The organism is Paenibacillus filicis (assembly GCF_038070315.1).
Taxonomy (GTDB): Bacteria; Bacillota; Bacilli; order Paenibacillales; family NBRC-103111; genus Paenibacillus_G; species Paenibacillus_G filicis.
The window spans coordinates 1-57,671 of record NZ_JBBPCC010000019.1 but is presented as its reverse complement, the minus strand read 5'-3'; the positions used below and the strand labels follow the sequence as shown (position 1 = coordinate 57,671).

The 57,671-nt window shown below is 54.0% G+C and carries 56 protein-coding genes (1 of these 56 running past the window's edge); 40 read left to right on the top strand and 16 right to left on the bottom strand.

Annotated elements, in window-relative coordinates; all coding sequences use genetic code 11:
- Both WMW72_RS24995 and WMW72_RS24990 read right to left on the bottom strand, forming a co-directional pair.
- On the bottom strand, positions 1-1,086 hold the 5' portion of the coding sequence (locus WMW72_RS24995; protein WP_341418297.1) for a DEAD/DEAH box helicase. 756 nt of this gene lie to the left of the window's left edge; the window shows 1,086 of its 1,842 coding nt (coding positions 1-1,086); it begins with the start codon at positions 1,084-1,086; its stop codon lies off the left edge, out of view.
- Between the two features lie 131 nt (positions 1,087-1,217).
- Complete coding sequence (locus WMW72_RS24990) at positions 1,218-1,928, bottom strand: hypothetical protein (protein ID WP_341418296.1); 711 nt, start codon at positions 1,926-1,928, stop codon at positions 1,218-1,220.
- Between the two features lie 421 nt (positions 1,929-2,349).
- Between WMW72_RS24990 and coxB the strand changes: the two genes are divergently transcribed.
- The 6 genes from coxB to WMW72_RS24960 all read left to right on the top strand — a co-directional run bounded on the left by coxB (position 2,350) and on the right by WMW72_RS24960 (position 7,755).
- On the top strand, positions 2,350-3,387 hold the full coding sequence (gene coxB / locus WMW72_RS24985; RefSeq protein ID WP_341418295.1) for a cytochrome c oxidase subunit II: 1,038 nt from the start codon (positions 2,350-2,352) through the stop codon (positions 3,385-3,387).
- A gap of 69 nt (positions 3,388-3,456) precedes the next feature.
- Positions 3,457-5,268, top strand: a complete 1,812-nt coding sequence (gene ctaD / locus WMW72_RS24980) for a cytochrome c oxidase subunit I (protein ID WP_341418384.1) — start codon at positions 3,457-3,459, stop codon at positions 5,266-5,268.
- Positions 5,265-5,888 (top strand): cytochrome (ubi)quinol oxidase subunit III, encoded by a 624-nt coding sequence (locus tag WMW72_RS24975; protein WP_072333760.1) that lies wholly within the window; start codon positions 5,265-5,267, stop codon positions 5,886-5,888. Before ctaD ends, WMW72_RS24975 begins: the two co-directional genes overlap by 4 nt.
- A gap of 1 nt (position 5,889) precedes the next feature.
- Positions 5,890-6,207 carry a cytochrome C oxidase subunit IV family protein gene (locus tag WMW72_RS24970; RefSeq protein WP_341418294.1) on the top strand — a complete coding sequence of 106 codons (318 nt, stop codon included), beginning with the start codon at positions 5,890-5,892 and terminating at the stop codon, positions 6,205-6,207.
- A 156-nt stretch (positions 6,208-6,363) separates the two neighbouring features.
- Positions 6,364-7,248 (top strand): cytochrome c oxidase assembly protein, encoded by an 885-nt coding sequence (locus tag WMW72_RS24965; protein ID WP_341418293.1) that lies wholly within the window; start codon positions 6,364-6,366, stop codon positions 7,246-7,248.
- Positions 7,249-7,290: 42 nt separating this feature from the next.
- Complete coding sequence (locus WMW72_RS24960; RefSeq protein ID WP_341418292.1) at positions 7,291-7,755, top strand: DUF420 domain-containing protein; 465 nt, start codon at positions 7,291-7,293, stop codon at positions 7,753-7,755.
- A gap of 52 nt (positions 7,756-7,807) precedes the next feature.
- On the opposite strand, the gene WMW72_RS24955 is transcribed toward WMW72_RS24960, so the two are convergent.
- Together WMW72_RS24955 and WMW72_RS24950 are read right to left on the bottom strand one after the other, a co-directional pair.
- Positions 7,808-8,497, bottom strand: coding sequence for a class I SAM-dependent methyltransferase (locus tag WMW72_RS24955; protein ID WP_341418291.1), 690 nt, complete (start codon positions 8,495-8,497; stop codon positions 7,808-7,810).
- A gap of 190 nt (positions 8,498-8,687) precedes the next feature.
- Positions 8,688-9,464 (bottom strand): C40 family peptidase, encoded by a 777-nt coding sequence (locus WMW72_RS24950; RefSeq protein ID WP_341418383.1) that lies wholly within the window; start codon positions 9,462-9,464, stop codon positions 8,688-8,690.
- 154 nt (positions 9,465-9,618) lie between these two features.
- On the opposite strand from WMW72_RS24950, the gene WMW72_RS24945 reads away from it, so the two are divergent.
- Entirely contained in the window at positions 9,619-10,662 is a 1,044-nt protein-coding gene (locus WMW72_RS24945; protein ID WP_341418290.1) for a peroxiredoxin family protein, read from the top strand.
- A gap of 131 nt (positions 10,663-10,793) precedes the next feature.
- Entirely contained in the window at positions 10,794-12,197 is a 1,404-nt protein-coding gene (locus WMW72_RS24940; RefSeq protein WP_341418289.1) for an NAD-dependent malic enzyme, read from the top strand.
- 111 nt (positions 12,198-12,308) lie between these two features.
- Here the strand turns inward: WMW72_RS24940 and WMW72_RS24935 are convergent, their stop codons facing one another.
- Entirely contained in the window at positions 12,309-13,271 is a 963-nt protein-coding gene (locus tag WMW72_RS24935; protein WP_341418288.1) for an aldolase catalytic domain-containing protein, read from the bottom strand.
- A gap of 255 nt (positions 13,272-13,526) precedes the next feature.
- Positions 13,527-13,880, bottom strand: coding sequence for a hypothetical protein (locus tag WMW72_RS24930; protein WP_341418287.1), 354 nt, complete (start codon positions 13,878-13,880; stop codon positions 13,527-13,529).
- 139 nt (positions 13,881-14,019) lie between these two features.
- On the opposite strand from WMW72_RS24930, the gene WMW72_RS24925 reads away from it, so the two are divergent.
- Positions 14,020-14,481 (top strand): hypothetical protein, encoded by a 462-nt coding sequence (locus WMW72_RS24925; protein WP_341418286.1) that lies wholly within the window; start codon positions 14,020-14,022, stop codon positions 14,479-14,481.
- A gap of 195 nt (positions 14,482-14,676) precedes the next feature.
- Entirely contained in the window at positions 14,677-15,561 is an 885-nt protein-coding gene (locus tag WMW72_RS24920; RefSeq protein WP_341418285.1) for a cation diffusion facilitator family transporter, read from the top strand.
- 286 nt (positions 15,562-15,847) lie between these two features.
- Here WMW72_RS24920 and WMW72_RS24915 read toward each other — a convergent pair whose 3' ends face one another.
- Positions 15,848-17,134: a BaiN/RdsA family NAD(P)/FAD-dependent oxidoreductase gene (locus WMW72_RS24915; protein ID WP_341418284.1), complete on the bottom strand. Its 1,287-nt coding sequence runs from the start codon at positions 17,132-17,134 to the stop codon at positions 15,848-15,850.
- A 129-nt stretch (positions 17,135-17,263) separates the two neighbouring features.
- Positions 17,264-18,595, bottom strand: coding sequence for a hemolysin family protein (locus WMW72_RS24910; RefSeq protein ID WP_341418283.1), 1,332 nt, complete (start codon positions 18,593-18,595; stop codon positions 17,264-17,266).
- A 700-nt stretch (positions 18,596-19,295) separates the two neighbouring features.
- Between WMW72_RS24910 and WMW72_RS24905 the strand changes: the two genes are divergently transcribed.
- The 9 genes from WMW72_RS24905 to acpS all read left to right on the top strand — a co-directional run bounded on the left by WMW72_RS24905 (position 19,296) and on the right by acpS (position 29,444).
- Positions 19,296-20,213, top strand: a complete 918-nt coding sequence (locus WMW72_RS24905; RefSeq protein ID WP_341418282.1) for a polysaccharide deacetylase family protein — start codon at positions 19,296-19,298, stop codon at positions 20,211-20,213.
- 56 nt (positions 20,214-20,269) lie between these two features.
- The gene (locus WMW72_RS24900) at positions 20,270-20,395 is read left to right on the top strand and encodes a hypothetical protein (protein ID WP_341418281.1); all 126 of its coding nucleotides are present in this window, start codon (positions 20,270-20,272) and stop codon (positions 20,393-20,395) included.
- A gap of 25 nt (positions 20,396-20,420) precedes the next feature.
- On the top strand, positions 20,421-20,894 hold the full coding sequence (locus tag WMW72_RS24895; RefSeq protein ID WP_341418280.1) for a DUF3905 domain-containing protein: 474 nt from the start codon (positions 20,421-20,423) through the stop codon (positions 20,892-20,894).
- A 125-nt stretch (positions 20,895-21,019) separates the two neighbouring features.
- Positions 21,020-21,454: a BrxA/BrxB family bacilliredoxin gene (locus WMW72_RS24890; RefSeq protein WP_341418279.1), complete on the top strand. Its 435-nt coding sequence runs from the start codon at positions 21,020-21,022 to the stop codon at positions 21,452-21,454.
- A 321-nt stretch (positions 21,455-21,775) separates the two neighbouring features.
- Positions 21,776-23,623: a glycosyltransferase gene (locus tag WMW72_RS24885; protein WP_341418278.1), complete on the top strand. Its 1,848-nt coding sequence runs from the start codon at positions 21,776-21,778 to the stop codon at positions 23,621-23,623.
- 3 nt (positions 23,624-23,626) lie between these two features.
- The gene (locus WMW72_RS24880; RefSeq protein ID WP_341418277.1) at positions 23,627-26,053 is read left to right on the top strand and encodes an exosporium glycoprotein BclB-related protein; all 2,427 of its coding nucleotides are present in this window, start codon (positions 23,627-23,629) and stop codon (positions 26,051-26,053) included.
- A gap of 79 nt (positions 26,054-26,132) precedes the next feature.
- Positions 26,133-27,785: an RCC1 domain-containing protein gene (locus tag WMW72_RS24875; protein WP_341418276.1), complete on the top strand. Its 1,653-nt coding sequence runs from the start codon at positions 26,133-26,135 to the stop codon at positions 27,783-27,785.
- A 286-nt stretch (positions 27,786-28,071) separates the two neighbouring features.
- Positions 28,072-28,881 carry an ammonia-dependent NAD(+) synthetase gene (nadE, locus tag WMW72_RS24870; protein WP_341418382.1) on the top strand — a complete coding sequence of 270 codons (810 nt, stop codon included), beginning with the start codon at positions 28,072-28,074 and terminating at the stop codon, positions 28,879-28,881.
- Between the two features lie 137 nt (positions 28,882-29,018).
- Entirely contained in the window at positions 29,019-29,444 is a 426-nt protein-coding gene (acpS, locus tag WMW72_RS24865; RefSeq protein ID WP_341418275.1) for a holo-ACP synthase, read from the top strand.
- Between the two features lie 131 nt (positions 29,445-29,575).
- On the opposite strand, the gene WMW72_RS24860 is transcribed toward acpS, so the two are convergent.
- Positions 29,576-29,962, bottom strand: a complete 387-nt coding sequence (locus WMW72_RS24860) for a c-type cytochrome (RefSeq protein ID WP_341418274.1) — start codon at positions 29,960-29,962, stop codon at positions 29,576-29,578.
- Complete coding sequence (locus WMW72_RS24855) at positions 29,959-30,594, bottom strand: hypothetical protein (protein WP_341418273.1); 636 nt, start codon at positions 30,592-30,594, stop codon at positions 29,959-29,961. The genes WMW72_RS24860 and WMW72_RS24855 overlap by 4 nt, the downstream gene beginning before the upstream one ends.
- A 148-nt stretch (positions 30,595-30,742) precedes the next feature.
- On the opposite strand from WMW72_RS24855, the gene mutY reads away from it, so the two are divergent.
- Positions 30,743-31,894 (top strand): A/G-specific adenine glycosylase, encoded by a 1,152-nt coding sequence (gene mutY, locus WMW72_RS24850; RefSeq protein WP_341418381.1) that lies wholly within the window; start codon positions 30,743-30,745, stop codon positions 31,892-31,894.
- 92 nt (positions 31,895-31,986) lie between these two features.
- Here mutY and WMW72_RS24845 read toward each other — a convergent pair whose 3' ends face one another.
- Positions 31,987-32,670, bottom strand: a complete 684-nt coding sequence (locus tag WMW72_RS24845) for a Crp/Fnr family transcriptional regulator (protein ID WP_341418272.1) — start codon at positions 32,668-32,670, stop codon at positions 31,987-31,989.
- Between the two features lie 179 nt (positions 32,671-32,849).
- Between WMW72_RS24845 and WMW72_RS24840 the strand changes: the two genes are divergently transcribed.
- Entirely contained in the window at positions 32,850-34,025 is a 1,176-nt protein-coding gene (locus tag WMW72_RS24840) for a DUF4272 domain-containing protein (protein ID WP_341418271.1), read from the top strand.
- A gap of 133 nt (positions 34,026-34,158) precedes the next feature.
- Here the strand turns inward: WMW72_RS24840 and WMW72_RS24835 are convergent, their stop codons facing one another.
- Positions 34,159-34,773: a superoxide dismutase gene (locus WMW72_RS24835; protein ID WP_341418270.1), complete on the bottom strand. Its 615-nt coding sequence runs from the start codon at positions 34,771-34,773 to the stop codon at positions 34,159-34,161.
- Between the two features lie 118 nt (positions 34,774-34,891).
- Positions 34,892-35,089, bottom strand: coding sequence for a hypothetical protein (locus WMW72_RS24830; RefSeq protein WP_341418269.1), 198 nt, complete (start codon positions 35,087-35,089; stop codon positions 34,892-34,894).
- Positions 35,090-35,202: 113 nt separating this feature from the next.
- Here WMW72_RS24830 and WMW72_RS24825 point away from each other — a divergent pair, with 113 nt between their 5' ends.
- The 12 genes from WMW72_RS24825 to folE all read left to right on the top strand — a co-directional run bounded on the left by WMW72_RS24825 (position 35,203) and on the right by folE (position 44,829).
- Positions 35,203-35,658, top strand: a complete 456-nt coding sequence (locus WMW72_RS24825) for a hypothetical protein (protein WP_341418268.1) — start codon at positions 35,203-35,205, stop codon at positions 35,656-35,658.
- A gap of 175 nt (positions 35,659-35,833) precedes the next feature.
- Positions 35,834-36,043 carry a hypothetical protein gene (locus WMW72_RS24820; protein WP_341418267.1) on the top strand — a complete coding sequence of 70 codons (210 nt, stop codon included), beginning with the start codon at positions 35,834-35,836 and terminating at the stop codon, positions 36,041-36,043.
- Between the two features lie 202 nt (positions 36,044-36,245).
- Complete coding sequence (locus tag WMW72_RS24815; RefSeq protein WP_341418266.1) at positions 36,246-38,327, top strand: ATP-binding protein; 2,082 nt, start codon at positions 36,246-36,248, stop codon at positions 38,325-38,327.
- Between the two features lies 1 nt (position 38,328).
- On the top strand, positions 38,329-39,042 hold the full coding sequence (locus WMW72_RS24810; RefSeq protein ID WP_341418265.1) for a response regulator: 714 nt from the start codon (positions 38,329-38,331) through the stop codon (positions 39,040-39,042).
- Positions 39,043-39,324: 282 nt separating this feature from the next.
- The gene (locus WMW72_RS24805) at positions 39,325-39,762 is read left to right on the top strand and encodes a GNAT family N-acetyltransferase (RefSeq protein WP_341418264.1); all 438 of its coding nucleotides are present in this window, start codon (positions 39,325-39,327) and stop codon (positions 39,760-39,762) included.
- 223 nt (positions 39,763-39,985) lie between these two features.
- Positions 39,986-40,534, top strand: a complete 549-nt coding sequence (locus tag WMW72_RS24800; protein WP_341418380.1) for a DUF402 domain-containing protein — start codon at positions 39,986-39,988, stop codon at positions 40,532-40,534.
- A gap of 6 nt (positions 40,535-40,540) precedes the next feature.
- Complete coding sequence (gene lepB / locus WMW72_RS24795) at positions 40,541-41,101, top strand: signal peptidase I (RefSeq protein ID WP_341418263.1); 561 nt, start codon at positions 40,541-40,543, stop codon at positions 41,099-41,101.
- Positions 41,102-42,271, top strand: coding sequence for a tRNA epoxyqueuosine(34) reductase QueG (gene queG / locus WMW72_RS24790; RefSeq protein ID WP_341418262.1), 1,170 nt, complete (start codon positions 41,102-41,104; stop codon positions 42,269-42,271).
- Positions 42,272-42,280: 9 nt separating this feature from the next.
- The gene (locus tag WMW72_RS24785; RefSeq protein WP_341418261.1) at positions 42,281-42,814 is read left to right on the top strand and encodes a methylated-DNA--[protein]-cysteine S-methyltransferase; all 534 of its coding nucleotides are present in this window, start codon (positions 42,281-42,283) and stop codon (positions 42,812-42,814) included.
- Positions 42,811-43,839: an HD-GYP domain-containing protein gene (locus WMW72_RS24780; protein WP_341418260.1), complete on the top strand. Its 1,029-nt coding sequence runs from the start codon at positions 42,811-42,813 to the stop codon at positions 43,837-43,839. The genes WMW72_RS24785 and WMW72_RS24780 overlap by 4 nt, the downstream gene beginning before the upstream one ends.
- Positions 43,840-43,929: 90 nt before the next feature.
- Complete coding sequence (locus tag WMW72_RS24775; RefSeq protein WP_341418259.1) at positions 43,930-44,154, top strand: YneF family protein; 225 nt, start codon at positions 43,930-43,932, stop codon at positions 44,152-44,154.
- Between the two features lie 84 nt (positions 44,155-44,238).
- Positions 44,239-44,829 carry a GTP cyclohydrolase I FolE gene (gene folE / locus WMW72_RS24770; RefSeq protein ID WP_341418379.1) on the top strand — a complete coding sequence of 197 codons (591 nt, stop codon included), beginning with the start codon at positions 44,239-44,241 and terminating at the stop codon, positions 44,827-44,829.
- Positions 44,830-44,950: 121 nt separating this feature from the next.
- On the opposite strand, the gene WMW72_RS24765 is transcribed toward folE, so the two are convergent.
- Both WMW72_RS24765 and WMW72_RS24760 read right to left on the bottom strand, forming a co-directional pair.
- The gene (locus tag WMW72_RS24765) at positions 44,951-46,282 is read right to left on the bottom strand and encodes a Fe-Mn family superoxide dismutase (RefSeq protein WP_341418258.1); all 1,332 of its coding nucleotides are present in this window, start codon (positions 46,280-46,282) and stop codon (positions 44,951-44,953) included.
- A gap of 137 nt (positions 46,283-46,419) precedes the next feature.
- On the bottom strand, positions 46,420-47,463 hold the full coding sequence (locus WMW72_RS24760) for an alpha/beta hydrolase (RefSeq protein ID WP_341418257.1): 1,044 nt from the start codon (positions 47,461-47,463) through the stop codon (positions 46,420-46,422).
- Between the two features lie 303 nt (positions 47,464-47,766).
- Here WMW72_RS24760 and WMW72_RS24755 point away from each other — a divergent pair, with 303 nt between their 5' ends.
- A complete protein-coding gene (locus tag WMW72_RS24755; RefSeq protein WP_341418256.1) occupies positions 47,767-48,510 on the top strand; it encodes an IclR family transcriptional regulator in 744 nt (247 codons plus the stop codon).
- An 88-nt stretch (positions 48,511-48,598) separates the two neighbouring features.
- Here the strand turns inward: WMW72_RS24755 and acnA are convergent, their stop codons facing one another.
- Positions 48,599-51,307 (bottom strand): aconitate hydratase AcnA, encoded by a 2,709-nt coding sequence (gene acnA, locus WMW72_RS24750; protein WP_341418255.1) that lies wholly within the window; start codon positions 51,305-51,307, stop codon positions 48,599-48,601.
- 255 nt (positions 51,308-51,562) lie between these two features.
- On the opposite strand from acnA, the gene WMW72_RS24745 reads away from it, so the two are divergent.
- The 6 genes from WMW72_RS24745 to WMW72_RS24720 all read left to right on the top strand — a co-directional run bounded on the left by WMW72_RS24745 (position 51,563) and on the right by WMW72_RS24720 (position 57,260).
- Positions 51,563-52,582: an amidase domain-containing protein gene (locus tag WMW72_RS24745; protein ID WP_341418254.1), complete on the top strand. Its 1,020-nt coding sequence runs from the start codon at positions 51,563-51,565 to the stop codon at positions 52,580-52,582.
- A 113-nt stretch (positions 52,583-52,695) separates the two neighbouring features.
- Positions 52,696-53,823 (top strand): D-alanine--D-alanine ligase, encoded by a 1,128-nt coding sequence (locus WMW72_RS24740; protein ID WP_341418253.1) that lies wholly within the window; start codon positions 52,696-52,698, stop codon positions 53,821-53,823.
- Positions 53,824-53,908: 85 nt separating this feature from the next.
- Positions 53,909-54,232: a hypothetical protein gene (locus WMW72_RS24735; protein WP_341418252.1), complete on the top strand. Its 324-nt coding sequence runs from the start codon at positions 53,909-53,911 to the stop codon at positions 54,230-54,232.
- A 145-nt stretch (positions 54,233-54,377) separates the two neighbouring features.
- A complete protein-coding gene (uvsE, locus tag WMW72_RS24730) occupies positions 54,378-55,379 on the top strand; it encodes a UV DNA damage repair endonuclease UvsE (protein ID WP_341418251.1) in 1,002 nt (333 codons plus the stop codon).
- A gap of 115 nt (positions 55,380-55,494) precedes the next feature.
- A complete protein-coding gene (gene fabI, locus WMW72_RS24725; protein ID WP_341418250.1) occupies positions 55,495-56,262 on the top strand; it encodes an enoyl-ACP reductase FabI in 768 nt (255 codons plus the stop codon).
- Positions 56,263-56,408: 146 nt separating this feature from the next.
- On the top strand, positions 56,409-57,260 hold the full coding sequence (locus tag WMW72_RS24720; RefSeq protein WP_341418249.1) for an inositol monophosphatase family protein: 852 nt from the start codon (positions 56,409-56,411) through the stop codon (positions 57,258-57,260).
- The last annotated feature ends 411 nt before the right edge of the window (positions 57,261-57,671 follow it).

The window sequence follows — 57,671 nt, the reverse complement described above, 5'->3', positions numbered from 1 at the left end:
TTTAATGCCGCGCTCAATCAGCGCGACATGCTCCGTATCGTGAGGCGAAGCCAGTGTAATGGCCTTGCCGGTTTGTCCGGCGCGGCCGGTCCGTCCGATCCGGTGAATATAATTTTCCGCATCATGCGGGATATCATAGTTAACAACATGAGTGATGCCTTCAACATCCAGACCGCGTGCGGCCAGATCGGTGGCGATCAGCAGTTGGATTTTGGCATCGCGGAACCGTTTCATGACCTGTTCACGCTTGGCCTGGGTCAGGTCGCCATGCAGCTCGTCACATGAGTAGCCACGTTCCGCAAGCTCCGCTCTCAGCTTGCCTGCGCGCAGCTTCGTCCGACAGAAGATCATGGCCAGGTACGGATTCTCTTCATCAATAATCTTGCACAGCGTATCCAGCTTGCCGCGGTCCGTCGTCTGGATGACCAGTTGCTGGATGCCGTCGAGTGTCACACGCTTTGCTTTGACCTCAATCTCCAGCGGCTTGCGCATGTAGGCTTTGGCGAGATCGCGGATGCGCTGCGGCATGGTGGCGGAGAAGAGCAGGGTTTGCCGGCGTGAAGGCGTCACCGAGATAATCTCCTCGACCTCAGGCAGGAAGCCCATATGAAGCATCTGATCGGCTTCGTCCAGGACGAGAACCGACAACTTATGCAGGGCTACCGTCTCACGGCGGATATGGTCAAGAAGACGTCCGGGTGTCGCTACAATAATATGTATGCTTCCCTCCAGCTTGCGGACTTGCCGTTCTACATCTTGTCCGCCGTAGGCAGAGAGCACGTTCAACCCTTGAAGCGGGGCCCAGCGCTGCACTTCTTCGGTGATCTGGATCGCCAGCTCGCGCGTTGGCGTTACGATGAGCGCTTGAACATGGGACTTGGAAGCATCAATCGTCTCCAGGATCGGAAGCACGAAGGCTAGCGTCTTTCCGGTACCGGTTTGAGCCTGGGCGATCAGATCTGATCCGGCCAGGACCGCAGGGATCGCTTCCTTCTGAATAGGGGTTGGCTCCGTGTAGCCGAATTTCAGCAAGGCTTCAGACAAGGACTCGTTCACGCCAAGAATGGCGAATTCGTTTTTCTTCATTATAATATCTCCTAAATCATAATTTGTTGGGCCAATCTATTTCTTCTTATTAAAATGCATTCTACAGCAAGTAGGCACAAAAAGAAACTGCACAACGCCGCAATCTAGCGGCAGATGTGCAGTTTAGGCCATTAACGCAGCTCCCGGCCGTTAGCCTCCGCCTGGTTCGGAATTGTCGGATCGGTACCGAAGGTACGCTCCATCATCTCGATAAAGTGGCCCTTGAACGGCTCAAGGGATCGTCCGTGCCAGCTTTCCTGCGCCATACGGTTGAATTCGTTGACGATTACGCGATTGGCCGAAATATAGACATCGGCTGCGGTGGGCTGGAGGGATCGGATCTTCTCGGCAATCTTCTGCTTAAATAAATGGGACAAGTGCTCGTGATGCATCTCCGTTTCTGCGCCGTTGGCAGTAATCAGATCGTTGGGATCGGCGTAATCGCTCAAGGGCGTGTACGGATTGTATAAGCCTTTAACGAGACCGTAGTTATTCGTTTCCGTCCCTTTCACATCGCCGCCCCGGGTGCCGCTGGCCGTACTGTCAATTGTAATCGCCGTATACGCGATATTGTCGCCCATCATCACGATAGCGCTGCTGACTCCGTCCATCGCGGCTACCTGGTCGGACAGGAACTGGTTCATCTCCAGCTTGGATATCTTGTGACTGACGGGGGCGTACTGTTGTGCCGTCTGGTAAGCGCGCGAAGTGTCCTGCCGGGGCATATCGCGCTTGCTGCCGTAATTGTTCGCACTGTTGTAATCATAGCGGCTGAAGCAGCCCGTCATGAGCTGGCAGATGAGCAAGACCAGTGCCATGGAGATGAGCCGTCTGGTTCTCATTGCGGATGACCTCCTTTTGTACGGAATAGGATTCGGCGTTTTGTAAACGCTAGAAGCTGGGGAGGGCAGATGATGCATCCCAAGCTTAGGATGAGTCTGTGCGGGGGATTTGATGCGTTCGTGTCCCGACCAAAAACATGCATAAAATAGTTCCTTTATGGAAATAAACAAGTAGAGTCTCTTATGTGGGAGTCAGGGGCTGGAATAACGCTTTCAAAGGAGGAAAAAGAGATGTTCAGATGCCCAAAAACCCGCATAAATAAAGAAAAAATCAGGAGTTATGACCGTTTTGTGAACTTCTCCAGATTCATTGACAAAAAACAGGGACGAATTTATAGTTAATATGGTGATTAGGTTCATTGACATAAAAATGACCTATTTTGTTCGAAAAATACTTGCTTTTTAAGGTGGGATTGAGAAGATGATTCGATGGCAAAATCTGTGGCGATCTATCCCTCTTTTTGGGTTGATGATGCTGCTGTTAACGGGGTGTGGAGATAATACGATTTCCGCCTTGAAGCCAAGGGGTCCGGTAGCCAGAGATCAGCTGTTCCTGATGAAATTAAGCTTCTTCATCATGATCGCGGTCGTCATTGTAGTATTTTTGCTTTATTTTTATGTCTTGCTTCGCTTCAGAAAGAAAAAAGGCGAGAAAGACATCATCCCGAAACAAGTGGAAGGCAGCCACACGCTGGAGATCATCTGGACCGTTATTCCGATCATCCTGCTTCTCGTGCTCGCTGTTCCGACGGTACAATACACATTCAAGCTTCTGGAAGATCACCGAGACAACAAGGATGCTCTGCACGTCAAAGTAACTGCGCACGCTTTCTGGTGGCAGTTTGATTATCCTTCGCTTGGTATTGCAACAGCACAGGATCTGGTCATCCCTACAGGCAAGAAAATTGCATTCGAGTTGACTGCATCCGACGTGAAACACTCCTTCTGGGTTCCTTCGCTCGGCGGTAAAATGGATACGAACCCTGGATTGACTAACGTCTATTATCTGGAAGCGGATGAAGCCGACACGTTCCTCGGCAAGTGCGCAGAGCTATGCGGCGCATCTCACTCCCTCATGGACTTCAAAGTAAAATCGATGGAGCAAGCCCAGTTCGATCAATGGGTGGCGAAGATGAAGACGCCGGCTACCATTCCTGCGGATGCCAGAGCAGGCGAGCAACTGTTCAAAGATAACTGCCTCTCCTGTCATGCGGTTAACGCGCAAGGGCTTGGAGCAGGTCCGAATCTGAATGGTTTCGCTTCCCGTGAGAAAGTAGCAGGTATCCTTCCTCATGATCCGGAGAAGATCAAGGAATGGATCAAGGATCCCCAATCGATCAAGCCGGGCGCCAAAATGCCTGCATTCTCGGAAGGCGCTCCAAATGTACAAAAAGCGCTCAAAGATCAGGAACTTAACGATTTGGTTAAATATTTGAACTCGTTGAAGCTGCCTCAGTAACGAGCATCAAGGAAAAAGGAGGTTAAATACGTGGCTCATGCGCATTCGGTAAAACGTCACACCGGGCTGATGGACTGGCTGACAACGGTTGACCATAAGAAAATCGGAATTTTGTATTTGCTGGCAGGCGGAATTTTCTTCCTGCTGGGCGGACTTGAAGCAATCTTGATCCGTATCCAGTTGCTTTACCCGGATCAGAAAATTTTCATCGGCGACACCTTTAACCAATTGACGACTATGCATGGAACAACGATGATTTTCTTGGCTGCAATGCCAGTTATCTTCTGTTTCATGAACGCTATCGTACCGCTGCAGATCGGTGCACGCGACGTAGCGTTCCCCTTCGTGAATGCACTTGGTTTCTGGTTGTTCTTCTTCGGCGGCTTGCTGCTGAACACGTCTTGGTTCCTTGGAGGAGCTCCTGCTGCAGGTTGGACGGCCTATCCTCCGTTGTCAGGGATCGTGGATAGTACGGGGGCCTTCAAGGGCGTCGACTTCTACGTACTCGGACTTCAGATTGCTGGTCTCGGTACGCTTATCGGGGGGATTAACTTCCTCGTTACGATCATCAACATGCGTGCTCCGGGCATGACGTATATGAGAATGCCGATGTTCACTTGGGCATCGTTCATCACTTCGCTTCTGATTTTGTTCGCTTTCCCTGCCATTACGGTAGGTCTCGTCGAGCTGATGTTCGACCGGATTTTCGACGGCGCCTTCTTCGATGTCACGAAGGGCGGTAACCCGGTACTATGGGAACATATTTTCTGGATCTTCGGTCACCCTGAGGTGTACATACTGATCCTTCCTGCATTCGGTATTATCTCTGAGATTGTTGCCACATTCTCGCGCAAACGCTTGTTCGGATACAGCTCGATGGTATTCGCTACAGCTCTGATCGGTTTCTTGGGCTTCATGGTTTGGGCGCATCACATGTTCACTACAGGTATCGGTCCCGTCGGGGATGCGATATTCGGGGTAGCGACGATGGCGATCGCTATTCCGACCGGTGTTAAGATCTTCAACTGGCTGTTCACACTGTGGGGCGGTCAAATCCGCTTTACAACAGCTAATATGTTTGCTACTTCCTTTATCCCGACATTTACGATGGGTGGAGTAACGGGTGTCATGCTTGCGGTTCCTGCAGCTGACTTCCAGTATCATGATACGTATTTCGTTGTCGCTCACTTTCACTATGTTATTGTCGGCGGCTTGGTTCTGGGCTTGTTCGCAGCTTCGTACTACTGGTGGCCGAAGATGTTTGGCCGTCTGCTGAACGAAACGCTCGGTAAGATTCATTTCTGGACGTTCTTCATCGGCTTCCACATGACCTTCTTCCCGCAGCATTTCCTTGGATTGATGGGAATGCCACGTCGCGTATTCACCTATCAGCCGGGTGTCGGGCTTGAAGAAGGTAACTTTATCAGTACAATCGGCGCTTTCCTGATGGGTATCGGTACACTCGTGTTCCTGATCAACATTATGGCTACAGCTCGTAAACCGGCTACGGCTCCGGCGGATCCGTGGGATGCACGTACGCTGGAGTGGACGATTCCATCCCCGGCACCGGAGTACAACTTCAAACAAACTCCACTGGTACGCGGATACGATGCGTTCTGGAAAGAGAAGATGGCAGGCAACAAAGAGATGACGCCGGCCGAACCGCTGGGTTCGATTCATATGCCGTCACCATCGATCCTTCCGTTCCTGATGTCCCTGGGCTTGTTCATCGCAGGCTACGGATTTATGTACCATGTCTATGTGGTAAGTATTCTAGGAATCGGGTTTACACTGGTTTGCATGTTCTTCCGTTCCGTCTTTGATGATCACGGGTTCCATATCGAACCTGAAGAGCTTACAGATAAGGGGGCTAAGGCATGAGTGCAGCTCATCACGAAGTAGGCGGTGCCCTGCCGCCCCACGCAGAAACAGCAACACTTGAAGGCAAAAATAAGGTCCTGGGTTTCTGGCTGTTCCTGGGCGGCGAGTGCGTATTGTTCGGTACGCTCTTCGCCTCCTTCATCGCACTGCGCAACCAGGTACCGGATGGTCCGACTGCTGAGCATCTGTTCCAGCTTGACCTCGTTGCAATCTCGACGTTCATCCTGCTCACGAGCTCGCTGACCAGCGTGTTCGCGACGATGGCTTTGCACCGCGGCCAGTTCCAGAAGCTGCAAGGTTGGATGTTTGTTACCGTATTACTTGGCCTTGCGTTCCTGGGCCTTGAGATTTATGAGTTCGTTCACTACGTACATGAAGGCCATACGTTCTCCAAGAGCGCCTTCGCAACATCGTTCTATACACTAGTCGGTTTCCATGGCGCGCACGTTGCGTTCGGGGTGCTCTGGATTTCATTGCTGATCATCTCAGGCTTCAAGAAAGGCCTGACAACTGTTACGGCTCCTAAGTATTATGTGGCTGGTCTGTACTGGCACTTTATCGACGTTGTTTGGGTGTTTATCTTCACGGTCGTTTACCTGCTCGGAAAGGTGGGTCCATAAGATGGCGAACCAACATTCTTCTTCGTCCGCAGGCGATCATCGTCACCGGTTGGAAGGACCGCGTAATCACTACGTTTCGTACATTATCTCGATCGTGCTTACGATGCTTTCGTTCGCTGTCGTGCTGTACGGAGGGTTGGACCGTTCGTTTATCATCTGGTTCCTAGTGGGCTTGGCCCTCATCCAGATCGTGTTCCAGTTGGCCTATTGGATGCATATGAAGGATCGCGGTCACTTCATTCCTATCGTGGGATTATGCTTTGGATTTTTCGTTGCTTTGACGGCTCTTGCAGCCGCGGTCTACTGGGTTTGGTGGTAATAAGGTTCGTACAAAGAGGCGGCTTGTCACTTGTTGAAAGCCCCTCTTTTTTACCGTTATAGGAAGCTTGTTAAGTTGTTTTGCCTTACTTTGGGAAAAAATTCACGAATCAGACACAGCTCCGGAAGGCTTCCGGGAAGGAAGGAGTCATTCAATATGGACAGTACCAATGTCGTCACACATGCGGGGCATACAGCTGCCGGATCTTTCGCTGAATTGTGGAATCCCGGGCTGCTGGTCCTGCTGCTCTTGGCAGGTATCCTGTATACGCTCTGTATGAATAGCTGGCGGTCCCGATTCGCGGAAAGCGAGCCGGTAGCCCCCAAGCTGCAATTGTATTTCTGGCTGGGGATTATCTCCTGGTATGTAGCGGAAGGGTCGCCGCTCGCCTACTACGGTCATCACTACTACTTCAGCCTGCATATGCTGCAGCAATCGATTCTTTATCTTGTCATGCCGCCTCTTCTGCTGATTGGTCTGCCAGGGTGGCTCCTTCGTCCGCTGCTGCAGGGTAAGGCGACTCAATGGATCGTGCGTGTGTTAACGAATCCGCTGCTCGCTTTGTTCTTGTTTAACTTTATATTTTCGGTCTATCATATCCCGGTCATTATGGATGCGCTGATGGCCAATACAGCGCTGCTGACAGCCTATAGAGTTGTGTTCCTGTTCTCGGCCTTCCTGCTCTGGTTCCCGGTCTTCTGCCCGCTGCCAGAGTACAACCGGATGTCCGAGTTGAAAAGAATGGCTTATATCTTCCTGAACGGAATACTTCTGACACCTGCGTGTGCGCTCATTATTTTCGCAAAGGCTCCGATGTATGCGATGTATGCGGCTGTCCCGGAAAATCTGCTGCTGCTGCCTATGCTTGATGATCAACAACTGGGCGGAGTGATTATGAAGATCGTACAGGAGATCGTGTACGGGTTTGCGCTGGCGTATACGTTCTTTCGCTGGTACCGCCGCGAACGGAAGCATGACGAAGAAGAGGATCTGGGGAGCGATGGGTATTTACAGGCAGCGGGACATGCGAACCGCGTCTAAGTCTTACCATCTCCCAGAGAAGCGAATAGTGGAGGATGTTTCATGAAGCTTTCCATATTATTGCCTACCATAAGTACCAGCTTCATAGTCATCAGCGCGATTTTTGTCGCATTTGGCTGGTATCATATTGTGAAGAGAAACCGGCGGACCCATGAGAAGCTGATGCTGTGGGGCGCAGCGTTTGCGCTGGCATTCTTTCTGATCTATGCGAGCCGTACTATCTTTGTCGGAAACACCAGCTTCGGCGGCCCGGAAGAGCTGAAGCTGGCGTACCATCTGTTCTTATTTTTCCATATTACGCTCGCTACATTGGCTGGCGTATTCGGAATCGTAACCCTTCTGCATGCCTTCAAACAGCGCTGGTTCAAGCATAAGCGAATCGGACGCATCACAGCGATCATGTGGCTGCTTACGGCTCCTACAGGAGTCGTGGTCTACATACTGCTGTACGTCCTGTATCCAGGCGGCGAGACGAAGCCGATGATTGATGCGATATTCGGGCTGTAAGGCGGAATGATTACGCCGGCAAGTAAGACCTTCCTCTCCTAGGGGGAAGGTCTTATTTGTGCTTCCACCACACACCAGCGCACTCGGGCACGACGCTCCAGCCCTGCTGCTCGACGGTGCTTGCCAGCTCCTCCCCGAAGAAAAACCGGGTCAGCTCTGCGGCCTGTTCCACGCTATCGAAGGTATAATCTAGGCGTACCCAGTCATGAAGGAACCCATATTCCTGCTCCAGCGCCCGGTAATAGGGTTTCAGAAATTCCGGCGGGCTTGGCTCGGTAAAGCCCGTTCCCATCGTTTCGAACAGGATGATCGTTCCACCAGGCTTGGTTACGCGATCCAGCTCTTGCATCATCCTGCTCAGATTGTCTCTCCACTCCGGCATGTCTGCATGAGCCAGATAGCAGAGACTCCAGCCGGAGACGGCCAGATCTACAGCCTGGTCGGCCACCGGAAGCTGGCGGTGGTCCGCCGTATAGGTTTGCAAGCGGGAGCTGAGCTGCTGGCTGGTCAGGCGCTGCGTGAGTACGTCCAGCATCGCTGGGGATAGATCGGTGGCAATGATGGAAGCTGCCTCGGGGGCGAGCTCGCAGGTCAGGCGGCCTGAGCCTGCTCCCACGTCGAGAAGATGCCGCCCCGCATAAGGGGCGATGCGGTTGATAATCTCGGACAATCCGGGCTGCTTGGAGATCATCAGCTCATACAAATCGGCTTGCTGGGTATAGATATGTTCATGATTAGGCATTCACAGCACTCCTCTCTGGACTTGCTTCCAGCATAAGGCTTAACGCTGCGTTAAGGTCAAGTGAAGATATATAAAGCGGACTGAAAGACGGCGCAATGTGGGCGTTTAGAGGGTAGAAGAAGTTCCGGCTGGATCAAGAAAAACCGCCAGGCAGTTCACTCCTGGCGGTTCGATATTCGGATTATAAAGGCTATTTCAGGGCGCTGCCGCCGAACATAAAGCGTTTCTCCCAATGCTTGCCGCTGATCGTATCGATTCGGACACCGCCCGAATCCTTGGAGTATGTATGCATAATCTTGCCGTCCCCGAGGTAGATGCCGACATGACTGATTCGCTGATTGGACTTATTGGACGGATACGAGGATGAACTGCTTCCACGGTAATCCATAAAGAACATCAAATCGCCCGGCTTCAGATCTTTCCAGTTGGTCGTCGTTTTGCCGATCGACTTGACGTAGCTTCCCTGGCTGCGCGAATCGCCCGGCAAGGTAATGCCGGCCCCTTCCTTGAAGGCCTGACGCACGAAGGCGGAGCAGTCGAAGGTTTTGGTGCTGTTGCGGTTGGAGCCGAATTCGTAAGGGGTGCCCAGGTATGTTTTTCCGGCCGCAATCACTTTATTCCGCACAACGCTGGAATCACCGGCTGACGGCTTGGGCTTGGTCGTTCCTGATCCAGTATCCGGGTTGGAGCCGTTCACCTTGATGTATTTGCTGCTAGTCGAGACGTAACCGACACGTCCGCTGGCATCCTTAACCTTATACCACCAATCGTTCACTTTGGATACGATATCGACACGTTCGCCGCTTTTGAGGTAGCCATAGCTGCTTGCGCCGGTATCCGGCTGGCTGCGGAAGTTGACACTCCCTACAATGGTGCCGGTGGCAGCCAGCGCTTGTCCGGTGAAAGTCCCCAGCGAGCCTAGAGAAATAGCAGCAGCAACGAAAGTGACAACGATTTTTTTGTTCATCATGGAATACCCTCCTGAGATTCTGGTTGTAATAACTCTGGATGTGGCCGCATGTTTTGGGTGCATAGCATGCGAAGCCTGGCGAGTATTTGACAAGGTTGCGTACGACAATTCACAATGGAACAAACTAGATACAAAGGGAGACGGAAATGACATGGATACTTGGACATGGGGACCGCTTGTCCTGCATCAATATCTGGTAATTGTCTTGGCTGCGGCGGCGATAGGCTACGGTGTGCTGAATCTGAGACTTCGAAGAAACCCGGAACGCGCTGCCATTTCTTCAGCGGCGATGAGCGGGGCTCTGATCTGGCTGCTGGTCTGGAAATGGGGCTGGGTGCTCACGGATATCCAGAGCATCTGGAACAACCCGCAAACGCTGCTGTACTTCAGTGGCGGCCGGTACGCCGCCTGGCTGGCTTCTGCCGCTGCAGTCATCTATGTAGGGATCTCCCTGGAAAGGCGCAAAATCGGCAGACCCGTTTATAGCGATTCGCTGCTGGCGGCAATTTTAGGGGGGTATGTGGGATACTTGGCCCTATCGGCAGCTCTGGGAGGGAAGCCGTCTATTGCGGAGATATCCGGCGCTGTGCTCGGCATAGCCATCCTCATCGTATGGCTGACAGGAAGCCGGAAATTCTCACCCAAAGTGGCGCTGCAAAGGATGCTGCTGTTCGGAATCGGCTTCGCTGTTCTCATCACGGTATCCGATCAATTGAAGGACAGAGGGGTGAATCTGATCGGGGGAGAAGGGGAGATTGGGCTTAGGGTCGGCCAGCAGGCTCCGGATTTCACCTTGTCCCTGCTCAGTGGGGAGGAGGTCAAGCTGTCCGATTACCGGGGCAGTGTGGTCTTTGTTAATTTTTGGGCTACCTGGTGCCCGCCCTGCCAGGCGGAAATGCCGTATATGCAGCAGTTTTATACAAATAATGAAAAGGATCGAGTCGTCATTCTAGGTGTGAATGAGACGCAGACAGAAGCGAGTCTGCCGGTCGTGAAAGCGTGGGTCGAGGAGTGGAAGCTGACCTTCCCGATTCCGCTGGACCGGACAGGAGAGGTGGGCAAGCTGTACCGGGTTCAGGCGTACCCGGCTACCTTCGTGATTGATGAAGAGGGAATTATCCGTCAAAAGCATCCCGGCCCGATGGATGAAGGGATGCTGGAGTCGGCCTTGCGTGCCATCCGCGGCAAGAAGTGAAAAATCTTTCTAATCAGGGTGCAAGCTCATTTTCATTTGCCAATGAAATCACATACATGATACCATGATTCTATTCATAGGTCATATATGTTGATCATGACACACTTTTATGCCGAAGGAAGGGAATAAGCATGGCACAGACCAGTATCATTTTGCGTGTGGAGCTTAATCATGAGTTGGTATCGTTTGGGGATGTAGCCGCAACGATCAGTAAAGCAGGCGGAGATATTACATCGATCGACGTTATTCGCCCGGGCAAGGATTCTTCCATCCGCGACATTACGGTCGATGTGGCAGAGTCTGAGGAAACACAGGTTGTCGATGCACTGAAGCTGCATGATGGCATCAAGCTGATCAACGTTTCCGACCGTACCTTCCTCGTTCATCTCGGCGGCAAAATCAACATGCAGCCGAATGTGCCGATCAAAAACCGCGACGATTTGTCCCGGGTGTACACGCCGGGGGTGGCCCGGGTATGTACGGCTATTCATGAAAATCCGCGCAAGGCTTACTCCCTTACGATAAAAAGAAATACAGTTGCTGTCGTCACGGACGGAACGGCTGTGCTGGGCCTTGGTGATATTGGCCCGCATGCGGCTGCTCCTGTTATGGAAGGGAAGGCTATGCTGTTCAAGCAGCTCGCCGGCGTCGATGCGTTCCCGATCTGCCTCGATACGAAAGATACCGAGGAGATCATCCGGACGATCAAGGCGATCAGTCCGATCTTTGGCGGCATTAACCTGGAAGATATCAGCTCCCCACGCTGCTTTGAGATTGAAACCCGGCTTGCCGAGGAATTGGATATCCCGATCTTCCATGACGACCAGCACGGGACAGCCGTTGTTGTGATCGCCGGCTTGCTGAACGCACTGAAGGTTGTGGGCAAACGGATTGAGAATGTCCGTGTCGTCGTCAACGGCATCGGAGCCGCCGGGGTATCCATCTGCAAAATGCTGCTGGCTGCCGGAGTTACCCAACTGGTGCCGGTGGACCGTGAGGGCGCGATCGTCCGCGGGGGCACCTATGAGTACCCGATGTGGCAGTGGCTGGCTGAGCAGCCGCAGGTACAAGGGGAGCCGGGGACGTTGAAGGAAGTGATCGTGGATGCCGATGTGTTCATCGGCGTATCGCGCGGCGGCCTGCTGAATGGCGACGATGTGCAAAAAATGAAGCCGGATAGCATCGTCTTCGCCATGGCTAATCCGAATCCAGAAATTGCGCCAGACGAAGCGATCCCGCATGTACGCGTCTTCGCGACAGGACGGAGCGATTATCCGAACCAGATCAACAACGTGCTGGTATTCCCGGGAATCTTCCGCGGTGCGCTCGATTGCCGGGCACGGCGGATTAACGAGCCGATGAAGCTGGCGGCTGCACGCGCCATAGCCTCCGTAGTCACGGAAAGCGAGCTTAACGAGCAGTACATCATCCCGAGTATTTTCAATGAAAAAGTCGTCACCAAAGTGCGCCATGCGATTATCGAAGCGGCGATCTTAACCGGTGTAGCCCGGAGGATCCCGCCGGACTTCAGATAAACGATTAGTAGCAATATTCATCGCTCGGCCATTTCAATGTGGCAATGAAAAAAACGGTCAATCTTCGCTTGAACGAAGATTGACCGTTTTTTCTATGAAGCGGTGAGCTTATTAGTCGGAAGAGCCTGCAGGCATAGCTTCCGGAGAAGTCAGCTTGTCGTAGAACTCAACGTAATTGTCTTTGTTGTCGCCGGAGCGTAGAGCCATCGCGGCACGTGGATGATCGTTCAGTACACCTGCGATCATGTAAGGAATGATGTATCCCCACTCCCATTTCTCCCGCATCGAGATCATATGCTTCTCAATCAGGCCAAGCACGGGGCGAACATCGTATTTGGAGTTTTTCAGATGGCTGACGATCAGCTCAGTCGGGCAGTTACCTGCTGCGCGGCCCATGCCAAATACTGAGGTGTCGAGGAACTCGACGCCTTTGCTTGCGCCCATGATCGTATTGGAGAAGGCTAGCTGCATATTGTTATGCATATGCAAGCCAAGCTTCTTGTCTGGAAGCAGGCGTTGGAACTTGGAGACGAGATAGTCGATGTCCTTGTAATCCATGCTGCCGTAGGAGTCTACGATGTAAACCACGTCTACCGGACTTTTGGCGATGGCTTCGAAGGCTTCGTTCAGATCATTCTCCATGACATGGGTAAGAGCCATGATGTTGATGGAGGTTTCGTATCCGAAGTCATGGAACTTTTGCACGAGATCCAGACCTTTATCCACGTCTTTGATGTAACAGGCTACGCGAATCAGGTCGAGCAGGCTCTGGTCGCGTGGTAGGATATCCTTCTCGTCCACACGGCCGATATCAACGAGTGCGGACAGCTTCGTGCCCGTTTTGTTCGGAATGACTTCCTTCAGAAAATCTTCATTGAGAAAACGCCAAGGACCGGCATCTGCGCCCTTGAGCAGTTTTGCAGAGTTCTTATAGCCGATTTCCATATATTCAACGCCGGCTTCGCTCAGTCCATAATACATGTCCTTAACGAATTGGACGCTAAAATCCCAGTTATTCACTAATCCGCCATCGCGGATCGTACAATCTAAAATTTTGTGTTGATGTTTGCTCATGACAATACCCCTCTCCAAATTCACCAAACGTCCTTGCAGCTTTTGGGCTTTTAAGCTTTTAAGTGATAAAGCATGTGTGTTATTTATTAATATTACACAGGCCGCACTATTTGTCAATGATAACAAATAGTACGGCCTGTGGCAATTAAACTTTGCCTATCCGGCATGGCCTGCAATAGGGAAAGGGAAGTAAACGCAGATAGGCGCTCCATCCGGGAGATGGAACGCCTTGTCTAGGGACAACCTGTATGTCGGTTAGGCTTGGTGCCTCAGGATGGTCAGGCTTCCGATCAGCGGGAGTGGCTTGGTATAGCCATTTACCGCATTCAGGATGCCGAGGATCGCCAGCACCAGAATCCCGAGGTTGGCTAGCGGGACAAGCAGCAGACCCAGCAAAGGAATAAGGCCTAATACGATATTGCATGCAATTGCGGTCAGGAGCAGGACGAGTCCTTGGTTGCTATGGTACATGGCGAAGGGGGATTGTCTGGCGGCCAGCAGCGGCAGGAAGAAAAGGATGTAAGAAGCGGCGGCGACGGCTTTATGCGTCTTAATATCTTCCGGTGACGATTGGGGCGTATCGGCTTGATCGGGTGGAGGGATGGACATCCGGTAAGCACTTCCTTTCGAACATATAGAATAGATGGGGCAGGGGACGCATGACATCAACCGTTACCATCCTATGCGTGTCCTCCATAGAGTATGAATACGTAGGAAGAATAAGCTTCCCGTGACGGGGCAAGCTAACTTGAACCATATATTTCTTCGGGAGGAATCGATAGACATGAACGGTACTGCGCTATTTTTTCAATTTGCCACCAATCATGAGGCTTATATGGCTTTGGATACCTTGGAGGAGCTGGGTTACCGAGCGAGCTTGCATACGGAAACGGATCGTACGGTGCTGCACATCGATGTCGGACGCCAGGATCTGACATCCGCCCTGGAGATTGGCCAAGCCCATGGGGGCCGGCTGATGGAGACTGATGAGGCGCCGAGCGAGACGGTGACGTTCGCGATGGCTTACGATCCAGAGGGGATGATCTCTATTCCGGCTCATCTGATTAACGAGGAAGAAGAAGGCATCCAGACGGATACATCGGCCTCAGCCTACGCTAACCGTTCGAGCGGTTCCTACAACGATAACGATCCGGAATTCGACCCGTCAGGGAGTGATTATGACGGATTTGATGCGGGGATCCATTTATAGAATCCGCTTGAGCTGCTCCGTTTACGTTGGACGGCCCCTACAACATTTGATCGGGAAAACAAAGTTGCCCTGCACCTATTTTTATAAGTCCGGAAAACACTGTTTCTCTAGACCCACTCAACTTTCGTTTGTTATGATAAATGAACTTTGAAAGAGAAACGTTTTTCATGCGTAGGATGGAGGGAATGAAACGCCGTGGATACCGCTTATGATCACTTGAAAGAGGGCGAGAAGGGCGCGTGGGTCAGCATCGTCGCTTATGTTCTGCTGTCCGCTTTGAAGATTACCATAGGCTATATAACCGGATCGGAGGCACTGGCTGCCGACGGTATCAATAACTCGACAGATATTGTCGTTTCCCTGGCGGTATTGATTGGGCTGCGCATCTCGCGCAAGCCGCCTGACCGGGATCATCCCTACGGCCACAAGCGTGCCGAAACGATCGCTTCGCTCGTTGCTTCGTTCATTATGGCGGCAGCCGGCATACAGGTTGTGCTGCAGGCCGTCCAGAGCTTTTGGGGCGGAGTTCACGAGGCTCCGAGTATGCTTGCGGCCTGGGTCGCACTCGCTTCTGCGGCTGTGATGTGGTGCGTGTACTTATACAATAGCCGCCTCGCCAAGCGTATCCAGAATCAGTCGCTGATGGCGGCGGCCAAGGATAACTGGTCGGATGCGCTGGTCAGTATCGGGGCAGCTGCCGGTATTATCGCATCCCGGTTCGGCTTTCCGATCCTGGATCCAATTGCAGCCTTGGCTGTAGGTCTCGTGATTCTGAAAACGGCCTGGAGCATCTTCTCGGAAGCCTCGCACACTCTGACGGACGGCTTCGACGATAAGCGGCTGAAGGAGTTCAAATACACGGTTAAGGAAACGCCCGGCGTCAAGCGCATCAAGGATATCCGCGCAAGAATCCACGGCAGCAGTGTGCTGCTCGATGTTGTCGTCGAAGTTAGCGCTGAGTTGTCCGTGGGCGAGAGCCACGATATCAGCGACGAGATCGAGCGCCGGATGCGTGATGAGCACCATATCGGCAATGTTCATGTGCATATCGAGCCTTATGAAGAGCAAGAGGAGCGGTGACCCTGGAGGTCGCCGTTTTTTTTGTGAGTAGGGTCGGACGAGGTATCTCGAGCCGCTGTTGCTCTAGAAGATAGTTCCACTCTGATCGAAGCTCTCTCATTCACCCATTATGATTGCGATAAGATGATGATGCTTCCTGCAACGATGATTCGCCGGTTGATTCAAGTGCTGGACAATTAAAAGAGAGGCGTCATATCGCCAATCTGAAAGTAAAAGGCTGTGTTCCTGGGAGCGGGAATCATCCGCTTCCAAGGAACACAGCCTTTCTTTTTCTAGAAAATCTCTATTACATGCTTTTTAGGTTCCCAGATTCCGCCTTCAACTCGGCCGCATGCAGCCCTGCCGTATACCCTGTCGTAAACGCCGCTGTGATATTATAGCCTCCGGTATAGCCATGAATATCCAGAATCTCTCCGCAGAAGAAAAGCCCATTCTTGCACTTGGACATCATCGTCTTGGGATCGAGTTCCTTCAGATGCACGCCGCCCCCGGTGACGAAGGCTTCCTCGATGGATAAGGTTCCCGAGATTTGGATCGGGAACGCCTTGAGCAGCGCAGCGAGCTGCTGCCACGGCTGCTTGGGGATGTTGTCGTACGTCGTATCCTCGCGCAGACCGGACTTCTTCAGCAGGATCGGAATCATACGCTCCTGGAGCAAGCCCTTCAGGACGTTCTTGATGGCTTTCTTAGGCTCCTGCTCGGCGAGCTTCATCGTCGCGGCATATAGTTCATCCTCGCTTCGCTCAGGAAACAGATCGAGTGTGATCCGGACAGTCGGTACCTCGAACTGCTTCTTCAGCTTGACCACGAACTGGCTGCAGCGCAGAGCTGTGGGGCCGGATACGCCGAAGTGGGTGAAGATCAGATCGCCTTCATGCTCGACCGCCTTCTTTCCCTTCGGACTCCAGACAGACACCGTTATATCTCGCAAAGACAGTCCTTGCAGCTCTTTGCTCTGGATAAACGCCTCACGGGAGACAAGCGGCACCTCGGTCGGGTAAAGCTCGGTAATCGTATGCCCAGCCTCCTCCGCCCACGGATAGCCGTCTCCGGTGGAGCCGGTATGGGGGACGGACTTTCCCCCTGTGGCAACGATGACGCTCGAAGCCTCAATAACCTCGCCCGACTTGAGCCGTATACCCTTTACCTGGTCGCTGTCATACAGCACACGGTCTACCGGGCTGTTGACCCGCATCTGAACGCCTTGGCTCCGGGCGCGGTTAATCAGCGCCTCGACGACGGTCTTGGCCTTGTCGGAGACAGGGAACATCCGTCCGCGGTCCTCTTCCTTCAGCTTGATGCCCATATCCTCGAAGAAGCGGATAATATCCTGGTTATTAAAGTGAGCGAAGGCGCTGTACAAGAACCTCCCGTTGCCGGGAATATGCTTGATCAGCTCCTCGGTCTCCTTATTATTCGTCACGTTGCAGCGTCCGCCGCCGGAGATGCCGAGCTTGCGGCCCAGCTTGTCCCCCTTGTCGATCAGCAGTACGCGCGCTCCACGGGAGCTGGCGGAGATACACGCCATCAGCCCGGAGGGCCCGCCTCCGACGACGATCACATCATAAAACATAGAAAGCCTCCTAGTCATCCGGTTAAGTAAGTGCTTCTTATTATACACGAGCGAATAGGCCGGCCCAAGCAGCGTCTGGGCTGCCTGAGCCGGCCTATTACAAGAGAGCGCCTTCCTGACAAGTCAGGATCAGGCTGATTGTGACTGGCTGTGTGCTTGCAGATTACGGACGGTCAGGCGCGAGATGCGCAGATCATCCGTTTCTTCGATCAAGAATTCGAAGGATTCGTCATACATAACCGATTGCCCATGCTTCGGCGGAATTTCAACCTGCGCGTACATCCAGCCGCCGATCGTATCGTAATCCTCGGATTCGATCTCCAGTCCGAATTGGTCGTTGACTTCGTCAATCAGCATCCGTCCATCGATCGAGAAGGTGAATTCGTCGCGCTTCTCAACACTTGGACGCTGGTCCGGGTCGAATTCGTCCTGAATTTCCCCGACGATTTCTTCCAGAATATCCTCGATGGTGACCAGTCCTGCCGTGCCGCCGTATTCATCGATCAGCAGGGCGATCTGCGACTTCTTGCGCTGCATCAGCTTGAGCAGATTGCTGATCGGCATCGAATCGGGCACCTTTGTGATCGGCCGCATGATCGTGCGCATGTCGGACAGCTTGCCACGCGCCTTCATCAGATCCTTAATATGCACGAAGCCGATAATGTTATCTTTATCCGGATCGCACACGGGATAGCGGGTCCGCATCTCGTTCAGGGCGATGTCCAGGTTCTCGTCAAACGACAGATTGGCATACAAGCAGCCCATCTCGGTACGAGGAATCATAATCTCGCGGGCGTTCGTCTCCGCAAATTCAAATATATTGTCGAAAAGAGTAAGCTCCGTGTTGTCGATAAAGCCGCTCTTGTGACTTTCTTTCATCAGAACGCGAATCTCGTCTTCGGTATGTGCCGACTCATGCTCGTTCGTAGGCTCTATACCCACCAGACGCAGCATCCAGTTGGATACGCCATTGAGCGCCCAGATAAAAGGGAACATCAGCTTGTAGAACAGAATCATCGGCGCGGCGGTCCACAAGGTGACCTTCTCCGATTGGCGGATCGCATAGGTTTTGGGAAATTGCTCGCCGAGCGTAATATGGAAGGCAGTGATCAGGCTGAAAGCGATAATGAACGAGATGACATGCACCACAGTCGGGCTAAGCTGCAGCCAATCCTTCAATATAGGCTCCATGATCTTGGATATGGTCGGTTCTCCGACCCAACCGAGTACGAGCGAGGTAAGGGTGATGCCTAGCTGGCAAGCAGATAAATAAGCGTTAATATTGCCGGTAATCTTCTGGGCAAACTTGGCGCTCATGTTGCCGCCTTGCGCGAGCGTGTCGATCCGCGAATTTCTTACTTTGACGAAGGCGAACTCCGCGGCTACAAAAAAACCGTTCAGCAGCACTAAAACAAGAATTAAAACCGCGTTAATCAGTAAAGGTAACGGGTCACTACTCAAACATTCCCTATCCCCTGCGTGAGGCGGATAGGTACACCTCCTTGGTAAACCGAATATGTGTGGCGTTAGAAATAGATCATGCCTTACCCTGTATTATATCGAAACGGGAGAAGGCGCTCAAACCTCGTGCAAGGTCACTAGGGGTACATTCACGATGCAGGGAGCCAGCTTTGTATGACTATTGCCCGAATTTCACCCGATGCCCTTGAATTTGCGCGATTTCGTGGGAAAATGGGGTAAGACTTGTCTTAAATATGTTCGAATCCCTATTTAAGGGAATGGCAGGCTTGCATTTCTATCGAAATCGATATATAATAGACAAATCTTATTATCCTCCATATATCCTCCATAAGCGTCAATTCCTCAGCTTTTAGATGTCGTTTTCCCACATGCTGATCCGACAAGTCTCAAGAATTTCAGGAATTAGAAGTACATGGCGGTTTAACTGATTCTCACTGGCGCGGTCTTCGGAGCCGCAAGGATGGAAGAGAGGCAGGGCTTTCATTGTTTTAGTTGTAAGAGGAATAAAGGTAACAACAAATAGACTTTGTACGGAGACAGCCGTTCGGAGTCTATTTTTGCATGTCTTTTTACCAGAATCGGACTGTTTTTCCAACAACCTTATAGTTCGGCAATTGAGCCGAAAAGTCCATACTACGACGTACAGGGTCTTTGGTCGTATAGGGGAGGTGGAAAGGCTATGAACCGAGCAATCAGACAAATCCTGAGGGCAGCGGTTACAGCGGCCGTGGCTATTCCGATGCTGCTTATGGGTTGCGGGTCGGGCCCCTCAGGCGGGCATATGCCCGTTATAGAAGACCAAGCTGGAGCGCAGAGCAGAGCTGTTCCCTTTGTAGAGGAGGAACGGGTAACAACGGGTCAGACGATGCTCGCGGAGTTTGGAGCCTCACACTATGAGCCCCAGCCAAGGGAAAGCAAGAAGCAGGAAGCTTCACAACGTCAGGTTCACGCTGAAACACCTGTCGCCTACCTTACCTTCGATGACGGGCCTTCCGGCCATACGGGAGCCATTCTCAACATCCTGCGTGAGCAGGGGGTACCGGCTACCTTTTTCGTCATTGGTAAGGAGGGGGAACGCCACCTGGAATCTTATAGACGTATCATTCGTGAGGGACATGCTCTTGGCAACCATACCTATTCCCATCAGTATTCGACCATCTACAGGTCAGTGGAGGATTTCAAGGCCGATGCGGCCAAATTGGACAAACTGCTGCTGCATGTCACAGGCACAAAGCCGGGAATTCTCAGGTTTCCGGGTGGCTCCAACAATAGGCTGAGCTGGCGGGCCGGAGGGCGTCATATCATGGAGAAGCTCACCCGGGAGATGTCGGACACAGACATTCCTTATTTCGACTGGAATGTCAGCTCAACGGATGCGGCGGCGGCCGTCATGTCCAAGCAGGCGATCGTGGATGCCGTCAAATCCAATAGCGCAGGCAAGCGGCAGATTATCGTGTTGATGCATGACACCGATCCCAAGACGACGACGGTCCAGGCCCTTCCTGATATCATCGCGCATCTCAAGGAACGGGGGTATGCCTTCCGTGTTCTGGACAATCACGCCTTCCGCTGCCAATTTCTGCAGCAGCCGTCTTGAATGAAAGCGACCTATATCTATGCATACTAAGGAAAACTACGAGGAGGTATAAACAGATGGCCAAGCAAAACCGGGAAGAAGGCAGCTCCAAGGAGCAGCTGAAGCAAGCAGAGGAACAGCCGAACAAACAACCGGCAGCCTTCGATAAAAAGCTGAACGGACCCAATCGCCCCTCCGTATAGGGGGGATTTGTAAGGAGGCAGTCAAGTGAGGGACAAAGCCCAGGAGAACCACCAGGACGAAGCAGGCTCGTCCTATCAAGAAGTCAATACGGACATTGCGTATAACCGGAAAAACGATCCCGAGCTTGACCCATTCGAGATCAACTTCCGCCCCGAATACACGGCGGGGCGCGGCCCGCATGAAGCATTCGTCAATGAACACGGCGTGCTAATCGGTGATCATGAGTATCAGTCGGAGCAATCTCCGCTGGAGCAGTGGAGTAAGAACACCGATCCGGCCACGATGTCCGGTGACGACTGGGTGCATCCTTATAAGGACATCGGGTTTCATAGCGCAGAGAACCGCGAATGGTTCGAGGAGGGCATTGCGCCCCAATCCTCTTCTTTTCAGCATGCAGACCAGGATGTGGCGTACGATGCATTCCCAACCCGCGAAGGCGAGCATGAGGAGCCGGAAGGGCTAAAGGGTCAACAGGCTGCGATTAGCGACGAAAAGTAAAGCTAATCCGTCCTTATAGGTCGGAGAATCACGGTAACCGGTCTTTGCTTTCATCGGGTAGCGCGAGTATAATGAGGACATATGATCGTTTATAAACTCTTATGTTGATAAAGGAGTGAGACTCTATGTCCATGTCATTTGAATCTTATATGAAAGATATGGTTCAGCCGATGCGCGATGAGCTGACCAGAATCGGCGTTCAGGAGCTGCGTACTCCCGAGGAAGTCGCCGGAGCGCTAGAGAACCAGCAGGGCACGGCACTTATCGTCGTGAACTCGGTATGCGGCTGTGCGGCCGGCCAATGCCGTCCAGGTGTGGCCAAAGCTCTGCAGAACGAAGTAAAACCGGATCAGCTTTACACCGTATTCGCAGGTCAGGATAAGGAAGCAACGGCCAAGGCCCGTGAATTTTTCGCTCCTTACCCGCCATCCTCCCCGTCGATTGCACTGGTGAAGGACGGGCAGCTCGTTCACTTCATCCAGCGTCATCAGATCGAGGACCGTTCGGCTGAGATGATCGCCAATGATTTGATCGGTGCCTTCGAAACCTATTGCAAGTAAAGGCGCCGAGATGCGCTTAAGAAAGCCTGAAGCTTTTTGCTTCAGGCTTTTTTGTCGTCTCCGGCTGGCTGTTTCTGACGGGTCAAGAAATAAACGAAAACGTAATCTCGCACACATATTTCAAAAAATCGTTGTGGTAAGCTTTTCTTACATAGGAGTCCATGTCCAGAGAATGTCCAGAGTTGTTCTTTATAATGGATAGACATGAGAGAAATACAGCTCAGCTTAGATAAACTGTCCAGTATCTCTACCTCATATGCACAAGGAGGTTGATGAGAAGTCGAATTCAACGCTTTGACGGGAATATTATCAAACTCAAGTATGGATGGTAGACCGATGAAGATTAGCCTGATTGTGCTAGCTCAGCATTTTAGATTAACGGTCCAATGCATCGACAGGATCAAGATGCATACATCAGGTTCTTATGAATTGATCCTGGTCAATGACGCCTGCACGGACGAGCAGTCCGGATACTTGGAGCGGCTGTACGGCGTTCGAGTGCTTTCCAATGGAGGCCGGGGAGTGGCCGCCGGATACAACCTGGGAGCTTCAGCGGCTTCGGGCGAGCGCATCGTATTCCTGCGCGATCAGATGATGGTGACGGACGGCTGGTTAGAGCAGCTGTCAGCTTGTCTCGACCAGTGTCCAGATGCGGGTATGGCGGGGCCGAGAATGAACGATGTGAGCGGTCCACAGCGTGTCCCTATCTTGTATAAGTCCTATGATCAGCTGGATCAGATCAAACATGTACTGACCATGAATAAGCAATTTCAGTGGAATCCGGTGCCACGCTTGGTGGGCTTGCTGTTCATGGTGACTCGCCAATGTCTGGAGCGGGTCGGCGGGTTCGATGAACGGTTCGAGGTCGAGTCCTATGAGGACGATGACTGGTGCTACCGGGCGGTGACTCAGCGCTACGGTCTGTATATGGCGGAAGGCTGCTTCGTGATCCGGGTAGAACCGCCGTCCCTGTTTCCAGAGGAGCCCGACTGGTATGCAACCCGCCTGACGCTGAACCGGGCCAAGGCCATCATGAAATGGGGCTTTGATCCGCAAGATGCACTGCATCGCCTGACCCGACAAGTTACGGTCAGCTTATGCATGATTGTCAAGAATGAGGAACTGACGCTGGGCCGCTGCCTATCCAGCGTTCGAGGGCTTGTCGACGAGATCATCATCGTCGATACGGGCTCTGAGGATCGGACCAAGGAGATTGCCGCTGCCTATACCGACCGGGTCTATGATTTCAAGTGGGTGAACGACTTCTCCCAGGCGAGGAACTATGCATTCGGTTTGGCCACTCAGGAGTTTGTATTGTGGCTTGACGCAGATGACCGCTTGGAGCCGGAGGATGCGGAGCGGTTCCGTAAGCTGAAGGCATCGCTTCCCTGGGACACCGATGCGGTATCCATGCACTATAATCTGAGCCGCGACGGGCAGGGGAGAGTAACCGCCAGCTTGCGGAGGAACCGGCTGGTCAAACGGAGCAACGGATTTCGCTGGTTCGGAGCTGTGCACGAATATTTGGATGTGGCTGGCAAGGTGATCTACTCCGATATCGGCGTCACACATGACCGTAAGCACCAGCAGTCGGACCGTAATCTGCTCATTTATGAGGAAAGACTGTCACGGAGCGAGCAGTTTACAGCACGCGATCATATGTATTATGCCAATGAGCTGTATGATCATGGGCTTTGGCAGCGTGCGGCCGAGCAGTACGACAGGTTTCTGTCGCTGCCCGATGGCTGGGTGGAGGACCGGATACTCGCTTGCGGCCGGGCATCCGATGCGTTGCACCGGCTGGGACAAGCCCAGGAGGCCAGAATGAAGGCTCTTCAGTCCTTCACCTACGGCATGCCTAGGGCGGAAATCTGCTGCAGGCTGGGGGATTACGAGCTGAACGCGAATCGGCCGGAGGAAGCGGAATTCTGGTACAAGCTAGCTGCAGAGGTTCGCCGTCCGGCAGATCCGAATGCCAGACTCGATCTAGCGAGCTGGACGTGGGTTCCTCATCTGCAGCTCTGCGTGTGCTATGACCGTATGGGGCTGTACGAACAAGCCTACCGGCATAATGAATTGGCGGCGGGCTATGTGCCGGAGCATCCCAGCGTTCTAGCCAACCGCAACTATTTGGAACAACAGTTATCTTTAATTTCCCAGGAGGCGTAATTCATGAGTCCAGTAAGCCAATCCAAAACAAATAAAAAGCACGGCAAGGCCCTTTTCTATAAGAGCTCAGTGGCGTTTATGCTCTTGAGCCAGATGCTTACGCCCGTAGTTCCCTACCAAGGCAGCGGTTTAGCTTCGAGGGCTAACGCGGCATCCTTCGGGGATATCGACACCTCTTCATGGGCACATAAATATATTGCCAAGCTGTCGGCTCTGGGTGTCAACGTCGGAGATGAAAGCGGTAACTTCAATCCGGACGCTCCGGTGACGAATCAGGAGGCTGTGGTGATGGTGCTGCGCTTCCTCGGCTATGATGCGCCGCAGTCCGCCGAGGGCAGTCTGCCGTTTACGGTGGATGCCTGGGCACAGCCATGGGTCAAGCTGGCTCTGGATAAAGGCCTCCTCGTCACAAGCGAGGAAGTGAAGCCTGTGGGCGTTGTCTGGGGGAAAGAGCCGGCCAATCGGGAGTGGCTTACCCGCCTGGTGATCCGCGCGACTGGCAAGGAAGCCGAAGCCGCTAAGCTGAATAGCTTCGCGCCTGCATTCGCCGATGCGGGATCAATCTCGGACTGGGCCAAGGGCTATATCAATGCGGCGATTAACCGCAATGTCATCTCCGGCTTCCCGGATAATACGTTCAAGCCGAAGAAAGTAGCTACTCGTGCGGAATATGCGGTTATTTTGTCCAATTCCGAAATCTTTGCTCCGGTGCGTTCTGACCGCATCACAAGAGGCCAAGTGACAGAGCTGGGCAACGGTTCGCTGGAGGTCAAGAGCAGCCAGGGCGAGACGGTTCGCTTTACTCTGGGGCCGGACGCTGTGCTTTACGGAGTAGACGGCATCGGCAGCATCGCGTCTGGAAGTCTTGTCACTGTTATTCATAATGGAAATAACGCCAGCTTTGTTGAAGTGATCGGAGGAGCCCAGCCTGGAATTCCAGGTGCGCCTGGAGCCAAAGGGGAAAAAGGTGATACCGGTGTAACGGGTGAACGTGGTGAGAAGGGCGATCAAGGAGCCAAAGGTGACTCAGGTTCATCCGGCGACCGCGGAGTCACCGGCGCTACAGGAGCAACTGGTGCTACCGGTGATATCGGTGTAACAGGTGCGACAGGACCTCAGGGGGCCCAAGGGATCCAAGGTATAACAGGAGCCACAGGTGCGACGGGAGCAACGGGCTTGACAGGAGCGACCGGAGCTACAGGTGCGCAAGGTATTCAAGGGATTCAAGGCGTGACAGGAGCCACGGGGCCGACCGGAGCGACAGGAGCCACGGGAGCGACAGGACCGCAAGGTATTCAAGGTGTCCAAGGTGTGACGGGAGCCACAGGAGCGACCGGAGCTGTAGGTGCAACGGGTGATACGGGAGCCACAGGACCGCAAGGTATCCAAGGTGTCCAAGGTGTAACGGGAGCCACGGGAGCGACCGGAGCTGTAGGTGCAACGGGTGATACGGGAGCAACAGGGGCGCAAGGTATCCAAGGGGTTCAAGGTGTAACGGGAGCCACGGGAGTAACAGGGGCAACAGGTCCCACGGGTATCGGTTTAGAGGGCGTTACTACCTACACTCCGGGAACCAGCTATTCCGTCGGTCAAGTCATCACACACAACGGCAGCTTATATATTGTAACGGTAAACGCTCCTGCGAGTGTTCCTGGAGTTGTACCGTCTGACTACACGCTATTGGTCGGTGCAACGGGGGCCACGGGAGCTACGGGAGCAACCGGACCTCAAGGGATTCAGGGGATTCAAGGGGTAACAGGAGCCACTGGAGCATACGGAGTAGACGGAGTAGACGGAGTAGACGGAGCAACAGGTGCGACCGGAGCGACAGGAGCAACCGGCGCTCAAGGGATAACAGGTCCAACAGGTCCAACAGGTCCAACAGGAGCAAAAGGAGACCCTGGAGTAGGAGCAGGCAGCATCATTCCATTCAGCTCGGGTCTGCCCATTACGATGACAACCATCGTAGGCGGACAGCAGGGGACATCAAGCTTGGTTGGTTTCGGCAGCTCGGTAACAGGAGTAAGCATAGTAGGTGGGACGATCGATCTTACTGGAGCAGGAGGAACCCTTCTAAATTTTGCATTCGTTGCTCCACGCGATGGAAAAGTGACCTCGCTCTCAGCTTATTACAGCTCAACGGCAGCCTTATCACTGATCGGCAGCACAGTAACTGTCAATGCACGGTTGTATAAAGCTCTCCCAGGCAGTAATACCTTCAATGCAGTTGGCCAAGAGGTTGCGCTCGCACCGGCTATGACAGGTCTCGTGGCTATAGGGACAACCAGTAATAAAGAATTTACTTTCAATACTCCGATTCAGGTAAATAAGGGAGAGCGGCTGCTCCTGGTGTACTCGGCTACGGCTACAGGTATCACTCTCATCAATACGGTGGCAGGCTATGGCAGCGCAGGAATAGTCATTGAATAACTGAATGCTCCGGAGGTATAGCGTCTGTTTATAGTCAAGTTTTGAAACAAAGAGATCAAAATTAAGGGAAGTGGATCTATTGGCAGGAAATACAGCTTCACTGAAAAAAAAGTGCCTCTTCCTGGCGCTGATCGTCCTGCTGCAAGGCTATTCTCCGCTGCTGCCGGCTGGACAGGCCGAGGATAGCGGCGGCCGAGGATTGCCGGGGAGCAAGACCATCCCGTTCACTGCAGCAGAGATGGACTTGCCTTCCATCGGCCTTAGCTTGCCCGGTTCGGATAGCCAGACAGATGCTGGGCCTGCAGTCACTCAGCAAGTATACGGGACCGGTAGCGTGGTTTCCGGCGTGTACGGCCCGGCCCAGCCGCTGCCAGACCTTGTGCCTCCGACTGCGCCCGAGCTGAGTCTGGCCGGCCGTACCAAGACCAGCGTCAGCCTGTTGTGGACATCCGCGACTGATAACATCGCTGTTGCAGAGTACGAGGTTTATCAAGACGGCGTGTCTGTGACAAGCGTAACCTATGGTCAGACAGCCTTTAAGGTTAACGGATTGACGTCCGGACAGACGTATACATTTGCGGTGAAGTCGAAGGACGCCGCTGGCAACGCGTCCGAGTTCAGCAATGAGCTGAAGGTTACGACAGTGGCCGCAGATCGTAAGCTCGTCTCCCCGATCGTCATGGGCAGCAGCCATGCGATGCATACGGTGGAAGTTCAGCCGGATGGCACACTATGGGCCTGGGGCAGCAATGAAAAGGGCCAACTGGGCTTGGAGCAGACCTTATTCAGCATGAAGCGTGTGCTGGTCCAAGGATTGCCTCCGATCACTGCTGCCGCAGTCGGGCAATATCATACCCTGGCACTGGCTAAGGACGGAACGGTCTGGGCCTGGGGCAGCAATGAAGCGGGACAACTGGGGGACGGAACGCAGGAGAACCGGCTGAGGCCGGTTCAGGTTGCGAGATTGACGAATGTCGTAGCTGTCCAGGCTGGCGAAAGCCATTCCCTAGCTCTGAAGGCGGACGGAACCGTCTGGGCCTGGGGCTTCAACAGTTATGGACAGGCGGGGGACGGAACGACCGTCAACCGCGCGGTACCGGTTCAGGTTCATGGACTGGACGCAGTGACGTCTATCTCTGCAGGAGGGTTTTACAATTTGGCGGCGAGAAGCGACGGAACAGTCTACGCTTGGGGCTTCAATGGCTACGGGCAATTGGGCGACGGGACCACGACAGACCGTCACGAACCGGTTCGGCTCAGGGGGCTGGACGGGATTTCCTCGGTGGCCGCCGGGTTGATTCACAGCATGGCCTTGAGGGAAGACGGAAGCGTGTACGCGTGGGGGAATAATTCCACAGGCCAGCTCGGGGACGGAACGGCATCCGACAGCCGTACTCCCGTACAGATCCAGTCTCTGGACTCCGTCGTTTCCATCTCGGCAGGGGCTCTTCACAGCATGGCTCTCAAGGAAGATGGGACCTTATGGCTCTGGGGGGCTAACAACGAAGGCCAGTTGGCCGTACAAGGTGAGGCCCAACGATTGTTTCCGGCCCAGCTTGATCTGGGGGGAAGCGTCGTAGGCATAAGCGCGGGGTACATGAGTGGCAGCGCCGTCCTGGCCGGTGGCAAGCCCGTTGCCTGGGGATATAACGATTACGGATTGCTGGGCAATGGGACGAACGTGAAAGCCTTCGCTCCTGCCGCCTTGAATCTGGAGTCCTTCACTAAGTAAGCGTTGATGCAGACGCTCTTCCCAGAGCGAGAAAACATCCTTCCTGGCGGAGCAGGGCTTCCGTCTGAAGGGCAGCGAGTTCCCGGCAGAGGCCGGGAACTCTTTTTTTGGCTGGCAGCACCGACTGTCTGTCCCTAAGTGCTCTTATCGCTTATGATAGAGCAATCTTGACATGGCAGTTTTTCCTTGAGCCGTCCTCGTGGTATACTTGTAAGCATAATTAACAACGACGGGAACAGCCCCGGCTGACCGTTCATCACGTGACATTCGGACAGGAGTGGGTATGATGAGTTTGCAGCAGGAGATTATAGCCAAGCTTGGCGTACAGCCGCAGATTGATGTGGAGGCCGAGATCCGCAAGCGGGTGGATTTTCTCAAGGAATACATAACCAAAGCCGGAGTGAGCGGGCTGCTGATCGCCATTAGCGGCGGAATCGACAGCGCTGTCGCAGCCGGACTATGCAAGCGGGCCACCGATGAGCTGACGGAGGAGAAGGGCCGGGAGTTCAAGACGGTCGGCGTCTTCCAGCCTTATGGGCAGCAGATCGACATCTCGGACAGCTACGCGGTGGCAGAAGCCTTCGACCTGAAGTACCGTGTGGAGACCAATATCGAAGAAGCGGTCAACGAGATCGCATTGGAAGCCGAATTCGGCTTGAAGTCGATCGGGGTCCATCAGCACTTGAGCCGCGGCGGCAAGGGAAATGTGAAAGCCAGGACGCGCATGGTCGTTCAATATGCGCTGGCCTTCGAATTGAATCTTCTGGTCGTGGGAACGGATCACGCCTCCGAAGCGATCACAGGCTTCTACACCAAGTATGGCGATGGGGCGGTCGACATCACTCCGCTCAGCTCGCTGAATAAGCGGCAGGTACGCGAGTTGGCCCGGAGTCTCGGCGTTCCGCAGAGCGTGCTGGACAAGGCGCCTACGGCCGGCTTATGGGAGGGCCAGACAGACGAGCAGGAGCTGGGTATCACCTACGGCGACAACAGCGACTACCTGGAAGGTAAAACGATCTCCGACGAGGCCCGTGAGAAGCTGGAGAAGCAATATCTCAAAACCGAGCATAAGCGGGCTAGTATTCCGGGCATCTAAGCATCGGTACGAACCACCGCGCTGCAAGCGGGCCACACCGCGGAGCAGCCCGGTGGTTTATTTGTACGAGACCTGCCTTGTACCCTACGAAAAGACTGCCGAAGCAGCAGCTCAGAGAAAGGAAGGAGGGGATCACGATGATCATTGGAGTGGGATCAGACCTGCTGGAAATTGAGAGAGTTCGGAAGATTCTGGAGCAGGAAGCCGGAAAGCGCTTTTTGGAGCGGATCCTCACACCCGGTGAACGCAAGCTGGCTGAGAAACGGCAGAGAAGGCTGGCGGAATTTGTTGCCGGGAGATTTGCTGCCAAGGAAGCGGTGGTCAAGGCATTCGGCTGCGGGATAGGCAAGCTGATTTCCCTTCAAGATATGGAGGTGCTCCCCGATGCGTCGGGGAAGCCGGTATGCAGGCTCAGCGATGCGGCCTGGCAGCGCCTCGGGCAGTGCAGCCTTGGAACCGCCTCAGACGGCGAAGGGGTTATCATTCATCTGTCCATTACTCACAGCGAGACAATGGCTATGGCGTATGCCGTCGTGGAACAAGCAGGCCCTTCACATCGTTAGCTAGCCTCATAGATACAGAAAAAGGGCTAAGCCTCAGCAGGCTTGCCCTATTTGTGTTAGGCGGGTAGCGGAACGTCACGGATTGGGACGTTCCTAACAGCCTGAGAAAAATGTTCTGTCGTTGCTTCGACCTATTTCAAGCCTGCGAGCCAATCGGCCAAGCCCTGAATTTCCTCGGGCTTGAGCTTGCCCTGGAAGCCAGGCATCCCGTTGCCTCCGGCCTCGATCTGCTTCACGATCTTGTCCTTCTCGAGGCGTGCGCCTACATGCTGCAGATTGGTTTTGGGCCCGACGCGGCCCTCCAGATTTGTGGCATGACAGGACAGACAGGATTGCTTGTACAGCGACTGAACCTCGCTGGAGGCTCCAGCCATCGCTTCCTCTGCCGTCATCGTCTGGCCGGCGGACTTGCCGCCTCCGAACGGCTCCGGACCATTCTTGGCCGAACAAGCCGTGAGCAGCACCATAACCGTCATGCCTGCCAAGGCCCATCTTCCGGCAAGCTTCCAATTCTTCATGTGCGGACTTCCCCTCTATTCCAAAGTTGCAGCATTCCTGCCAGTACGAGCAGGCCTGCTCCACTAAAGCCGTCGAGCCAGACAGGCCCGAAGCCGAGATACTTCCAGCCGACGATAGCTGTCAGCGCCAGCTGCCAGACAGCGAGAAGCGCCACCGGCTTCCCCAGCGTGCGGCTCAGTCCCCCGTAGACCACGGCTAACAGTAATCCCTTACCTATGTACCAGTCAAGCGGCTCCAGCGCTCCAAGCCGGGTGAGAAGCAGCAGCAGGAAGACTCCTGCGGCCGTGTAGAGAGCAGCGAGGCTCCAGTGCTTGCTTACGCGCGCTGGCTCTTGACCTTCAGCAGGGGCCCGGCGTCCCCGATCTGACCGACTCCCAGCACTCTGGCGGTACCAGACGAGCGCAGAAGCTGCCAAGGCGACCACGGTGAACAGGGCAGACGATACAGGCAGCACCCGGAATTGCTGGAGAAACAGGCAAGCGGCTGACAACATCCAGGCTAAGCCCCATATATACAAATAAACGGCGTAAGAAGCCCCGTCCGCTCTCGCCTGCATGCGCGAACGGCTGCGGATGTCTCCGGGCTGCTGAGCCTGATGGCTTTTGTTCCTGGAGAATTCGACTTGCTTCATGGCCTGCACCTCGCTTTCGTTGACTCATGTTTTGAGCGTACACATTCCGGCCTTGTAAGTCAAACATCCAATCGGTGACGGAGGTCCGTCCATGGCCTATAATAGAGGGGTAGAGATGAAGCCATTCATTCAACCTAAAGGAGACATCATGGAACGAACCCTGCAACAACGCTATTTTTCCACGGAGCTGCTGAACTGGTACCGCCAGCACAAACGGGACTTGCCTTGGCGCCGCAACCGGAACCCGTATTATATTTGGGTATCCGAAATCATGCTGCAGCAAACCAGGGTGGATACGGTTATTCCGTACTTCCACCGGTTTATCGATAAATTCCCTACGATTCAGGCACTGGCTGAGGCGCCGGAGGAAGACGTGCTCAAGGCCTGGGAAGGTCTTGGCTATTATTCGCGCGCCCGCAACCTCCAAAGCGCTGTGCGCGAGGTACACGAGCGCTATGGCGGAACGGTGCCCGATACCAAGGAAGAGGTTTCTTCGCTCAAAGGGGTCGGCCCTTATACAACGGGGGCCATTCTAAGCATAGCCTATGACAAGCCGGAGCCTGCGGTCGATGGTAATGTGATGCGGGTACTCTCCCGTTATTTCCTCATCGAGGACGACATTATGAAGCCGAAGACCCGGGTACGCATGGAAGGTCTGGTTCGTGAGCTGATTCCCGAAGGGCAAGCCAGCGATTTCAATCAGGCACTGATGGAGCTGGGCGCTCTGGTCTGTACGCCCAAGTCCCCGCACTGTCTGACCTGTCCGGTCATGGCTCACTGCGACGGGCGCGCAGCGGGTCGTGAGGAGACGCTGCCAGTCAAGACGAAGGCCAAGCCGCCCCGCCCGGAAGCACGTGCGGCTTTGCTGCTGGAGGGGACGGGCGAGCATGCCGGCAAGCTGCTGATCCGTCAGCGTCCGGCTGAGGGGCTGCTCGCCCGCATGTGGGAGCTGCCCCACACCTTGATGCCGGACGATGGGTTACCCGGCCCTGCGGGGCTGGCGATGGCTCACGAGCGTCTGGCCGCACATATCGCCGAGGACAGCATAGGCATCGGCGGATTAACTTGGATGATGCAGGCCGAGCATACGTTCAGTCATATTCACTGGAAGATGGACGTGTATACGGCTAGGCCGGAGGAGCTGGCGCTGAGCCTGTTCTCCGGGGCATCCGCGGTGCTCCCGTCTCATTACCGCTGGATCGGTCCGCAGGATATGGAAGGTTATGCATTTCCGAATGTATTTATCCGTATCTTGAGCGCGTATTTCGAACAGAGCTCCGTCCCGCATCCACAGTCATAGGATCGCCGGAAACCAAACAAAGCCCCCGTATTTCGCTCTATGAGCGGATGACGGGGGCTTTGGCGTTGAGAATAAGAAAGAGAGCGGACAGATTAATAGATCAGTTTCTTCAGTGCTTCGACGTTTCGAACGGAAATATATTTCTTGTTAATTGAAATAATCCGGTCTTCCTGAAGCTCCTGCAGCACCTTGGTCACAGATTCGCGAACGGTGCCCACCAGATTGGCGAGCTGCTGGTGGGTTAGCTTGATGTTGATCAGCGTACCGCTGGCTTTAGTCTGGCCGTATTGCTCGGATAATTTAAAGATAGTCTTGATAATTCGGGTGCGCACGTCCAGGAAGGTGAGGTCGTAGATTTGTTCATTGGCTTTGCGCAGGCGCTCCATGGTCGTTTCCATCAGGCGCAGGCACAGCTTGGGACTGCGTTCCATAAAAGCGTAGAACTCAGAACGAACCAAGGTATAGATGGAGCAGTTGTCCATCGTCTCCGCTGTGGCCGACCGTTGAAGCCCTCTCTGAACAAGGGCCATCTCACCAAAAAAATCCCCTTCATGAAACAGGGAAAGAATGATCTCTTTCGCATTGTCAATGCGGTATACCTTGACCACGCCGCTTTGGATCAGGAAGAATTCGTCGCCGATATCTCCTTCGAAAAATAAAATGGTGCCCTTCTTATACTTACGTTCGACAAACAATGGGGCGATGGTTTCCAACTCCTCCACCGCTAAATCCTGGAACAAGGGCACATGCTGCAGGAGTGGGACCAGCTTGTCCATAGGCTTCACTCTTTCCGGATACAGTCATGATTGGTTATGCTATAAATTATATCCTGTATTTCCCCGATATACCAGTGTACCGTGATTTAAAATAATGTGAGTAAGCTGTGTCCGTTAAATCGGACAAGCGGCTTGAAATTCAGGCCATCCGGTATATATGGCCCCTAGGAGGTTGGACATTGAAGTACTTTACTATCTTTGCATCTAGAAATGATACGAATGATATGGAAGCCGTCATCAGAGAGGTGTATACGGGAAAGCACAGCATCGAGAAAACCGGCCATGATTACACAGTTACAAGAAAGTCGCTATTTAACAGGTGGAGGATCATGCTTAGGGTTCTCAGCGAGGACACGAATTTGGACTATTTCGAAAGCAATATTCCTGGCATGATGGGGTTTTATGACCATATTCCCTTTGCTGATGAGCATCGGAAGAAGCTCGTGCTTACGCAAATTTCCGCATTGAACACGATGATTGCGATCGAGGCGGAAAAGGAGCTTGGCGATGAACCATTCAGACTGTGCAAGGAACTGCTGTCCAAGATTGGGGGGATTGGCTTTTTGCAGGACGGGACGCTGCTTGATTATGATGGACAAGTCATCGTATATCCGGACGGCTCTTCAGGACCGGCAGACTTCCATCCTCGGGCCTGTACCCGCAAGATCAGAGGCGAGGAGATAGAATCCGAGGAAGGCGAGCGCAGAAGACAGGCTTCGATCCATGAACTGCGCGAACGAGGTATCCCATACCTGGACACATTGCCGCAACTTCCGCCAGTAAGTGAGTGCAGGTGGAAGTCCCAGGAAGAGATAGCCAGAAGAGCGGTTGCTTTATTGATCGTGATTCAATACGCCTGTGATGCGGCCAACGGTGGCGAGCTTGACGAGTCCAAGGCGTTTGTGATGGGCTTGCTGAGCAAATACGGCGTAGAGGATCAACTGACCGAAGATGAACGCCGTCTGCTGAGCGAGGAGCAACCCGACCCGCAGGAAGCCGTCAATATCGCTTGGCAGTATGAAGCTTATTGGCCGCTGATCTGGGCGCTTCAGCTGACGGATTCACTTGACTTTCCGGATCGTATTTGCGATAGCAGCTATGCGATCGAGGCTGTCTCCAAATGGGGCTCATTTGAGGAGCTTTATCGCCAGACGGCTTTGCGCAGTCGTGAGGATATCCTGGATGCGGCTGACAAGACATACCGGCTGCACTGGGCCTGCGTAAACAGCCGGATACAGGGGCAAGACGCTCCGGCCGGTATGATAGAGAGTATTGTTATGGAGAGACGCAGGGGCTTGTTCTGGATGGTCGGCTGTGGAATGGAGGATTGGGATCATATCCCGATGGACACTTAAGCGAAGCGGGATGGAGGACCTGCTTGACCGTATGTTCAGATGGGATGCAGGCCTGTCTCTTTGGATAAACAAGACAAAAAAGACATGACCGCAATTGCGGTTCATGTCTTTTTTCAAAGCCTTGTAAGATAGATTACTTAACAGCAGCTTCGTAACGCTTGCCGACTTCTTCCCAGTTTACAACGTTCCAGAAAGCAGCGATGTAATCAGGGCGTTTGTTTTGGTATTTCAGGTAGTAAGCATGCTCCCAAACATCCAGACCGAGGATTGGTGTTTCGCCTTCAAAGATCGGGCTGTCTTGGTTAGGCAGGCTGTATACTTTGAGCTTGCCTTCTTTGGATACAGCCAGGAAAGCCCAGCCGGAACCGAAACGAGTTGCGCCTGCTTTAGCAAAATCTTCTTTGAATTTATCAAGGCCGCCCAGCTCAGCTTCGATCGCATCAGCCAGCTTGCCGGTTGGTGCGCCGCCGCCGTTTGGTCCGATTGTTTCCCAGAAGAGGGAGTGGTTCGCGTGTCCGCCGCCGTTGTTCCGAACGGCTGTACGGATTGCTTCAGGTACGCTGTTCAGGTCGGAGATCAACTCTTCAAGGCTTTTGGATTGCAGATCGGCATGGCCTTCCAGCGCAGCGTTCAAGTTCGTAACGTAAGCGTTGTGGTGACGATCGTGGTGAATCAGCATCGTCGTTTCGTCGATGTGAGGCTCAAGTGCGTTGTTAGCGTAAGGAAGTGCTGGTAATTGATGTGCCATCTTGAAATCTACCTCCTAGAATTTGAAAGTTTCATGTTTATTATCGCTGATTTATGATATAAAATCAACATTTATGTATGTTAAGTATTCATGACCTGCAATTCGAGAGCGCTTGCTACTAATTACCACGTTCCTCGATCTCTTGAATCACTTGCCCTAATATTGCCGTTCCCTGCGCATTCAGCCAGGGGGACAAGTCGCTCATCGTGCGATAGTGGGAGCGAAGCTCGTCCAGACTCCACTGGCTAGCCTTCAGTTCGCTCAGCTCTAGCATGGGGCGAATAGCTGCCGTCGTCTGCCCGTTTGCGGGACTCATGGAATAGCCTCCTTTCCTTGTGGTGTAGGAATACCGGGTTATCGTTGCCACGTTAATCCGTTTTTATGCAACGGAAAAGCCCGGCTTCACTACGGTCAGGACGGGAGGCTTACTTGTTCCATCAGCCTCCGCTGGACGAAGAAGAGCTGCCGATTCCGCCATGGCTTGAGGCGCCGGACGATATGCCGCTGGAAGAGCTCGAAGAGCTGGAAGATTTGCCGCTGACCGAGCTGCTTCCTGCTTTGGACGAAGAGCTGGCGGATGAAGAGGCGCCGCTGCTCGCGGACGTGGACGAGCTGCTGCCGGAAGACGGCTTGGCGGCACTGCTTCCTGCCGTCGCGCTTGAGCCTGCCGTCCCTCCTGAGGCGGGAGAATTCTTGGAGTTCAAGCTGTTTCCCGCTGAGCCTGCACTCCCGGATGTGCTATCCGATGTCGTGAAGGTTCCGCTCCGCGTACTGGTTGTCGGCTTATTGGCCGTTGGGCTAGGAGGCGTCGTCGTACTGCTGGGGCTCGTTGAGCCGGGCTTGACGCTTGTTCCCGAAACGATAGAAGACGACGGGGCATGCTGAACACCGGATCGCGGGTAATATCTCGATGACCCCAGATAATAGAATCCACCGTTCGAACGGTTAATAGAGCCGCTGCCATCATCACAGTCGCCGTCTCTGTCTTCGTCACGGCAATAATCGTCAGGGATATCAGAAGCGGAGGAAACGGCTGTTCCGAGATTCGACGCTTCTGGGATTGTATTCGCTGACGGAGGAGCTGTATGGGAGCCTGGCTGTGCCGGGGCAGGGCTTGTCCAGCCATTACTCGGCACTTGGGGCTGACTGGAACAACCGGCTGCAGTGGTCAGGCTTGCCGCCACGAACAAAGTCAGCAGCCTGGTGCTGCTTCCAGACGGATGCTTCTTCTCTGTATTCACTTGATCACTCCATTCGCAGGCGCTCGTAAGTTACACCATACATACGCAAACAGCGGATGATAGTTGCTAAGGAGATGGAAAAAAGAAGCGCCTTGCAGTCGCCATCGCTGAAGGTTTGCAGGTATAATGAAGACTGAACGCTTGCTATCTATCAGGATGACCGGATGGTATGTCCAATTTCGTATAAGGAAGGCCCTAGGCATGCGATGTAACGCACCATTTTCTCCCCTCATGCTTCTTATGTTTATTCTTCTGCTGCAGCTTGGCAGCTTAATACTGCCCTCCCACATGGTAGCGGCAGGTAATACGAGTCCGGCTGCGGGGATGAACATCCCTGCAGCTCCAGATTCGGTCACGGAGCTTCGGGGACCCTGGACATTCGTCAGGGACCGGCTGCTGGAGCCTGAGGACTTCAAGAAGGCGGCAGATCCGTCGGAGCTCGGCCCTGCTTATGTCGTGTCGCTTCCTCATGACTGGGGGCGGCCTGGCGACGAGTCGGCTCCGGGATCGCAGGGGTACGGTACGTACCGGCTGCTGGTCAGCTTTGATCCCGAAGGGGACCGGGATGTTAAGGCGCTGTACATTCCTGCGGCCGCTTCTTCATATAAACTGTGGATTAACGGCGGGCTGCAGGCAGAGATCGGGAAGGTCGGCACCTCCAGGGGAGAGATGCAGCCCAAGAACTATGCCCGGGTTTACTATTTTCAGGCGCAGCCAGGCATGAATGAGGTGGTCTTGCAGGTATCCAACTTCGTGCAGCGCAAGGGCGGGCTGTGGACGGAGCTGTACATGGGGGATGCGCCCGCTGTGACCCAACTGCGCGAGACGAATATCGTGAAGCAGCTCGTCATCTCGATCGCCCTGCTGACACTCGGGGGCTATCATCTGGCGCTCTTCATGCTGCGCAAGCTCGACCGTCTCAGTCTATTGATCGGCGTATTTTGCACCCTGCTCGCCTTGCGCTCCCTGCTGCTGGGGGATACGCTGCTGGTCAGGTTTTTTCCGGATATTCCATGGGAGCTTGCGGTCAAGGTCGAATATCTGGCACCTTATTGGGGGATTCCGATCTTCGTATTGTTCATCCGGCTGTTGTATCCTGCTGAGATGCCGCGTCGGGCAGCTTACCTCTTATCCGCTGCGGGATTCGCCTTGTCGCTGGTCGTGCTGCTGTTCCCGGCCCGTATCTTTACCTATTCGCTGCACACGTTCCAGTTCTACATGATCGGTATATTTGTATATGTTACCTGTATATTCATCCTGGCGATCTGTCGGCGCAGGGAAGGGGCGCTGCTGAATGGGCTGTCGTCGCTTGTGATCTTTGCCGCAGCGCTGAACGACATGCTCTACTACAGCGGTGTCGTCGAGACGGCGGACTTCGTTCCGTACGGGGTTATGCAGTTTATGATTGTTCAGACTCTGATCGTTGCGCTGAAATTTTCCAAGGCTTATTATAAAGTAGAGAAGCTTTCGGACGAACTGCTGGTGCTCAACGCAACGCTGGAGGACCGGATTCGAGACCGGACGAAGGAGCTGGAACGGAACCGCGACCAGCTCGAGGAAGTGAACAGGCACCTGAAGCAGGCGGAATCGTCGAGGCAGCGGCTGCTGGCCAATATTTCGCATGAGCTGGGGACGCCGATGACTTCCGTGCAAGGCTATCTGAAGGCGATGCTGGACGGCTTCATACGTCCAGGCGACCGGTCATACCTGCAGATGATTTATGATAAAGTGGTGCTGGTCAGCCGTCTGGTCCAGGACCTGTTCGATCTGTCCAAGCTGGAGGCCGGGAAGTCAACCTTCCACTTTACCTATGTGACCGTCGATGATTTGTTCCATGATTATATTGGTAAATATAGATTGGATGTCGAGAATCGCCAGCTTCGCTTCGATCTGGTTCCTCCCGATCCGGCAGAGCTCGGAGGAACTCCGCTGGTATCTGTCGATCCGTTCCGGATTCAGCAGGTCATCGGCAATATCATTTTCAACGCCCTAAAGTTCACCCCGCCCGGCGGTAGGATCAGTATCCGTGGGACCGTCGGGGTCAAGCCGGATCATCCGCTGGAAGGCATGCTGACGATAGCGCTCAGCGATACAGGAGCGGGGATCGACCCGTCCGTGCTGGACCATGTATTTGACCGCTTCGTGAAGGGGAGCGGCGAGCTCAGCGGCGAAGGCTCAGGTCTCGGCCTTGCGATCGTGAAGGAAATTATCCAGATTCATGGAGGAAGCGTAGAAGCGGAGAGCCGTCCTGGGAGAGGCTCGACGTTCCGCTTGACACTGCCGGTTGAAATTTTACCCGAGGAGTTGGATTGATGTGCAAGAGCAACGGATATTGCTTGTTGAGGATGACAAGGAGATCAGCGCGCTGATCCAGCTCTATCTGGATTCGCACGGTTATCGGGTACAAACATCGAGAGATGGCAGGGACGGGCTGCATCAATTTGTACAAATGTCTCCTGATCTTGTGCTGCTGGATATCGGGTTGCCGGGTATGAACGGACTGGAGCTGTGTGAGAGCATCAGACGGGTGTCCAACGTGCCGATTATCTTTATAAGCTGCAATACGGAGAACGAGGATATTATCCGCGGTCTCGGCCTGGGGGCGGATGATTATATGACCAAGCCCTTCGACCCCAAGGTGCTGATCGCACGGGTCGAAGCCAATCTGCGCAGAGCCCCGGTCTTTCACCGCTCGCCGCCGCCTCCCAAGCTCAGTGACTACCGGAAGCTGACATTCGGAGGTCTGGAAATCGATATCTCCAATTATACGGTCCGCTTGAGGGGCGTACTGGTGAACGTATCGACCAAGGAAATGCAGATTCTGTTGTTTATGGCCCAGCACCCGGATCAGATTTTTACGGCGGAGGAGCTGTACCGTCAGGTTTGGGGGACCGAAAGCTACTCCGACACCCGCACGGTGGTTGTTCATATCAGCAGCCTGCGGAAGAAGATTGAGGTTCACCCGTCAGAGCCACTGCTGATCCAGAATGTGAGAGGTTACGGGTATAAGTTTAATTCCCATGCTTAGCTGCACTCAGGCGTCTGACTACACCCAGGGGTTTGCGGCCAACCGCTCCTCAAGAATCCGAGTCTTCCATACCATAGAATGGAGGGCTATATTTGTTGATTTGCGTATGAAAACGAAATCATTGTAACAAACGTTCGTGAAAACGCTTCATTATAAGCGTTTTCACAGAAAACTTAAAAAAATCTTCAGAAATTGATATTTTTTTAAAATGTTTAGCAGGAATTATAGCAGGATTTGTCGTATTTTATAAATACCATATAGAGTGGTTGGGGAGAGTGCAGCATGCTGGTAACTTCTTATCAAGTTCGTTCTTTTCAATTGTCGGATTCTGTAGCCGTCACCGAGTTGTTTAAGAATGTGTTGTCGGATGCCTGTTATGATGAGACTATGGCCGCGTTCGCCCGCCAGTTATCCTGGGACAGCGAACTGATCATGGTCGCGGAAGAAGATGGGGAGATCGTCGGCGTAATCGTCGGTACGATCGATAAGCAGCAAGCCTATTATTACCGCATTGCGGTCGATCACAGCTACCAGCGCCGGGGAATCGGACAGGCCTTGATCGAAGCACTCCGCGGACGTTTTGTCGGGCGCAAGGTTCAGCGTATTATGGTCACGGTCGATGTCCATAATGAATTGGTGCTCCCGGTCTACGAGAAAGCCGGCTACCAGGCCCAAGATTTTTCCAGAGCGTCTCACCGTCTGAGCATCGTGAACGGATAGACGAAGCCGCATGGAGCCAGCCATAAGCTGGCACAGAAAAGTAAGCATAGCGAGGGGCGCAGGGGCCGCTTGCTATGCTTTTTTTGTTAAGGAGTCGGCGTGCTGCTCTTGAAACCGTTCTTGCATACGTTTATGCTAGTAGCAAGAGATGGAGCAACCGCTTGGAACCGGATATGCGCTGCACTTATCGCATGGCCTGACTGAGCAGAAGGGTTTGAACCTCATGGAGACCTTCGAGACTTATACGATAAAAAGCTTTAAGCACGACGGCCATCTCCATCGGATGTGGCTGGAGAACTGGCTGGTACCCGATCGGCTGCTTCACGAATCCCACAAAGATGCCATGTATGTGTTCATTAACAGCCAGACGAAGATTGTCGAGGCCGATGGCAAGGAATGGGTCAGCCGGGTTCCGGGTGTATCTTTTTTTATACCGGGCGAATGGTTCAATATCGTCGCTTTAATGGAAGAACAGGGAGTTCGCTACTACTGTAATGTCGCTTCCCCCCCTTATGTCAGCGGACGGGTCGTGACTTACATCGATTATGATCTTGACGTGATCCGTCTGCCTTCCGGCGAAGTCTATGTCGTCGATCAGGAAGAATACGAGCGTCACAAGCAGATGTACCATTATCCTGAGATTGTCGATACGAAGGCCAAGCAAGGACTCGAGCGTCTGCTGACGCTTGTACGTTCCGGTCAATCGCCGTTTGAAGACGATCAGGTGATGCGTTACTACCAGGCTTGGTTGGATCGGGATTCGGAAGGGTGAGCAGTGATGACGGAAGCACGGCCAGATCATGCCGAAGATAGAGGAGTAGGCCGCGAGATCTGGGCATGGGTGAAAGCCTTGCTCATCGCACTGATCGTCGTCACGCTGGTCCACCAGTTTTTGTTCCATGTCTCCGCGGTTAGGGGAGCGTCCATGCTGCCCACGCTTCATGATGGCGAATGGTTATTCATCAACAAAACAATTCACTTCCTGAAGCCTCCGGGCCGCGGTGATGTCGTGGTGCTGCGAAGTCCTGAAGGAACCGAGACGGAATCGCCGTTTCTGGTGAAGCGAATTGTAGCTGTTGCGGGGGATGAAGTCCATGTCAGGAAGGGCAAGCTGTTCGTAAATGGACAGGAAGCGGCTGAGCCTTATACCGATTCGACCATTCAGGACGGCCGGTTTGAACCGCTGACGGTAGATGAGGGCTATGTATTCGTGATGGGCGACAACCGCAGGCGGTACGCCAGCAACGACAGCCGCAGCTTCGGCACTGTTCCGGTCACGCTGGTGGTGGGACGTGCGGAGTGGGTGGTATGGCCTTTCCGGCAATGGAGGAGTTTGTAGATGACGCGAGAACTATGGGAAGGGATGGACTGGTATGCGCTGCGGGAACAGCTGCGCCAGGTCGCACCGGAGCTTGGCGTCGATAAGATCGGCTTTGCGAGCGCCGAGCCGTTCTCTGAGCTGAAAACCATATTATTGAAGCATCGTGAGAAGGGGTACGAATCCGGGTTCGAGGAGAAGGACATTGAGAAGCGGGTAGATCCCGCCTTGTCGCTGGAAGCGCCGCGTTCGCTGATTGCGATTGCGGTGGCCTATCCGTCGAAGCTCCAGAACCCTCCCCGCTCGGAGCCGGGCGCCTATCGCGGGATGCTGTCTAGATCCGCCTGGGGGCAGGATTACCACCAGGTGCTCCGCAACCGGCTGGAGCGGATCGAGGCTTGGCTGCAGGCCAGAGTGCCTGGGGCTCGTATGGTGAACATGGTCGATACAGGCGCCTTGGTCGACCGGGCCGTGGCGGAGCGCGCAGGCATAGGCTGGAGCGGGAAAAACTGCGCGATCATTACCCCGGAGTGGGGCTCGTGGGTGTATCTTGGGGAGCTTATTACCAACCTTCCCTTTCCGCCTGACGAGCCAGTTATCGAGAGCTGCGGGGATTGTACGATCTGTATCGATGCCTGCCCGACTGGTGCACTGGTAGGGCCGGGTCAATTGAATGCCAAGCAATGCGTCTCGTTCGTCACCCAGACCAAGGGAATGATCGAGGATGACGAAATGAAACGCAAGATTGGCAACCGGCTGTATGGCTGTGACACCTGCCAGATTGTGTGCCCTAAGAACAAGGGGATTCACGCGGGGCACCATCCGGAGCTTCAGCCTGATCCGGAGGTCGTCAAGCCGTTGTTGAAGTCGCTGCTGTTCATGTCCAACCGCGAGTTTGGCGAGCGGTTCGGCTCCAGCTCGGCCGCCTGGCGGGGCCGCAAGCCGATACAGCGCAATGCGGTGCTGGCGCTTGGCAACTTCCGCGATGCGAGCAGCGTACCGGAGCTTGCACAGCTTCTGCTGGCAGATGTGCGTCCCGAAATTCGCGGTACGGCGGCTTGGTCACTGGGACGCATCGGCACGGGGGAAGCGCTGGAAGCCCTGAGACAGGCTTCGGAGCGGGAGAAGGACGAGGCGGTGCTCCGCGAAATTAACAAGGCAGCCGGTACGCTGGAGGCTGGAAGGGTATGACACGGCGACATGACGACGAATACGATAACCTATACGGAAGTAGATTCTCCGATAGGAGTTCTAACACTTGCTTCCTTCAGTGGAGCCTTGTGCCGGGTGGGATTCGGAGGCTTCGAAGCCTCCCGGGATAAGCTGGAGCTATGGTCTGACCGATGGTTCGGCACCCGGAGCTGGCAGTATGCTCCAGCGGCGCTAAGCGAGGCGAGCGCAGAACTGGACGCTTACTTTGGCGGGAGCCTCCAGCAATTCTCCGTGAAGCTGGAGCTGAGAGGAACTCCCTTTCAAGTCCAGGTTTGGGAAGCATTGCGGACCGTTCCCTACGCGCAGGCGTGCGCATATAAGGATATTGCGTCCCAGATCGGCTCTCCCAAGGCTGTCCGTGCGGTAGGCGGAGCGAATAACCGCAATCCGGTCCCGATTATTGTACCTTGCCACCGTGTGATCGGCGCTGCCGGCGCTATGGTGGGTTACGGTGGGGGACTGGGGATTAAAACATTTTTGCTGCAACATGAAGGGTATTCGTCCGGGGGGATCGGCCAATGAGATATGTGCATATCGAGAATGTGGAATCAGGACAGTATCTAGGTCGAACGATATTTTCCGCGAATGGATCCGTGCTGCTTTCCGAGGGCGTCCAGTTGACGGTGTTCATGATCACGACACTGAAGCGGATCGGTGTTACGATGATTTATATACAGGACAAGCAGTTTGAGGACGTGGAGATTCCTGAGGTTCTATCGGAGGAGACGAAGCGAGTCGTCATGAAGCAGATGAATGACACGTTCGATTCCATCCGTTCTGGCAAGGAATTCAATTCCAAGCAGCTCCATCAGAGCATCGACACCATTCTGGAAGATGTGATGTCCAATCGGGAGGTGCTCGTCCAGCTCTCCGATATCCGAACCGAGGATAACGATATGTATGTGCATGCGATGAATGTATGCATCATCTCGACGCTGATCGGTATCAACATGGGACTGGCACCGGCTCAGCTCCGGGAGCTCGCGATCGGGGCGCTGCTGCATGATGTAGGCAAGCTGGAGCATATCACCGACGATATGTCCGACGACCCCAAGCGTCATCATACATGGAGAGGCTTCGATGTGCTGAAGCACAAGCGGGAGCTCAGCCTGCTGATCGCGCATGTCGCTTTTCAGCATCATGAGACGCTGGATGGCCAAGGCTGGCCCCGTCAGCTGTCCGGCGAAGAGATTCACTTGTATGCCAAGATCGTAGCGGTGGCCAATACGTACGATAAACTGCTGTTCGACCTGTCGGAAGGAAAGCGGATGCTGCCGCATGAGGCATGCGAACGAATTACGGCCATGGCCGGTAAGAAGCTGGACCACGAGGCGGTCGTCCAGTTCCTTAGGACAGTGTCGGTCTACCCGACGGGAACATCGGTCCGTCTGACGACGAGAGAGACGGGGGTTGTCGTAGGCCAGCACCGGGGGCTGCCCGGCAGGCCGGTCGTCCGGATTGTGAAGAGCAGCGGCGATGATCTGGACGTGAAGGAAGTGGACCTCGCCAAGCATACCACCGTGTTTATCGAAAGTGTGCTGATGTAGGCAGAGGACGGCGAACACCGTTTGTCACCTGTCGAGGGACATGTTATGATGAGGGAATGATAACCGACTAATTTTGGGGTGGGACGATTCATGTGGTACGCGTTGACGGCTGTGCTGGCTCTGATTGCGGGCGGTGTAGCAGGTTTTTTCATTGGGGTTGCTTATTTGCGCAAGCAGCTGGAGAAAATGCAGAATGATCCGGCTATGATCCAGCAGATGGCTAAGCAGATGGGGTATAACCTCGACAAGAAACAGATGCAGAAGATGCAGAAGATGCAGACGATGATGAAAAACAATAAAAAGTTTCGTCCCTAGCCCCGGAACCCAATCCGGCTAGCGGCATTGCACGGGCCTGCTTGTCAGACCCGTAGACGGCGTATGGAGAAAGAGGAGAGAGTCATGCCGGCCAAGGAATATAGAAACAACCGTGTAGGCGAGAACAGAGAACTAATCGAACATCATGTCCGTGAAATTTTGCGCTTGATCGGCGAGGATGTCGACCGTGAGGGTCTTCTCGATACGCCGGCTCGGGTGACGCGTATGTATGAAGAAATATTCGCGGGCTACGAGGCCGATATGCATGAGATTCTCGGCGTCGCGTTCGACGAGAAGCACGAGGAGCTCGTCATTGTCAAGGATATTGTCTACTACAGCCAGTGCGAGCATCATATGGCGCCGTTCTTCGGCAAGGTGCATATCGGGTACATTCCTAGCGGGAAAATCGCGGGCCTCAGTAAGTTCGCCCGTCTGGTCGAAGCGGTCACACGCAGGCTGCAGGTGCAGGAACGCATTACATCGGAGATCGCCGATATCCTGATGGAAGTGCTGGAGCCGCATGGCTGCATGGTCGTCGTAGAGGGCGAGCATCTGTGCATGTGCTCTCGCGGCGTGAAGAAGCCAGGCAGCAAGACGGTCACGTCGGCTGTCCGCGGTCTGTTCCGCACGGACGCCGCTTCGCGCTCCGAATTTCTGGCGCTGGTTAAGGAATAACTGGATAGAACGTAGAGGTTAGAATCATAGAAAGGCTGCTTCCCCATAGCTGCGGTAATCCGCATCAGGGGGAGCAGCCTTTTTCTGTAGCTGTGTAGCCTGGAGAACCACCCTCTGGCGATCAGAAAGGAGGCCAGGCGATGGTACGGGCGGCGGCGAACCGTTCGTTCACATGATCCCAGTTCACCGTATGCCACCAGTCCTCAATATACTTAGGCCGTTCGTTCTGATGCTTGAGGTAATAGGCATGCTCCCACACATCCAGCGGGAGCAGTGGAATAACGTCCCACTGGGACAGATTCTGATGCTTCTCAGCTTGCAAAATTTCCAGACGGCGGCTGCGCGGGCTCCAGACGAGGATCGCCCAGCCTCCGCCCTCTACCTTGTCGGCGGCCGAGCTGAACTGCTTCTGGAACGCCTCGAAGCTGCCGAAGGAGTGGCGGATCTCCTCTGCGATCGGACCTGTGGCTTTGCCACCTCCTCCGGGCTTCATCACATTCCAGAAGATCGTGTGCAGGTAATGCCCTGCTCCATTGAAGGCGAGTTCCCTCTCCCAATGCTTGACGAGGTCAAAGTCGCCGGACTTGCGCGCCTCCTGCAGCTTCTTCTCGGCCTTATTCAGACCGTCGACATAGCTCTTGTGGTGCTTGTCGTGATGGATACGCATCGTCTCGGCATCAATATAGGGCTCCAGGGCATCGTATGCGTAGGGCAGCGGAGGCAGGCGATGCTCGCCGATCGGGACTGCCTTGTGACCTCCTGCTGAGGCCGGGTTTGGCTGGGGAGAGTGATGCTGGACGCTTTCTGTCTGGGCAGCGGCCGGTTGTTGCCCAGACCCGCCCCCCTTGGGAGCAGACTGATTCGTCCAGGTGCCCTCAAGCGTAGCGGTAGGCCGGCTTCCTTCTTCATGAGGTGACAGATGGATATGTACCCGGGCTTCTTCTTCCTGCTCTTGTTCACTCACGGGTTCGTAGCCAGCGGTAAGCGGACGTCCTTGGCCGGGCGGCGCGGCAGCTGGGACCCCGGCTGTGCCTTGTTCTTGGACAGCCTGGAGTACACCTAGGAAATATTCCGACTCGCGGATAATGTGCAGGATGACGGTCTGTACAACGGGGCTCACCTTAACCGGCGCACTATGATGCAGGATCTGGAACAAGTGCTGAATAAATGTCTGGGATTGCACCGTAGAGGTGACGAGCAGTTGATGGATATGTGCGTTTAGCTCAGGCGATGGGGACGAGGGATTGCGGACAAGCGCCTCGATCCAGCGGATCGCCTCGGCCTCCGTCTGGGCAAAGACGCCTTCCCATTGTTCAAGCAGCTTGACATACTGGGGCTCCAGTCTAGGCACAAGCTCTCGGATGACGACTGTGTGCTCTCTCTCCTGCATCTTCCAGAACCGGATCTCCTCCAAAATCCGCAAGGGCAAGAGTGCTCCGTAAACGACAAGCATAATAAAAAAACCTCCCCGAGTTCTTGACTTTATCCCGCTGACGGTCAGGTACGGTTGTACCGTCACGTGCCGGCCGGCCGGGATAAAAGCTCCAAGAACAGTCTATGCGGAGAGGCTTGTGTGATATGCGGGATACTCTAACGGGACTTGCCGTATTTAATCGGTTCACCGGCAGAAGTAGACAGCGTACGGAGGAAGCCCGTTGTCATCTGCAGGTAGGCTTTCTTATGTGCCCGGTAGATCAGCTCATGGCCGTCATTCTCAAGCATCCAGAGGGCTGAGCCGGAATTTTTCTGCTGATGGGCATAAATATCCTGGACCATCTCGTAGGGCGCGCGAACATCCTGTTTGCCGTGAATGAAGAAGATCGGCATGGAATAGGCCGTTTGTTTAATCGTCTGGTACGGAATCTCGTTGAAGCTGACACCATTAATCAGCGGGAAAAACATATGCACTAGCGACTGGGAGAACTTCGGCACATTGGCGACCTGCTTCATATTGTGATAAAGCGTGCTGGGCTCCAGGATGAAGGTGCTATCCAGGATCATGCCGTCGATGTCCTTGGACTGGAGTGCTGCCTGCAAGGCGGTTCCGGCTCCCATGGAGAAGCCCCAGACGTAAACGCGTTCTGCGCCCCGGTCCTTGGCATACTTGACGGCTCCGAGGAGCTCCTGCGATTCGCGCAGTCCGCCCGTCACATTCCACTTGGGCTGCACATACCCGTAATCGAACATAATGACATTATAGCCCTGCTTGTGGGCGGCTTTGGCCAGGTCGTAGAGCGGCACCCAGATTTCCTCGCGGTTGCCTCCATAGCCATGGGAGAAGACAACGGTCTGACGCTTGGCTTCGGCGCCGTCGATAGCGGATACCGACGGGATGTACCAGCCCGACAGCTCAGACGAACCGTTGAGACTCGGGAACGTAATATCCTCATAGGCTGCGCCGAAGGCGGCGGCCGGATTGGAACGGAGCGGATCGATATGAGGCCGTCCCAGCGTCCAGGCCACGTAGGCGTGGAAGGCGATCGCAAGACTGAACAGCAGTAGCAGTACGGACAGGATGCCGATCAGCCAGCCTTTGCGGCGGCGGAGAAACGAGACGCGTCGGGAAGCGATTTCAACAGAGCCGGGATGGAGCGGCGCTGGAGTCGTTGTCGGTGTATAAGGATTGGTTTCCATAGCGAGCCCTCCAATTCACTGAGATGTCTGTGGGCGACGGACGATAGAAGGCTGAACGTTGCTAGGCATGGAAGACAGGCATTGCCCGACAAGAAGAGCCAATTGTCTGAAAGTTCTTATTGATTTTATAGTAAATCCATAGGGACGAATCGTCAATGAGCCGCGAAAAATGTAAACAATCTGTAATCTGAGCGTAACAGAAGCAGATCCTTGAATGGGAAAGACCGGATATAGGAAATCGGCGAAATATCGGGTATAATAGATTTCAACTGGTGAAACCGATTTTCGGGGAGTGGAAAATGGATGGAAGATGGTAAATTAACCGTTCGTGCCGTGGAACGAGCCCTGGATATATTGCTTTGCTTTACTCAGGCAGAAGACTTAAGTCTGACAGAAATCGCGAGCCGTGTAGAATTGCATAAGAGCACGGTGCATCGGCTGCTGGCTTCGCTGGAAGGAAAGGGCTTCGTCATACGCGACCCTGCGTCAGAGCGCTACCGCCTCGGCTTCAGCGTCTGGGAGCTGTCTGCGAACCTGACGCATACCGACGACCCGGCGTTGCTGCTGCTGCCGGAGATGGAGCGGCTGCGCGACGTGCTCGGCGAGACCGTCAGCCTCTATGTACGGGACGGCATGGAGCGCGTCCGCGTGCAGGCCGTGCAGAGCAACCAGGCGATCCGCCGGGTAGCTCCGATCGGGGCACGCCTGCCGCTGTATGTCGGCGCGTCGAGCAAGGTGCTCGTCGCGTTCGCCGAGCATGCTGAGCAGGAGGCGCTGCTGTCGCACGCCACCTGGCCGGCATCGTCTCGCAATGAGGCTTATCAGCAGCAGCTCCGTGAAGTTCACGAGCTCGGCTATGCCACGAGCGTAGAGGAGCGAGAGCCGGGAGCGGCCGCCGTATCCGCTCCGATCTTCGACCGCAGCCACCGGCTTGTTGCCGCGCTGGCTTTATCCGGCCCCTCCAACCGGTTGACGGTGGAGATGATGAAGGAGCATGCGCCGGCGCTGCTGGAGGCAGCCCGCCGGATGGGCAAGATGCTGAAGTAAACGGGGTTAGGACGGCCTAGCTAATTCCGAAATTCATACAAAAAAGACAGTGGAGCTGCTGCTCCACTGTCTTTTTGTATTCATAATCTTAAGCCATAATCTGGCGCAATACCGTCTGCAGAATACCACCGTTGCGGTAGTAGTCTACATCCACGAAGCTGTCCAGACGGACGATCGTGTCGAATTTGAAGGTCGAGCCGTCTTCGCGGGTAGCGGTGACAGTTACCTTTTGCCCAGGCTGAACATCATTGGACAGGCCTGTGATGTCGAATGTCTCGCGTCCGGTGACGCCGAGTGAGCTCCAGCTTTGGCCTTCGGCGAATTGCAGCGGCAATACGCCCATACCGACCAGGTTGGAACGGTGAATCCGCTCGAAGCTTTCCGCGATGACAGCTTTGACGCCCAGCAGGAACGTACCTTTAGCCGCCCAGTCACGGGAGGAGCCGGTGCCGTACTCTTTGCCTGCGATGACGACGAGGTTCGTGCCTTGCTCCTGATACTTCATGGAAGCATCATAGATCGACATGACTTCGCCTGTAGGCAGGTAGGTGGTTACGCCGCCCTCAGTGCCTGGAGCAACCTGGTTACGGATCCGGATGTTCGCGAACGTACCGCGCATCATCACGTCGTGATTACCACGGCGGGAGCCGTACGAGTTGAAGTCTTCCTTCTTCACGCCATGCTCGATCAGGAACTTACCGCCAGGGCTGTCTGGCTTGATGTTACCTGCTGGCGAGATATGGTCCGTAGTGACGGAGTCGCCCATCAGCGCAAGTGTTTTCGCGCCGCGGATATCGGCGATATCGTTCAGCTCCGGCGACAGGTTGGAGAAGAACGGCGGGTTCGCGATATACGTAGACTTCTCGTCCCACGCATACAGGTCGCCTTCCGGTACTTCGATCGCATTGAAGCGCGGGTTGGAACGGAACACGTCCGCATATTTAGCGCGATACAGGTCAGGGCTCATCGCCACGCCCATCGCGTCTTGGATTTCTTGGGAAGTCGGCCAGATGTCCTTCAGGTACACAGGCTCGTTCTTCTGATCATAGCCGATTGGATCGTTAGCCAGATCGATATTCACCGTACCTGCGAGCGCATAAGCGACGACAAGCGGCGGCGAAGCCAGGTAGTTAGCTTTGACTTGAGCATGAACGCGGCCTTCGAAGTTCCGGTTACCGGACAGTACGGCAGCAACGGTCATGTCGTTCTCAGCGATCGCTTGGCTCACTTCATCCGGAAGCGGACCGGAGTTACCGATGCACGTCGCGCAGCCGTAGCCGGCTACGTGGAAGCCCAGGGCTTCAAGCGGCTCGATCAGGCCAGCTTTGGTCAGGTATTCGGTAACGACCAGGGAGCCTGGCGTCAAGCTGCTCTTCACGTAGCCCGGCTTGCGGAGACCCAGCGCGACTGCTTTCTTCGCTACGAGACCGGCGCCGATCATAACGCTTGGGTTCGACGTATTGGTACAGGATGTGATCGCCGCGATGACGACTGCGCCTGTGCCCATTTTGCTGATATCGCCGTTCTTATGAGGAACATCGACGAATTGCTCGATTTTCTCGTCAGACAGCCCATAACCGCCTTTGTCGATCGGCGTACGAATGATGCTGTTGAACGATTCCTTCATATTAGTAAGCTCTACACGGTCTTGCGGACGCTTAGGACCTGCCAAGCTCGGTACGACGGAAGCCAGGTCAAGCTCGATGACGTCGCTGAACACAGGGTCCGGCGTAGCATCCGTACGGAACATGCCTTGTGCAGTGTAGTAGGCTTCGACCAGAGCGATCTGATCTTCGCTGCGGCCTGTGCCGCGCAGGTAGTTCAAGGTTTCGCTGTCGACTGGGAAGAAGCCGATCGTCGCGCCGTATTCCGGAGCCATGTTTGCTACCGTTGCACGGTCAGCCAGGCTGATGTTGGAAAGACCGGAGCCGTAGAATTCAACGAATTTGCCGACAACGCCTTTTTTACGGAGCATTTGGGTGACAGTCAGAGCCAGATCAGTTGCCGTAGCGCCTTCGTTCAGCGTACCTGTCAGCTTGAAGCCGATAACCTCAGGGGTAACGAAGTACAGCGGTTGTCCGAGCATCCCGGCTTCCGCCTCGATACCGCCGACGCCCCAGCCTACGATACCGAGACCGTTGATCATCGTGGTGTGGGAGTCCGTACCTACGAGGGAGTCCGGATAGACGAACGTTTCACCGTCAACGGTCTTAGTAGCCGCTACGGAAGCAAGGTACTCCAGGTTAACCTGGTGAACGATACCGGTATCCGGCGGTACCGCACGGAAGTTGTCAAACGCCGTTTGTGCCCAGCGAAGGAAGCGGTAGCGCTCTTCATTGCGCTCAAACTCGATTTTTTCGTTGAATTCCAACGCATCCTTCGAACCGAACGCGTCGACCATGACGGAGTGGTCGATAACAAGGTCGACCGGTACGAGCGGGTTGATGCGCTTCGGATCTCCGCCGGCTTGTTTCATTGTATCTCTCATGGCTGCCAGGTCGACGACGACAGGCACGCCTGTGAAGTCCTGGAGCACGATACGTGCTGGGATGAAAGGAATTTCTTTGTTGGCGTCACGCTCGACAGCCCAGTTAGCAATTTGCTTCACATGCTCGGAAGTGATGGCTTTGCCGTCGAATTGGCGGACAGCTGCTTCCAGAAGTACTTTAATGGAGAAAGGCAGGTTGTTGATCTTGCCTTCGCCCTGTTGTTCAAATGCCGGCAAGCTGTAGTAGTTGTAGGATTGATTGCCTACGACGAGCTGCTGGCGGACCGAAAACTGGTCTTTGTTGGACATGGTAGCTTTCCTCCTTGAATCGGTTTTGAGCTTCGCGAGTTCTGGTTTCATAGGATGAAACTCGATTTCACAAAATGGCCTTACCCTTAGTATACATGCTTCGGGCCCTCTTCGTAAAGGCTGATTTGTATCATTTTTGCCGGGTCTGGCGCATACGTATGGGAATGAATGCTCCGTCTGTTAAGCGGATAAGCAGCCCGCACCCTGCCGCTGCTTGGCGAAGCACAGCTAGCTGACGAAAGGGGATTGGCAACCATGGCTTGGAAGTTAACCCTGTACGACTATATCCACCATCGCAACCTGATTGATATCGATTATTCCGTCGAGCCGCTGCTGCCTTTCGTGCAAGACGGCGGATTCCTTCACCGGCAGGCTTTGCTGCAGGCCCGCCGTTCTGATACGGATCGGGAACGGAAGCTTATTCCCGTGAAAAACGAAACCCGACTTATCATCGATCGGGTAGACGAACAGCCCGGCAAGACGATCGTCGATGTGACGCTGAAGCGCAAAGCCTTCGCCCGGATCCGGGAGATCGAGCAGGAAGAGCTGCGCATCGAGCGTGAACGGGTCACTCTTCACGAAGGGCTGGACGGCTGGTCCATTATCGGCGTTAAGCTGCTTCAAACGGAACAGACACCTCGGGTTAAGCCTCCTATGCCCGGGGGCTGGGTGGAAGTGGAGGACCAGGCGCTAATCGAAGGAGAGATGCGTGCTCCTTCCGTTCCCTTCCTCAATCGTGAGGTGGTTCATGAATGGCAGAATGCTCCTCGGGGCACCTACAACCGCCGCGCTGCAGCAGACTACGCGGATCAATGGTGGGACAAAGGCAATCCCAACTACCTGACCTTCGAGGTGGATTGTACCAATTATGTGTCTCAATGCCTCTTTGCAGGCAGAGCGCCTATGAACTATACTGGTAAAAGGGATTCGGGCTGGTGGTATAAGGGCCGCTCCGGCACCCAGGAGCTATGGAGCTATAGCTGGGCGGTAGCCAATAGCCTGCCGTTTTACCTGACGACGAGCCGTCTCGGCCTCCAGGGACGGGAAGTTTCCTCGCCGCAGGAACTCGATCTCGGCGATACAATCAGCTACGATTGGAATGGCAATGGCAGGTTCGAGCATTCCACGATCGTTACGGCCAAGGACCCGGATGGCATGCCTTTGGTCAATGCCCATACGGTGAGCAGCAAGCACCGGTATTGGAGCTATACGGATTCTTACGCTTGGACGGACAAAACCCGATACCGGTTTATCAAGATCGACGAACGGTTTTAGAAGGCTGTCTCAAGATGGCACCTTCCTATCGTTCGCTTTTCTTCAGATAGCCATGCACTTATTTAGCGGCAACCGACATCATTTCTTATCATTGATACGATCCGGAGGTTCATATGAGCAATAAAATTCGCGTAGGCTTGATTTACGGGGGTAAATCCGGCGAGCATGAGGTTTCCCTGCAGACCGCTCTGGCGGTTATGAAGGCATTTGATTTTGAGAAGTATGAGGTAACCCCTTTTTACATAACGAAGGAAGGGCAGTGGCGTTCGGGAGCAGCGCTTACAGGTCCGGCTGAGACTGTGCAGTCTTTGAAGTTCGAGGCTTCTGTTGAGAACGCGCTGAACGGTTCGACGCTCCAGCCCATATGGAACTCCATAGGCAACTCGTCTCTCACTCAGACGCCAGGTGAGGCGGCTGCTTCGCTTGATGTTATTTTCCCGTTGCTTCACGGAACCTTCGGCGAGGATGGTACTATTCAAGGCCTGCTGGAAATGGCCAATGTCGCCTATGTCGGTGCCGGGGTTCTTGCATCATCTGTCGGAATGGACAAAGTGATGATGAAGCGGGTTTTCGCTCAGGATGGATTGCCCCAATGCGTATTCCGTCATTTTACGAGAAATCAGTGGGAGAAGGACAATGCGTTCTTCCTTATGGAGATTGAGGTTTCCATCGGTTATCCATGCTTTATCAAGCCTGCGAACCTCGGCTCAAGTGTTGGAGTCAGCAAGGCGAGCAACCGTGAGGAGCTGATCGGAGCAGTTAATGAAGCTTTCCGTTTTGACCGTAAGGTCATCGTGGAGGAATTCGTTAACGCGCGTGAGCTGGAGGTTGCGGTATTGGGCAACGACGATCCCCAAGCTTCTGTGGTGGGAGAGATTGTCTCCTCCAGTGAATTCTATGATTATAAGGCCAAGTATGTCGACGGGAAGTCCTCCATGATTATTCCGGCTGAGATCTCTCAAGAAACGTCAGAGCGTATTCGTGAGCTGGCTGTTCGTGCCTTTCTGGCGATCGATGGCTCCGGGTTGTCTCGCGTCGATTTCTTCGTGCGCAAGGAAGACGGCGCCGTCTTTATTAACGAGATCAATACGATGCCGGGCTTTACGCCGTTCAGCATGTATCCGCTGTTATGGCAGGAGAGCGGCAAGCCTTACCGCGAGCTGCTGGATGACCTGATCCAGCTTGCCGTTAAGCGTCATGGGGAGAAGCAGCGGCTTCAGTATACGTTTGACGTGGAATAGGGCCTTGCGTCCGCATCCCGCTTGCTTTTGGCTTCCGGCTTCCGGTATGCTAGTCTTAAGAAGAACAGGCGAAGGGAGCGGGCTTATGGGTTTTCAAACCGAGTTTAATTCCGTATGCAAGTTTAAATCGGAGCAGGAGCTGTACGAACTGCTGGAGTACGGCCGCGGCAAAATGGTCAAGAGCGGGTTCCGGGTGTTCCCGACCGGCCAGAAGGTTATCGCTTATTCCCTTGATAATCAGGCCATCGCAATTGTCAAAATTATCGCTTCGATTGCAGAGATTAACTTTCAGGGCGAAGAGGTGACCCAGGTCGAGATGGATCTGGTCCGCAAGCTAAGCGATGAGGAATCGCGTGTACAGACGGCACTGGCGCATGAGATGTTTTTCGGCGACTCTGAACGTTCCTGATTATAGATCACACATCATTTCGAACATCCCGAACCGCAGCGGCGATCGGGGTGTTTTTTTGCGTTCATTTCATGAAGGGCATACTTTTGCAGGGTTGGGCAAACTAGGGGAAAGATCACGCTGAGATGAGGAGTGTGAAGGATGCATGCTAGTTCGGCTGGGTTATGTGGCCATGTCGGTTCTCGTCAAGAACGCTTCACCCTCCAAGACCATGACTTATTCGAGCTTCTCCAAGCTGGATGACCGGGAGGCTGCCCTGCGCAAGCTGGAACGGCTCTCCCATGAGAATCTGGCCAATACTCTTCGGCTGCTGAGGCATAACCGGGCCCATGATATCGAGCTGTACCGTTGCTCGTCCAAACTAATCCCCTTGCTCGGCCACGAAGCGCTGGGAGATTGGGATCCCATCGACAGACTGGCGGATGCGTTCGCGGATATCGGCAGCTATGCCAAGCAGCATCGGATGAGGCTAAGCTTTCATCCGGATCATTTTACCGTGCTCAGCACCATGCGGCAGGACGTGCTGAGCCATTCGGTGGCCGACCTGGAGCGCTATGTCCGCATGCTGGAGGCGATGGGGCTGGATGCATCGGCCAAGTGCAACATTCATGTTGGCGGAACCTATGGCAACAAGGACACAGCCCGGGAGCGGTTCATCCGCCATGCAGAGGCGCTTCCTGTCCGCATCCGGGAACGGCTCACGCTGGAGAATGACGATAAGACATTCAATGCGCTGGAGACCCTGGAAATTGCGGAGCGAATAGGTGTCCCGATGGTGCTCGATATCCATCATGACCAGGTGAATCCGAGCGGTCTTTCTGCCGTGGAGCTCTGGCCTCGAATTCAGCGAACATGGGAAGGTCAGCTGGAGCAGCAAGCCCCGGATCGAGAGAGTGAACCGGCATCGCTCCCGCCCAAGATTCATGTATCCAGTCCCAAAACCGAGAATGACCCGCGGGGTCACGCCGATTACATCGACCCTCCGATCCTATTCTCATTCCTGCGGGAGATTGCTGCAACAACCCCCAGATTGGATATCATGCTCGAGGCTAAGATGAAAGACGATGCATTGATGCGTCTGATGATCGCCGCCCGCGACGAGCCGGATGTTACGATCCGGACACAGGCGGCTTTCGAATTGAACTAAACCGGCGCGCTATCCGACAAAAAAGGGCTCTTGAAATCTTGTTCGAAATCAAGTACCTTGATTAGGAAGAACATGTACGAGCTCTATTTTTTGCCAGGAGAGGGGAACGCGGACAATGAGTTTGGTAGCTGGAAAAAATATCGTCGTTATGGGCGTAGCCAATGACCGGAGTATTGCTTGGGCTATTGCCCAGTCGTTAGCTGCCCAGGGTGCACGACTTGTATTTACTTATGAGAACGAGCGGGTTGAGGAACGTGTACGTAAGCTTGCTGACACCATCCCGAATTCCTCGATTCTTCCTTGCAATGTGACGGTCGATGAGGATATCGAGCGTCTGGCTGACTCGCTTCGCGAGCAATTTGGCGTGCTGCACGGTATTGTGCACAGCATTGCTTTCGCGAAGACCGAAGAGCTGGAAGGACTGTTTGTCGATACATCACGCGACGGATTTGCTTTGGCGCATGACATCAGCGCTTACTCGCTGGTGGCTGTGGCGCAGCGCCTGCACCCGCTCATGACTGAGGGTGGCAGCATCATGACGATGACTTACCTGGGTGCCGAGCGTGCAATGAAGAATTACAATGTCATGGGGATTGCCAAGGCGGCTCTGGAAGCGAGCGTTCGTTATTTGGCTAATGACCTGGGCCAATTCAATATCCGTGTTAATGCGATTTCTGCGGGGCCTATCCGTACGCTTGCTGCCAAGGGAATCAAGGATTTCAATTCGATCCTGCGTACCGTGGAAGAGAAGGCTCCGCTGCGCCGTACGACGGAGGTCGCTGAGGTTGGAGATACCGCCCTATTCCTCATGAGCCATCTGTCCCGCGGAATTACCGGCGAAGTGATTTACGTCGATAACGGCTATCATATTGTCGGCGTATAAGCACCGAGTAGTATGAAGCATGCCAGTCATCTGTCCGAAGGACGGGGGCTGGTTTTTCTTTTTTTATTGTTTTTGGGGAGCGAAGTGAAACATCACGCGATCTAAAGCGTATAATCATTGAGAATGATATAAGGGAATGATAATGAATGTCTAACAATGACGCTATTATCGGCAGCAAGAGCTTTACGGCCGTAGCCATCAACACGGCTTCCAAAACGGGCCAATGGATTCAGAGCAAACTTGGCGATTTTAACTCCTTACATACGAAGTTTTCTTCTCATGATCTGGTGACCGAGGTGGATAAAGGTGCCGAGAAGATGATCCGGAAGCTGATTCATACCCATTTCCCTACTCATGCTATTCTGGGTGAGGAAGGTGTGGCACCAGGTCCGAAAGCCGCATCTGCAGCTTTGTCACAGGTTCGTGACGAGGAATACTTATGGATTGTCGATCCTCTGGACGGTACGACCAACTTTGTGCACGGCTTTCCGTTCTTCTCGGTATCCATTGCACTGGCTTACCAAGGAGAAATCATCGTCGGCGTTGTCTACAATCCGGTTCATGACGAACTGTTCGTGGCAGAGAAGGGGAAGGGAGCTTATCTCCACGGGAAAAGGATGCAGGTATCCGCAGAGGAAAAGCTGTCTGACAGCTTGATCGCTACAGGCTTTCCAGCTGACCGCGAATTCGCATTGGTTGAAAATATGAAGGGAATACAGGCGCTAAGCCCTCAAGTCCGGAATATTCGTATGGCCGGTTCGGCGGCCCTGCATCTAGCCTATGTAGCGGCGGGAAGGTTAAGTGGCTTCTGGGAGATCGGATTGAATGCCTGGGATATCGCTGCAGGAGCACTGCTTGTGCAGGAATCGGGAGGCAAGGTCACAGATACGGCCGGCAATCCGTACGGCTTGGATGTCCGTCATGTCCTTGCAACGAATGGGCCTATTCACCAAAGCTTTCAGGATAGTCTTGAGCAAGCTGGGGCAACGGCCCTTTAATAGTAGGTGTATAGAGAGAGGCCTACGGGCCTCTTTTTGTATTACTTATATATAGAAGCAAGATAAACGAGGAAAATAAGAATCTAAAAATAGTTGTTGCTTTTATAGAGTAGTCATGATATATTCTATTTCCGGCCAAGACGGCGGAAGAAAATACTGGGTCGAAACACAGCAAGCTAAAAATTAATTTAAAAAAAGCTTGCATAAACCTAGAAGAGTGTGTTATATTATAAAGGTCGCTTTCGACGGAACAAGAAATTTGAAGTCGAAAAACGGCGAGTGAAAATCAATTGCCCTTTGAAAACTGAACAACGAGTGAGTGTTAAATAGAGAATGAAAATTCTCGCTAGCATTACTTTTGAGCAAGTCGAACAAACCTTGTAGTCATTTCGACCTTCGGATCGAAAAGAC

Coding starts and splice junctions, on each gene's coding strand:
- WMW72_RS24975 (WP_072333760.1), top strand. CDS start 5,265: ATGAGTGCAGCTCATCACGAAGTAGGCGGTGCCCTGCCGCCCCACGCA.
- WMW72_RS24955 (WP_341418291.1), bottom strand. CDS start 8,497: ATGCCTAATCATGAACATATCTATACCCAGCAAGCCGATTTGTATGAG.
- WMW72_RS24755 (WP_341418256.1), top strand. CDS start 47,767: ATGGAAGATGGTAAATTAACCGTTCGTGCCGTGGAACGAGCCCTGGAT.
- WMW72_RS24960 (WP_341418292.1), top strand. CDS start 7,291: ATGAAGCTTTCCATATTATTGCCTACCATAAGTACCAGCTTCATAGTC.
- WMW72_RS24900 (WP_341418281.1), top strand. CDS start 20,270: ATGGCCAAGCAAAACCGGGAAGAAGGCAGCTCCAAGGAGCAGCTGAAG.
- WMW72_RS24785 (WP_341418261.1), top strand. CDS start 42,281: ATGACGACGAATACGATAACCTATACGGAAGTAGATTCTCCGATAGGA.
- WMW72_RS24970 (WP_341418294.1), top strand. CDS start 5,890: ATGGCGAACCAACATTCTTCTTCGTCCGCAGGCGATCATCGTCACCGG.
- mutY (WP_341418381.1), top strand. CDS start 30,743: ATGGAACGAACCCTGCAACAACGCTATTTTTCCACGGAGCTGCTGAAC.
- WMW72_RS24940 (WP_341418289.1), top strand. CDS start 10,794: ATGGCACAGACCAGTATCATTTTGCGTGTGGAGCTTAATCATGAGTTG.
- WMW72_RS24760 (WP_341418257.1), bottom strand. CDS start 47,463: ATGGAAACCAATCCTTATACACCGACAACGACTCCAGCGCCGCTCCAT.
- WMW72_RS24855 (WP_341418273.1), bottom strand. CDS start 30,594: ATGAAGCAAGTCGAATTCTCCAGGAACAAAAGCCATCAGGCTCAGCAG.
- fabI (WP_341418250.1), top strand. CDS start 55,495: ATGAGTTTGGTAGCTGGAAAAAATATCGTCGTTATGGGCGTAGCCAAT.
- WMW72_RS24745 (WP_341418254.1), top strand. CDS start 51,563: ATGGCTTGGAAGTTAACCCTGTACGACTATATCCACCATCGCAACCTG.
- WMW72_RS24950 (WP_341418383.1), bottom strand. CDS start 9,464: ATGAACAAAAAAATCGTTGTCACTTTCGTTGCTGCTGCTATTTCTCTA.
- WMW72_RS24775 (WP_341418259.1), top strand. CDS start 43,930: ATGTGGTACGCGTTGACGGCTGTGCTGGCTCTGATTGCGGGCGGTGTA.
- lepB (WP_341418263.1), top strand. CDS start 40,541: ATGACGGAAGCACGGCCAGATCATGCCGAAGATAGAGGAGTAGGCCGC.
- ctaD (WP_341418384.1), top strand. CDS start 3,457: ATGGACTGGCTGACAACGGTTGACCATAAGAAAATCGGAATTTTGTAT.
- WMW72_RS24765 (WP_341418258.1), bottom strand. CDS start 46,282: ATGCTTGTCGTTTACGGAGCACTCTTGCCCTTGCGGATTTTGGAGGAG.
- WMW72_RS24915 (WP_341418284.1), bottom strand. CDS start 17,134: ATGTTTTATGATGTGATCGTCGTCGGAGGCGGGCCCTCCGGGCTGATG.
- uvsE (WP_341418251.1), top strand. CDS start 54,378: ATGCTAGTTCGGCTGGGTTATGTGGCCATGTCGGTTCTCGTCAAGAAC.
- WMW72_RS24815 (WP_341418266.1), top strand. CDS start 36,246: ATGCTTCTTATGTTTATTCTTCTGCTGCAGCTTGGCAGCTTAATACTG.
- nadE (WP_341418382.1), top strand. CDS start 28,072: ATGAGTTTGCAGCAGGAGATTATAGCCAAGCTTGGCGTACAGCCGCAG.
- acpS (WP_341418275.1), top strand. CDS start 29,019: ATGATCATTGGAGTGGGATCAGACCTGCTGGAAATTGAGAGAGTTCGG.
- WMW72_RS24860 (WP_341418274.1), bottom strand. CDS start 29,962: ATGAAGAATTGGAAGCTTGCCGGAAGATGGGCCTTGGCAGGCATGACG.
- WMW72_RS24930 (WP_341418287.1), bottom strand. CDS start 13,880: ATGTCCATCCCTCCACCCGATCAAGCCGATACGCCCCAATCGTCACCG.
- WMW72_RS24880 (WP_341418277.1), top strand. CDS start 23,627: ATGAGTCCAGTAAGCCAATCCAAAACAAATAAAAAGCACGGCAAGGCC.
- folE (WP_341418379.1), top strand. CDS start 44,239: ATGCCGGCCAAGGAATATAGAAACAACCGTGTAGGCGAGAACAGAGAA.
- WMW72_RS24835 (WP_341418270.1), bottom strand. CDS start 34,773: ATGGCACATCAATTACCAGCACTTCCTTACGCTAACAACGCACTTGAG.
- WMW72_RS24740 (WP_341418253.1), top strand. CDS start 52,696: ATGAGCAATAAAATTCGCGTAGGCTTGATTTACGGGGGTAAATCCGGC.
- WMW72_RS24780 (WP_341418260.1), top strand. CDS start 42,811: ATGAGATATGTGCATATCGAGAATGTGGAATCAGGACAGTATCTAGGT.
- coxB (WP_341418295.1), top strand. CDS start 2,350: ATGATTCGATGGCAAAATCTGTGGCGATCTATCCCTCTTTTTGGGTTG.
- WMW72_RS24890 (WP_341418279.1), top strand. CDS start 21,020: ATGTCCATGTCATTTGAATCTTATATGAAAGATATGGTTCAGCCGATG.
- WMW72_RS24905 (WP_341418282.1), top strand. CDS start 19,296: ATGAACCGAGCAATCAGACAAATCCTGAGGGCAGCGGTTACAGCGGCC.
- WMW72_RS24800 (WP_341418380.1), top strand. CDS start 39,986: ATGGAGACCTTCGAGACTTATACGATAAAAAGCTTTAAGCACGACGGC.
- WMW72_RS24990 (WP_341418296.1), bottom strand. CDS start 1,928: ATGAGAACCAGACGGCTCATCTCCATGGCACTGGTCTTGCTCATCTGC.
- WMW72_RS24805 (WP_341418264.1), top strand. CDS start 39,325: ATGCTGGTAACTTCTTATCAAGTTCGTTCTTTTCAATTGTCGGATTCT.
- WMW72_RS24935 (WP_341418288.1), bottom strand. CDS start 13,271: ATGAGCAAACATCAACACAAAATTTTAGATTGTACGATCCGCGATGGC.
- WMW72_RS24885 (WP_341418278.1), top strand. CDS start 21,776: ATGGATGGTAGACCGATGAAGATTAGCCTGATTGTGCTAGCTCAGCAT.
- acnA (WP_341418255.1), bottom strand. CDS start 51,307: ATGTCCAACAAAGACCAGTTTTCGGTCCGCCAGCAGCTCGTCGTAGGC.
- queG (WP_341418262.1), top strand. CDS start 41,102: ATGACGCGAGAACTATGGGAAGGGATGGACTGGTATGCGCTGCGGGAA.
- WMW72_RS24845 (WP_341418272.1), bottom strand. CDS start 32,670: ATGGACAAGCTGGTCCCACTCCTGCAGCATGTGCCCTTGTTCCAGGAT.
- WMW72_RS24830 (WP_341418269.1), bottom strand. CDS start 35,089: ATGAGTCCCGCAAACGGGCAGACGACGGCAGCTATTCGCCCCATGCTA.
- WMW72_RS24720 (WP_341418249.1), top strand. CDS start 56,409: ATGTCTAACAATGACGCTATTATCGGCAGCAAGAGCTTTACGGCCGTA.
- WMW72_RS24945 (WP_341418290.1), top strand. CDS start 9,619: ATGGATACTTGGACATGGGGACCGCTTGTCCTGCATCAATATCTGGTA.
- WMW72_RS24965 (WP_341418293.1), top strand. CDS start 6,364: ATGGACAGTACCAATGTCGTCACACATGCGGGGCATACAGCTGCCGGA.
- WMW72_RS24735 (WP_341418252.1), top strand. CDS start 53,909: ATGGGTTTTCAAACCGAGTTTAATTCCGTATGCAAGTTTAAATCGGAG.